This window comes from Allorhizobium sp. NPDC080224 (assembly GCF_050281005.1).
GTDB lineage: Bacteria > Pseudomonadota > Alphaproteobacteria > Rhizobiales > Rhizobiaceae > Allorhizobium.
In genome coordinates this window covers 279,386-334,601 of record NZ_JBNNWJ010000001.1, presented here as the reverse complement: position 1 = coordinate 334,601, position 55,216 = coordinate 279,386, and the positions used below count along the sequence as shown (strand labels likewise).

The 55,216-nt window shown below is 61.5% G+C and carries 58 protein-coding genes and 1 riboswitch (2 of these 59 cut by a window edge); of the genes, 39 read left to right on the top strand and 19 right to left on the bottom strand.

Translation table 11 applies throughout. The features are described from left to right. From lptC to ptsN, 6 genes are all read left to right on the top strand, one after another. Positions 1-345, top strand: partial view of an LPS export ABC transporter periplasmic protein LptC gene (gene lptC, locus ACQKP1_RS01685; RefSeq protein ID WP_203019303.1) — the 3' portion only. It extends 339 nt beyond the left edge of the window; the window shows 345 of its 684 coding nt (coding positions 340-684); the start codon falls outside the window, past its left edge; its stop codon occupies positions 343-345. Then, positions 342-893: an LptA/OstA family protein gene (locus ACQKP1_RS01680; protein ID WP_203019301.1), complete on the top strand. Its 552-nt coding sequence runs from the start codon at positions 342-344 to the stop codon at positions 891-893. Before lptC ends, ACQKP1_RS01680 begins: the two co-directional genes overlap by 4 nt. Positions 894-968: 75 nt before the next feature. Next, positions 969-1,715 carry an LPS export ABC transporter ATP-binding protein gene (lptB, locus tag ACQKP1_RS01675; RefSeq protein WP_040299610.1) on the top strand — a complete coding sequence of 249 codons (747 nt, stop codon included), beginning with the start codon at positions 969-971 and terminating at the stop codon, positions 1,713-1,715. A 128-nt stretch (positions 1,716-1,843) separates the two neighbouring features. After that, positions 1,844-3,412: an RNA polymerase factor sigma-54 gene (rpoN, locus tag ACQKP1_RS01670; protein WP_427273964.1), complete on the top strand. Its 1,569-nt coding sequence runs from the start codon at positions 1,844-1,846 to the stop codon at positions 3,410-3,412. A 222-nt stretch (positions 3,413-3,634) separates the two neighbouring features. Then, positions 3,635-4,210, top strand: coding sequence for a ribosome hibernation-promoting factor, HPF/YfiA family (gene hpf, locus ACQKP1_RS01665; protein ID WP_054149161.1), 576 nt, complete (start codon positions 3,635-3,637; stop codon positions 4,208-4,210). A gap of 67 nt (positions 4,211-4,277) precedes the next feature. Further along, a complete protein-coding gene (gene ptsN, locus ACQKP1_RS01660; RefSeq protein WP_054151256.1) occupies positions 4,278-4,742 on the top strand; it encodes a PTS IIA-like nitrogen regulatory protein PtsN in 465 nt (154 codons plus the stop codon). 79 nt (positions 4,743-4,821) lie between these two features. On the opposite strand, the gene grpE is transcribed toward ptsN, so the two are convergent. Further along, the gene (grpE, locus tag ACQKP1_RS01655; protein ID WP_203019297.1) at positions 4,822-5,451 is read right to left on the bottom strand and encodes a nucleotide exchange factor GrpE; all 630 of its coding nucleotides are present in this window, start codon (positions 5,449-5,451) and stop codon (positions 4,822-4,824) included. A 105-nt stretch (positions 5,452-5,556) separates the two neighbouring features. After that, positions 5,557-6,645 carry a heat-inducible transcriptional repressor HrcA gene (gene hrcA / locus ACQKP1_RS01650; protein ID WP_006724973.1) on the bottom strand — a complete coding sequence of 363 codons (1,089 nt, stop codon included), beginning with the start codon at positions 6,643-6,645 and terminating at the stop codon, positions 5,557-5,559. 171 nt (positions 6,646-6,816) lie between these two features. Here hrcA and rph point away from each other — a divergent pair, with 171 nt between their 5' ends. The 5 genes from rph to ACQKP1_RS01625 are packed head-to-tail and all read left to right on the top strand — an operon-like array spanning position 6,817 to position 10,545. Then, entirely contained in the window at positions 6,817-7,533 is a 717-nt protein-coding gene (gene rph, locus ACQKP1_RS01645) for a ribonuclease PH (protein WP_427273963.1), read from the top strand. Between the two features lie 13 nt (positions 7,534-7,546). Continuing rightward, positions 7,547-7,951 (top strand): VOC family protein, encoded by a 405-nt coding sequence (locus ACQKP1_RS01640; protein ID WP_427273962.1) that lies wholly within the window; start codon positions 7,547-7,549, stop codon positions 7,949-7,951. 13 nt (positions 7,952-7,964) lie between these two features. Continuing rightward, the gene (rdgB, locus tag ACQKP1_RS01635) at positions 7,965-8,609 is read left to right on the top strand and encodes an RdgB/HAM1 family non-canonical purine NTP pyrophosphatase (protein WP_427273961.1); all 645 of its coding nucleotides are present in this window, start codon (positions 7,965-7,967) and stop codon (positions 8,607-8,609) included. Between the two features lie 4 nt (positions 8,610-8,613). Further along, a complete protein-coding gene (gene hemW / locus ACQKP1_RS01630) occupies positions 8,614-9,795 on the top strand; it encodes a radical SAM family heme chaperone HemW (protein ID WP_427273960.1) in 1,182 nt (393 codons plus the stop codon). A gap of 12 nt (positions 9,796-9,807) precedes the next feature. Further along, on the top strand, positions 9,808-10,545 hold the full coding sequence (locus tag ACQKP1_RS01625) for a class I SAM-dependent methyltransferase (protein WP_427273959.1): 738 nt from the start codon (positions 9,808-9,810) through the stop codon (positions 10,543-10,545). Positions 10,546-10,621: 76 nt separating this feature from the next. Here ACQKP1_RS01625 and dnaA read toward each other — a convergent pair whose 3' ends face one another. The 4 genes from dnaA to mutM form a co-directional block, all read right to left on the bottom strand. Further along, complete coding sequence (gene dnaA, locus ACQKP1_RS01620) at positions 10,622-12,172, bottom strand: chromosomal replication initiator protein DnaA (RefSeq protein WP_427273958.1); 1,551 nt, start codon at positions 12,170-12,172, stop codon at positions 10,622-10,624. Between the two features lie 811 nt (positions 12,173-12,983). Next, positions 12,984-13,250 carry a 30S ribosomal protein S20 gene (gene rpsT, locus ACQKP1_RS01615; RefSeq protein ID WP_006724980.1) on the bottom strand — a complete coding sequence of 89 codons (267 nt, stop codon included), beginning with the start codon at positions 13,248-13,250 and terminating at the stop codon, positions 12,984-12,986. A gap of 189 nt (positions 13,251-13,439) precedes the next feature. Next, positions 13,440-14,213 (bottom strand): enoyl-CoA hydratase, encoded by a 774-nt coding sequence (locus ACQKP1_RS01610; RefSeq protein ID WP_427273957.1) that lies wholly within the window; start codon positions 14,211-14,213, stop codon positions 13,440-13,442. Between the two features lie 27 nt (positions 14,214-14,240). Continuing rightward, entirely contained in the window at positions 14,241-15,131 is an 891-nt protein-coding gene (gene mutM, locus ACQKP1_RS01605; RefSeq protein WP_427273956.1) for a bifunctional DNA-formamidopyrimidine glycosylase/DNA-(apurinic or apyrimidinic site) lyase, read from the bottom strand. Between the two features lie 137 nt (positions 15,132-15,268). Here mutM and ubiE point away from each other — a divergent pair, with 137 nt between their 5' ends. From ubiE to ACQKP1_RS01570, 7 genes are all read left to right on the top strand, one after another. Continuing rightward, positions 15,269-16,045: a bifunctional demethylmenaquinone methyltransferase/2-methoxy-6-polyprenyl-1,4-benzoquinol methylase UbiE gene (ubiE, locus tag ACQKP1_RS01600; RefSeq protein ID WP_427273955.1), complete on the top strand. Its 777-nt coding sequence runs from the start codon at positions 15,269-15,271 to the stop codon at positions 16,043-16,045. A gap of 5 nt (positions 16,046-16,050) precedes the next feature. Further along, positions 16,051-17,625 carry a 2-polyprenylphenol 6-hydroxylase gene (gene ubiB, locus ACQKP1_RS01595; RefSeq protein WP_427273954.1) on the top strand — a complete coding sequence of 525 codons (1,575 nt, stop codon included), beginning with the start codon at positions 16,051-16,053 and terminating at the stop codon, positions 17,623-17,625. A gap of 111 nt (positions 17,626-17,736) precedes the next feature. Next, the gene (locus ACQKP1_RS01590; RefSeq protein ID WP_427273953.1) at positions 17,737-19,224 is read left to right on the top strand and encodes a sensor histidine kinase; all 1,488 of its coding nucleotides are present in this window, start codon (positions 17,737-17,739) and stop codon (positions 19,222-19,224) included. Between the two features lie 2 nt (positions 19,225-19,226). Next, a complete protein-coding gene (locus ACQKP1_RS01585; protein ID WP_006724986.1) occupies positions 19,227-19,664 on the top strand; it encodes a response regulator in 438 nt (145 codons plus the stop codon). Positions 19,665-19,677: 13 nt separating this feature from the next. Further along, the gene (locus ACQKP1_RS01580) at positions 19,678-20,718 is read left to right on the top strand and encodes a sensor histidine kinase (protein ID WP_203019277.1); all 1,041 of its coding nucleotides are present in this window, start codon (positions 19,678-19,680) and stop codon (positions 20,716-20,718) included. Positions 20,719-20,805: 87 nt separating this feature from the next. Beyond that, a complete protein-coding gene (gene coaBC / locus ACQKP1_RS01575; protein ID WP_427273952.1) occupies positions 20,806-22,020 on the top strand; it encodes a bifunctional phosphopantothenoylcysteine decarboxylase/phosphopantothenate--cysteine ligase CoaBC in 1,215 nt (404 codons plus the stop codon). Next, positions 22,017-22,370, top strand: coding sequence for an MmcQ/YjbR family DNA-binding protein (locus tag ACQKP1_RS01570; RefSeq protein WP_427273951.1), 354 nt, complete (start codon positions 22,017-22,019; stop codon positions 22,368-22,370). Before coaBC ends, ACQKP1_RS01570 begins: the two co-directional genes overlap by 4 nt. 8 nt (positions 22,371-22,378) lie before the next feature. On the opposite strand, the gene ACQKP1_RS01565 is transcribed toward ACQKP1_RS01570, so the two are convergent. Then, positions 22,379-23,206: a class II glutamine amidotransferase gene (locus ACQKP1_RS01565; protein ID WP_203019274.1), complete on the bottom strand. Its 828-nt coding sequence runs from the start codon at positions 23,204-23,206 to the stop codon at positions 22,379-22,381. Between the two features lie 243 nt (positions 23,207-23,449). On the opposite strand from ACQKP1_RS01565, the gene ACQKP1_RS01560 reads away from it, so the two are divergent. Next, complete coding sequence (locus ACQKP1_RS01560; RefSeq protein ID WP_427273950.1) at positions 23,450-24,361, top strand: pirin family protein; 912 nt, start codon at positions 23,450-23,452, stop codon at positions 24,359-24,361. A gap of 68 nt (positions 24,362-24,429) precedes the next feature. Then, positions 24,430-24,828: a GFA family protein gene (locus tag ACQKP1_RS01555; RefSeq protein ID WP_427273949.1), complete on the top strand. Its 399-nt coding sequence runs from the start codon at positions 24,430-24,432 to the stop codon at positions 24,826-24,828. Here the strand turns inward: ACQKP1_RS01555 and thiD are convergent. Continuing rightward, the gene (gene thiD, locus ACQKP1_RS01550; protein ID WP_427273948.1) at positions 24,825-25,640 is read right to left on the bottom strand and encodes a bifunctional hydroxymethylpyrimidine kinase/phosphomethylpyrimidine kinase; all 816 of its coding nucleotides are present in this window, start codon (positions 25,638-25,640) and stop codon (positions 24,825-24,827) included. The two genes, ACQKP1_RS01555 and thiD, sit on opposite strands and share 4 nt — an antisense overlap. Before the next feature lie 55 nt (positions 25,641-25,695). Then, positions 25,696-25,792: riboswitch (TPP riboswitch) on the bottom strand. A 125-nt stretch (positions 25,793-25,917) separates the two neighbouring features. Between thiD and ACQKP1_RS01545 the strand changes: the two genes are divergently transcribed. Then, positions 25,918-26,592 (top strand): HAD-IA family hydrolase, encoded by a 675-nt coding sequence (locus ACQKP1_RS01545; RefSeq protein ID WP_427273947.1) that lies wholly within the window; start codon positions 25,918-25,920, stop codon positions 26,590-26,592. A gap of 46 nt (positions 26,593-26,638) precedes the next feature. Here ACQKP1_RS01545 and ACQKP1_RS01540 read toward each other — a convergent pair whose 3' ends face one another. Then, the gene (locus ACQKP1_RS01540) at positions 26,639-28,222 is read right to left on the bottom strand and encodes a peptide chain release factor 3 (protein WP_427273946.1); all 1,584 of its coding nucleotides are present in this window, start codon (positions 28,220-28,222) and stop codon (positions 26,639-26,641) included. A gap of 86 nt (positions 28,223-28,308) precedes the next feature. Between ACQKP1_RS01540 and dut the strand changes: the two genes are divergently transcribed. Beyond that, complete coding sequence (gene dut / locus ACQKP1_RS01535; RefSeq protein WP_427273945.1) at positions 28,309-28,785, top strand: dUTP diphosphatase; 477 nt, start codon at positions 28,309-28,311, stop codon at positions 28,783-28,785. Between the two features lie 9 nt (positions 28,786-28,794). Further along, on the top strand, positions 28,795-29,679 hold the full coding sequence (locus ACQKP1_RS01530) for a GNAT family N-acetyltransferase (RefSeq protein ID WP_427273944.1): 885 nt from the start codon (positions 28,795-28,797) through the stop codon (positions 29,677-29,679). A gap of 21 nt (positions 29,680-29,700) precedes the next feature. Here the strand turns inward: ACQKP1_RS01530 and ACQKP1_RS01525 are convergent, their stop codons facing one another. After that, the gene (locus tag ACQKP1_RS01525) at positions 29,701-30,324 is read right to left on the bottom strand and encodes a LysE family translocator (RefSeq protein ID WP_203019879.1); all 624 of its coding nucleotides are present in this window, start codon (positions 30,322-30,324) and stop codon (positions 29,701-29,703) included. A 132-nt stretch (positions 30,325-30,456) separates the two neighbouring features. Between ACQKP1_RS01525 and ACQKP1_RS01520 the strand changes: the two genes are divergently transcribed. From ACQKP1_RS01520 to ACQKP1_RS01510, 3 genes are all read left to right on the top strand, one after another. Continuing rightward, complete coding sequence (locus ACQKP1_RS01520; RefSeq protein ID WP_203019263.1) at positions 30,457-31,074, top strand: LysE family translocator; 618 nt, start codon at positions 30,457-30,459, stop codon at positions 31,072-31,074. A 175-nt stretch (positions 31,075-31,249) separates the two neighbouring features. Beyond that, a complete protein-coding gene (gene cysK / locus ACQKP1_RS01515) occupies positions 31,250-32,218 on the top strand; it encodes a cysteine synthase A (RefSeq protein WP_427273943.1) in 969 nt (322 codons plus the stop codon). A gap of 111 nt (positions 32,219-32,329) precedes the next feature. After that, positions 32,330-33,373 carry an HWE histidine kinase domain-containing protein gene (locus ACQKP1_RS01510; RefSeq protein WP_427273942.1) on the top strand — a complete coding sequence of 348 codons (1,044 nt, stop codon included), beginning with the start codon at positions 32,330-32,332 and terminating at the stop codon, positions 33,371-33,373. Between the two features lie 58 nt (positions 33,374-33,431). On the opposite strand, the gene ACQKP1_RS01505 is transcribed toward ACQKP1_RS01510, so the two are convergent. The 8 genes from ACQKP1_RS01505 to rsmI form a co-directional block, all read right to left on the bottom strand. Next, positions 33,432-34,961 carry a YifB family Mg chelatase-like AAA ATPase gene (locus ACQKP1_RS01505; protein WP_427273941.1) on the bottom strand — a complete coding sequence of 510 codons (1,530 nt, stop codon included), beginning with the start codon at positions 34,959-34,961 and terminating at the stop codon, positions 33,432-33,434. A gap of 193 nt (positions 34,962-35,154) precedes the next feature. Next, positions 35,155-36,102 carry a glutathione synthase gene (gene gshB, locus ACQKP1_RS01500; protein ID WP_427273940.1) on the bottom strand — a complete coding sequence of 316 codons (948 nt, stop codon included), beginning with the start codon at positions 36,100-36,102 and terminating at the stop codon, positions 35,155-35,157. A 96-nt stretch (positions 36,103-36,198) separates the two neighbouring features. Then, positions 36,199-37,311 carry a sn-glycerol-3-phosphate import ATP-binding protein UgpC gene (locus ACQKP1_RS01495; RefSeq protein ID WP_427273939.1) on the bottom strand — a complete coding sequence of 371 codons (1,113 nt, stop codon included), beginning with the start codon at positions 37,309-37,311 and terminating at the stop codon, positions 36,199-36,201. Positions 37,312-37,325: 14 nt separating this feature from the next. Further along, positions 37,326-38,168, bottom strand: a complete 843-nt coding sequence (ugpE, locus tag ACQKP1_RS01490) for a sn-glycerol-3-phosphate ABC transporter permease UgpE (RefSeq protein ID WP_054151225.1) — start codon at positions 38,166-38,168, stop codon at positions 37,326-37,328. 10 nt (positions 38,169-38,178) lie between these two features. After that, entirely contained in the window at positions 38,179-39,060 is an 882-nt protein-coding gene (locus tag ACQKP1_RS01485; protein ID WP_054151226.1) for an ABC transporter permease subunit, read from the bottom strand. A gap of 69 nt (positions 39,061-39,129) precedes the next feature. Next, a complete protein-coding gene (locus ACQKP1_RS01480) occupies positions 39,130-40,428 on the bottom strand; it encodes an extracellular solute-binding protein (RefSeq protein ID WP_427273938.1) in 1,299 nt (432 codons plus the stop codon). Between the two features lie 135 nt (positions 40,429-40,563). After that, positions 40,564-40,932, bottom strand: coding sequence for a YraN family protein (locus ACQKP1_RS01475; protein ID WP_427273937.1), 369 nt, complete (start codon positions 40,930-40,932; stop codon positions 40,564-40,566). Further along, positions 40,929-41,846: a 16S rRNA (cytidine(1402)-2'-O)-methyltransferase gene (rsmI, locus tag ACQKP1_RS01470; protein WP_427273936.1), complete on the bottom strand. Its 918-nt coding sequence runs from the start codon at positions 41,844-41,846 to the stop codon at positions 40,929-40,931. The genes ACQKP1_RS01475 and rsmI overlap by 4 nt, the downstream gene beginning before the upstream one ends. Before the next feature lie 225 nt (positions 41,847-42,071). Between rsmI and dnaN the strand changes: the two genes are divergently transcribed. The 6 genes from dnaN to ACQKP1_RS01440 all read left to right on the top strand — a co-directional run bounded on the left by dnaN (position 42,072) and on the right by ACQKP1_RS01440 (position 46,514). After that, entirely contained in the window at positions 42,072-43,190 is a 1,119-nt protein-coding gene (gene dnaN / locus ACQKP1_RS01465; RefSeq protein ID WP_054151229.1) for a DNA polymerase III subunit beta, read from the top strand. 126 nt (positions 43,191-43,316) lie between these two features. Further along, complete coding sequence (gene pmtA, locus ACQKP1_RS01460) at positions 43,317-43,910, top strand: phospholipid N-methyltransferase PmtA (RefSeq protein WP_427273935.1); 594 nt, start codon at positions 43,317-43,319, stop codon at positions 43,908-43,910. 116 nt (positions 43,911-44,026) lie between these two features. Next, the gene (gene pyrF / locus ACQKP1_RS01455; RefSeq protein ID WP_427273934.1) at positions 44,027-44,731 is read left to right on the top strand and encodes an orotidine-5'-phosphate decarboxylase; all 705 of its coding nucleotides are present in this window, start codon (positions 44,027-44,029) and stop codon (positions 44,729-44,731) included. Positions 44,732-44,755: 24 nt separating this feature from the next. Then, positions 44,756-45,043 carry a DUF1330 domain-containing protein gene (locus ACQKP1_RS01450; protein WP_427273933.1) on the top strand — a complete coding sequence of 96 codons (288 nt, stop codon included), beginning with the start codon at positions 44,756-44,758 and terminating at the stop codon, positions 45,041-45,043. A gap of 138 nt (positions 45,044-45,181) precedes the next feature. After that, positions 45,182-46,162, top strand: a complete 981-nt coding sequence (locus tag ACQKP1_RS01445; RefSeq protein ID WP_427273932.1) for a complex I NDUFA9 subunit family protein — start codon at positions 45,182-45,184, stop codon at positions 46,160-46,162. 193 nt (positions 46,163-46,355) lie between these two features. After that, the gene (locus tag ACQKP1_RS01440; protein WP_203019242.1) at positions 46,356-46,514 is read left to right on the top strand and encodes a hypothetical protein; all 159 of its coding nucleotides are present in this window, start codon (positions 46,356-46,358) and stop codon (positions 46,512-46,514) included. Positions 46,515-46,578: 64 nt separating this feature from the next. Here ACQKP1_RS01440 and ACQKP1_RS01435 read toward each other — a convergent pair whose 3' ends face one another. Beyond that, on the bottom strand, positions 46,579-47,385 hold the full coding sequence (locus ACQKP1_RS01435) for an undecaprenyl-diphosphate phosphatase (RefSeq protein ID WP_427273931.1): 807 nt from the start codon (positions 47,383-47,385) through the stop codon (positions 46,579-46,581). Between the two features lie 141 nt (positions 47,386-47,526). Here ACQKP1_RS01435 and ACQKP1_RS01430 point away from each other — a divergent pair, with 141 nt between their 5' ends. The 7 genes from ACQKP1_RS01430 to ACQKP1_RS01400 all read left to right on the top strand — a co-directional run. After that, entirely contained in the window at positions 47,527-48,219 is a 693-nt protein-coding gene (locus tag ACQKP1_RS01430; RefSeq protein WP_203019238.1) for a glutathione S-transferase family protein, read from the top strand. Positions 48,220-48,230: 11 nt separating this feature from the next. Further along, positions 48,231-49,385: a tRNA epoxyqueuosine(34) reductase QueG gene (gene queG, locus ACQKP1_RS01425; protein ID WP_427273930.1), complete on the top strand. Its 1,155-nt coding sequence runs from the start codon at positions 48,231-48,233 to the stop codon at positions 49,383-49,385. Between the two features lie 3 nt (positions 49,386-49,388). Further along, complete coding sequence (locus ACQKP1_RS01420; protein WP_427273929.1) at positions 49,389-50,270, top strand: SDR family oxidoreductase; 882 nt, start codon at positions 49,389-49,391, stop codon at positions 50,268-50,270. Positions 50,271-50,640: 370 nt separating this feature from the next. Further along, entirely contained in the window at positions 50,641-51,003 is a 363-nt protein-coding gene (locus tag ACQKP1_RS01415; protein ID WP_427273928.1) for a septal ring lytic transglycosylase RlpA family protein, read from the top strand. Between the two features lie 103 nt (positions 51,004-51,106). After that, positions 51,107-52,399 carry an RsmB/NOP family class I SAM-dependent RNA methyltransferase gene (locus ACQKP1_RS01410; protein WP_427273927.1) on the top strand — a complete coding sequence of 431 codons (1,293 nt, stop codon included), beginning with the start codon at positions 51,107-51,109 and terminating at the stop codon, positions 52,397-52,399. A 125-nt stretch (positions 52,400-52,524) separates the two neighbouring features. Beyond that, positions 52,525-53,805 (top strand): imelysin family protein, encoded by a 1,281-nt coding sequence (locus tag ACQKP1_RS01405; protein ID WP_427273926.1) that lies wholly within the window; start codon positions 52,525-52,527, stop codon positions 53,803-53,805. 45 nt (positions 53,806-53,850) lie between these two features. Then, positions 53,851-55,216 carry the 5' portion of a di-heme oxidoredictase family protein gene (locus ACQKP1_RS01400; RefSeq protein ID WP_427273925.1) on the top strand. The gene runs 161 nt beyond the window's last position, so the window shows 1,366 of its 1,527 coding nt (coding positions 1-1,366); it begins with the start codon at positions 53,851-53,853; its stop codon lies off the right edge, out of view.

Below are 55,216 nucleotides of genomic sequence, written 5' to 3'. Positions count from 1 at the left end.
ATTGCCGCAGCCGTGCCGGTCAACGACAAGATCATCGCCCGCGTCGTCGCCTCGAGCGGCATCTTTGACCGTGGCGCGAACACCCTCAATCTCGACAAGCCATTCACCCTCAATCTCAGCAGCGGCATAGACGCCCAGTTCAATTCCGCCAATCTCGATATTGCCGGCGGCACGATGAAGACGAATGATCCCGTCGCCATCCAGACCAAAGGCGCGTCGATTGTTGCGAACTCGCTCGAGATGAAGGATAAGGGGCGAACCATGATCTTCGCGGGCAGCGTCAAGTTGAACATCGAGCCGTCCGCCATTCAAAGCAATCGGTCCACGGAAGCCGCCCAGCCATGATTTACCGCTCCTTCGCCAAGTTTTCCTTTGCTGGCTTCCTTCTCGTTTCGGCAGGCCTGCTCGCCGGACAGACAGCGGCGCAGACGACCAACAGCCAGATGAACGGCCTGAAGCTGTCCAACGACCAGCCCATTCAGATCGAAAGCGATCAGCTTGAGATCCGCGAACAGGAAAAGAAGGCCTTCTTCACTGGTAATGTTAAGGTTGTGCAGGGCACGACGACGCTGCAGGCCGGGACCATGGTCGTTCACTATCGCGGCGAGGGCCAGACCGTGACGCAGGGCAATGCCGACATCGAGAAGATCGACGTGGCTCAGAAGGTGTTCCTCTCGTCAGGCACGCAGCAGGCGACTGCGGACACCGGATATTTCGACATGGCGCAGCAGCTCTTCGTGCTCGAAGGCGAGCGCGTCGTGCTTTCGGAAGGGCAGAACGTCTTTGTCGGCTGCAAACTCACTGTCCAGATGAATTCCGGTCAGGCCAAGCTCGACAGCTGTGGCCGGCGCGTTCAGATTCAGCTCGACCCCAAGTCCCAGCAGAGCAACTGACGGGTTCGCGTGAACGTGCACATTCCATTTTTCTCCAGGACGAAGCAGCCCAAAAAGGCGGCGAACCCGACCGGCCTGCCGGGCGACAAGTCGCGCTATGAAGGCACACTGATCGCTCACGGACTGACGAAGACCTATAATTCGCGCCGCGTCGTCAACGGTGCTTCGCTGGTGGTGCGCCGCGGCGAAGCCGTCGGTCTGCTCGGGCCCAATGGGGCAGGCAAGACGACCTGTTTCTACATGATCACGGGCCTCGTTCCGGTCGATGCCGGCACCATCTCGATCAACGGCAACGACGTCACCTCCATGCCGATGTATCGGCGCGCCCGTCTGGGCGTCGGCTATCTGCCGCAGGAAGCGTCGATCTTTCGTGGCCTGACGGTGGAAGAGAATATTCGTGCGGTGCTTGAGGTCCATGTTTCCGACAAGCGCAAGCGCGAAGAGAAGCTCGACGAACTGCTGGCAGAATTCCACATCGAGAAGCTGCGCAAGTCTCCGGCGGTGGCGCTTTCCGGCGGTGAGCGCAGGCGTCTGGAAATTGCCCGAGCGCTTGCGACCGATCCGACCTTCATGCTGCTGGACGAGCCTTTCGCCGGCGTTGATCCGATCTCCGTCTCCGACATTCAGAATCTCGTGCGACATCTCACGGCACGCGGCATCGGTGTTCTCATTACCGACCACAATGTGCGTGAAACGCTTGGCCTGATCGACCGCGCCTATATCATCCATGCGGGTGAAGTGCTCACCCATGGCCGGGCCAACGACATCGTCAACAATGCCGATGTGCGCCGCCTCTATCTGGGCGAACAGTTCAGCCTCTGACGGATCTTTGAAGAAAAGACCGCCTCGCCCCTCCCGCGGCTTGACCAAAACAAAATAAAAAGCAATTTTTGGGCCAAGTGGAATTTCCCGCCAGAAAAGGCGGGATTGCGGGGAGTCGAGCGTCCGTCATGGCCTTATCCGCCAATCTGTTCCTGCGACAAAGCCAGGCCCTGGTGATGACTCCCCAGCTGATGCAGTCGATTCAGCTGTTGCAGATGACTCACCTCGAACTGATGCAGTTCATCGCGCAGGAAGTGGAGCGGAATCCGCTGCTCGAAATGGCGGCAGATGACGGCGATTTGGGCGGCGACCTGCCTGACAATGCCGATCGCCACGGCAACACGGCCCAGGAAAGCCAGGCCGCCTCCGACGAAACAGGCGCTTCTCCATCGCTCGACAGCGACTGGTATGAGAATGGCGCGAGCGAGCGCCTGAACGACCGACTCGATACGAATTACGATACCGCCTTCGCGGACGAAGGCTCCCTGCAACGGCCCGATGCGCCGGAACTGCTTGGGCAATGGAAATCAATGCCGGGTCAGTCCGGCGACGGAAGCGAGGGCTATGACCTTGACGACTTCGTTGCCGGGCAGGTCAGCCTCCGGGATCACCTGAACCAGCAAGTTCCCTTTGCGCTCACGTCGGCCTCCGATCAGTTGCTCGCCTCCGTGCTGATCGACCATCTCGATGAAGCAGGCTATCTGCGCGCGGACCTCGACGAGGTGGCGTCTCGCCTCGGCCTGAGCCATGCGAATGTCGAGGCGGTTCTCGTGACCCTGCAAACGCTCGAGCCCGCCGGGGTCTTTGCGCGCAGCCTCAGCGAATGCCTGGCGATCCAATTGCGTCAACGTGACCGGTATGACCCGGCGATGGCAGGCCTCGTCAACAATCTCGAACTGCTTGCCAAGCGCGATTTTGCCGCGTTGAAGAAGATCTGCGGCGTGGACGAGGAAGACCTCGTCGACATGCTGTCGGAGATCCGCAAGCTCAATCCAAAGCCGGGCAGCAGCTTTGAGCATGCGGTCAGCGAATCCGTGACGCCTGACATCGTCGTGCGTCCCGACGGGCTCGGAGGCTGGCAGGTCGAACTCAATCCGGATGCGCTTCCCCGCGTGCTCGTCAACCATACCTACATGGCCGCCGTTGGGCGCCAAGGGGCATCCAAGGAGGCTCCCGACCAGGCCTTCATGTCGGAATGCCTGCAGAATGCCAACTGGCTCACGCGCAGCCTCGACCAGCGCGCCCGCACGATCACCAAGGTCGCAGCCGAGATCGTGCGCCAGCAGTCCGCCTTCCTCGACCAAGGCGTCGATCACCTGCGGCCACTGAACCTGAAAACGGTCGCCGATGCCATCAAGATGCACGAATCGACCGTCAGTCGCGTGACGACGAATAAATACATGCTCACGCCCCGCGGGCTGTTCGAACTCAAATACTTCTTCAGCGTGTCGATCGCCTCGGCGGAAGGCGGCGACAGCCATTCGGCGGAAGCCGTACGCCATCGCATTCGCGCCCTGATCGAAAAGGAAAGCCCCGAAGCCGTGCTGTCCGACGACGATATTGTCGATCAGCTGAAATCATCGGGCGTCGACCTCGCACGGCGCACCGTGGCCAAATATCGTGAGTCGATGAATATCCCTTCTTCCGTCCAGAGGCGTCGCGAAAAGCGCGCCATGGCCAAGGTTTCCGCCGGCTGACGGCCACTTCCCGCCCGAAAGATTAACAGGAGATTGACTCTTTCGCCGTGGGCGGCTAGAAGCGCGCCGCAATCGACAGCGCACACTGTCAACCGAAGGAAAGATCCTTCGACGACGCCCGACAAACGAAGGCACAGACTAACCTAACCGTTCGAAAAGCTTGGACGCGGCCGTCGCTTGGCGTAAAATGGATACGCAACCAATCATAAGAAGGGAAACTCCATGAGTGTGCGTGTATCCGGCAAGCAGATGGAAATCGGCGAAACGTTCCGGCAGCGGATCGAAGATCGAATCCAGGATGCGGTTACCAAATACTTCGACGGAGGGTATTCCGGGCAAGTGGTCGTCTCGAAGTCGCAGTCGCGCTTCGCGGCAGATTGCCTGGTGCATCTCGATACCGGCGCAAACCTGCATGCCGCAGGTGAGGCCAATGATCCGCAAGTGGCCTTTGACACCGCCTTCGAGCGCGTCGAGAAGCGCCTGCGCCGTTACAAGCGCAAGCTGAAGGATCATCACGCGGGAGAAGCACAGAACCCGTCGATCGAGGTCGCCTACACGGTTATGGATTCCGTCGACGAGGATCACGAGGAACTTCCCGAGGACTATGCGCCGACGATCGTTGCCGAGAGCACCAAGAAACTTCGGACCATGTCCGTCGCTTCCGCAGTTATGGCTCTCGACATGACCGACGACCCGGTTCTTCTGTTCAGAAACCCGGGAAGTGAACAATTGAATATCGTTTATCGTCGCAATGACGGTAATATCGGGTGGATCGATTCCGCCAACATCAAAGGCTGAAGATCGGCTTGGGCGGCTGCGCGAGGCAGCCGCCCGCTCCTCGATCCGAGGCATGAAGGACATTGATATGGCATTGGCAGATTTGCTGCAGCAGGATGCTGTCGTACCGGCTCTCCGGGTGAACTCCAAGAAGCAACTGCTTCAGGAACTTGCGGCCAAGGCCTCCAAGCTTACCGACATTCCGGAACGGGAAATCTTCGACGTGATCCTGCAGCGCGAGCGTCTCGGCTCGACAGGCGTGGGTAACGGCATCGCCATCCCGCATGGTAAGCTTAACAAGATCAGCAAGATCACGGGTGTCTTCGCGAGACTCGAAACGCCGGTCGATTTTGAAGCGCTCGACGATCAGCCAGTCGATCTGGTCTTCCTGCTGCTCGCGCCAGAGGGTGCCGGGGCGGATCATCTCAAGGCCCTGTCACGCATTGCGCGCGTGCTGCGCGACCAGGACCTGGTGGCCAAGCTCAGGGCGACTGAGTCGGCCTCCGCGATCTACACCTTCCTCAACGAGGAACAGGCGTCGAACGCCGCCTGAGCGACTGCATTCAAGTCCAGACAATAAAAAAGCGCCCTCTCGGGGCGCTTTTGTTTTATTCACGCGAGATCACGGCTGATCACGCCTTCGCGGTATCCTCGGCTGCAGCTTCCGACTTCGGGCCGCCCTTGGCAACACCGACCATCGCCGGACGCAATACACGCTCGCCGATGGCGTAGCCAGCCTGAACGACCTGGACAACCGTGTTGTTGGGCACGTTCGGATTCGGCACCTCGAACATCGCCTGATGGAAGTTCGGATCGAACTTCTGACCTTCAGCCTCGATCTTGCGCACGCCATGGCGCTCGAGCGTTGCCAGCATGCCGCGCTCGGTCATTTCAACGCCCTCAATCAGAGCGGTGAGGGTCGCGTCAGCGGCAGCGCGGGCCTCTTCCGGCAGCGTCTCGATCGCGCGGCGCAGGTTGTCGGATACGGACAGCATGTCGCGGGCAAAGCCGGTCACCGCATAGGACTTGGCATCCTTGATTTCGCGGTCGGTGCGGCGGCGCAGATTGTCCATTTCAGCCGCCAGACGCAGGAAGCGGTCGCGCAGATCGGCATTTTCTGCCTTCAATGCGTCGATCGGATCAATCTCCTGCGCGGACCCGGCCTCGCTTTCGTTCGCAACCTGCCCTTCTTCGCTGGTCGCGGTTGCTTCTGCCTCGGTAGCTGCCGCGTCAGGTCCGTTCTTGTTGGTTTCTTCGGTCATGACGTTCTCCGGATGATGTCTCGTTTTCGAAGCTCAGAGCTTTCGAATGCGTGCCCGATATCAGGGTTTGACGAGAAAAAATCAAGGGTTTGTCGGGAAATTGGCTTACCGCGCGCCGCGCGAGAGCCTCGCCATCAGCTGTGCGGTGTAATCGACCATCGGCACGATACGCGAATAGTTGAGGCGGGTCGGACCAATCACGCCGACGGCGCCGACGATACGGTCTTCGCCATCACGATAGGGTGCTACGATCAACGAGGAACCGGAAAGCGAGAAAAGCTTGTTTTCCGATCCGATGAAGATCCGGACCCCCGGGCCGCTTTCGGCCAGATCAAGGATTTCGATCAAGCTCTCCTTCCGCTCCAGATCGTCGAAGAGCAGGCGCAGGCGATCGATGTCCTCGGAGCCGGCCAGACCTTCGAGCAGATTGGCGCGACCGCGGACGATAAGGCGGGCCGGCTGTTTTTCCGCCACTTCGCCCGACCACACGGCGAGGCCACGTTCGACCAGATCCTGGGATAGGGTGTCGAGCTCTGTCGCCACCTGGGCCTTCAGGTTTTCGATCTGACCACGCAGTTCGCGCAGAGTCTGGCCGGTCAGGTTGGCGTTCAGGAAATTGGCCGCTTCGGTCAACTGCGAGGCGGTCACGCCTGCCGGCAGTTCGATGATCCGGTTCTCGACCTGGTTATGCTCTCCGACGAGGACGGCGAGTGCCTTGGTCGGTTCGAGCCGGATGAATTCGACATGCTTCAGCACCGGGTCGTTCTTCGCCGAGATGACGAGGCCTGCGCCGCGCGACAGGCCGGACAGCATGCGGCTTGCCTCGGTCAGCATGGCTTCCATCGGCTGATCGGCGCTGGAAGGTCTGATCTGACGTTCGATTTCGTCCCGCTCGCCTTCGGAAAGATCCCCGATTTGCATGAAGGCGTCGACGAAGAAGCGCAGGCCGGCCTGCGTGGGCAGGCGCCCGGCGCTGATATGCGGCGCATAGATGAGGCCGAGTTCTTCGAGATCGCTCATGACGTTGCGCACGGAGGCCGGCGACAGCGACATGGGCAGCAGGCGCGAAAGATTGCGCGAACCGAGCGGATCACCGCTGTCGAGGTAGGTCTCGACGATACGGCGAAAGACCTCCCGGGAGCGATCGTCCAGGGATGCGGAAACGTCTGCGACGGTCGTCTTCGGTGATGCCATTATCGGAGCGAACATGATCTCAGAAGTTTCATGCTGGAAATATAGTCACTGCTCCCACGATGACCAAGGGGTATTTCGCCACGCACGAGGCTCTCTGCGCTGCGGCATGGTTTTTCTTTGCAAATACGCTGCTCGATCCTTAGAAGGCAACTGACAACCCAGGAGATTGCAATGCGGCCATCCGGCAGAAAAACCGATCAAATGCGCAAGGTTTCGTTCGAGCGCAACTTTTCCAAGCATGCAGAAGGCTCCTGCCTGGTGAAGTTCGGCGACACGCATGTGCTGTGCACGGCGAGCCTGGAAGAAAAGACCCCGCCGTGGCTGCGCAATTCCGGCAAAGGCTGGGTGACGGCGGAATACGGCATGCTGCCACGCGCCACCGGCGACCGCATGAAGCGCGAGGCCGCCTCGGGCAAGCAAAGCGGTCGTACGCAGGAAATCCAGCGCCTCATCGGCCGGTCGCTCCGGGCAATCGTCGATCTCGAGGCCCTCGGTGAACGCCAGATCTCGATCGACTGCGACGTTATCCAGGCGGATGGCGGCACGCGCACGGCAGCGATCACCGGCGCTTTCATTGCCCTGCATGACTGCCTGAAATGGATGGAAGCGCGCAGCATGATCAAGGTCGAGAAGGTCCTCAAGGATCATATAGCGGCCGTTTCGTGCGGCATCTTCGCAAGCCAGCCGGTGATCGACCTCGACTATCTGGAGGACTCGGCTGCCGAAACGGACGCGAACTTCGTGATGACCGGCTCCGGCGGCATCGTCGAGATCCAGGGCACGGCAGAGGGCAAGCCGTTCAGCCAGGAAGAGTTACTGACGCTCCTCGGTCTGGCACGCAACGGCATCGACGAACTGGTGGCACTGCAGAAACAGGCGATCGGCTGAGAAGAAGGGCCGCATGATCGACGGGATACTCGAAACCGCACTTTATGCGGACGATCTGGACAAGGCGGAGGCGTTTTATGACAGCGTCCTCGGCCTTGAAAAGATCCGTCGTGGTGGCAACCGGCATATCTTCTATCGCTGCGGGCCCGGAGTCCTTCTGATCTTCAATCCGGCAGAAACGGAAAAGCCCATAGCCGACGACCCATTCCCTGTCCCAACCCACGGGGCAAAGGGGCCCGGCCATGTCTGTTTCATCGTCCGTGACGACGATCTCGACGCCATGCGCAGTCGGCTGCAGGAGGCCGGTATACCGGTCGAATCCGAACTGACATGGCCGAACGGCGCACGCTCGATCTACTTCCGCGATCCGGCCGGAAACAGCCTGGAATGCGCAACCCGCACCCTTTGGACTTCTTGAACGGACCTATCGCATGCGCAAACTCGATACCCGAACCATCGTCGTTGCCAGCCACAATGCCGGCAAGATCGCCGAAATTGCCGATCTGATCGGCCCCTTCGGCTTTTCTGCCAAATCGGCCAAGGACCTGAATTTCGTCGAGCCAGATGAAACGGGCACGACCTTCGAGGAAAATGCCGCGATCAAGGCACTCGCTTCTGCCAAGGCTTCCGGGCTGCCTGCGCTCTCCGACGACAGTGGTCTCGTCATCGATGCGCTCGACGGCGCTCCGGGCGTCTACACGGCGAACTGGGCCGAGCGCGAGGATGGCAGCCGCGACTTCCAGATGGCAATGGAGAAGGTCGAGAAGGCTCTCCAAGAGCGCGGCGCGACGGATGCGGCTCAGAGGACCTGTCGCTTCGTCAGCGTGCTCTGCCTCGCCTGGCCGGATGGTCATACGGAATTCTTCCGTGGCGAGGTCGAGGGCGTGGTTGCCTGGCCGCCGCGCGGCACCGCCGGCTTCGGCTATGACCCGGTCTTCCAGCCCGAGGGACATACGCGCACCTTCGGCGAGATGACGGCGGACGAGAAGCACGGTTGGAAGCCGGGTGATGCGGAGGCTCTGTCGCACCGTGCCCGGGCCTTCAAGCTTTTCGTCGAAACCTGCCTGGAGGCATGACGCCTTGACCGAACGGCCTTTCACGCTCCTGCCCGACACTGGCGAGCCCGGTTTCGGGGTCTACGTGCATTGGCCCTTCTGCGCGGCCAAGTGTCCGTATTGTGACTTCAACAGCCATGTGCGGCACCAGCCGGTCGATCAGGCGCGCTTTGTCGCCGCCTTTCTCGCCGAACTGAAGTCTGTGCGGGCCATGTCCGGGCCGAAGACCGTCACCAGCGTCTTCATGGGCGGTGGTACGCCATCGCTGATGGATCCCTCGACGGTCGGCGCGATCCTCGACGGCATTGCGGCCAACTGGCATATGCCCGATGGTATCGAGATCACCATGGAGGCGAACCCGTCCAGCGTCGAGGCGACCCGCTTCCACGGCTACCGGGCAGCCGGCGTCAATCGTGTTTCGCTTGGGGTGCAGGCGCTGAACGATCCGGACCTCAGGTTCCTCGGACGACTGCACGACGTGGCGGATGCGCTCAAAGCCATCCGACTGGCGCGCGAGATCTTCCCGCGCATGTCCTTCGACCTGATTTACGCCCGGCCCAACCAGACGGTGGAAGCATGGGAGAGGGAGCTGAAGGAAGCGATTTCCTACGCGGTCGACCATCTCTCGCTCTACCAGCTGACGATCGAGGAAGGCACAGCATTTTACGGTCTGCACAAGGCGGGCAAGCTGATTGTCCCCGACGACGAGCATGCCGCCACACTCTACGAGGCGACGCAGGATATCACCGCGCGTGAAGGACTCCCTGCCTATGAGGTCTCCAACCACGCCCGCCCGGGCGCGGAGAGCCGCCATAACCTGACCTACTGGCGTTATGGCGACTATGCCGGCATCGGTCCAGGCGCCCATGGACGCCTCACCCAGGGTCGCACCAAGATTGCAACGGTCGCCGAGCGGCATCCGGAAACCTGGCTTACGGCCGTCGAGCAGAATGGTCACGGCATTATCGAACGCGAAGAGCTCGATCACGAGGCGCAGGCCGACGAGCTTCTGCTCATGGGCCTTCGCCTGCGAGAGGGTGTTGACCTTGCCCGGTGGCAGCAGCTTTCCGGCCGCGATCCGGATCCGGACAAGGAGCAGTTTCTGCTCGACCAGGGTTTCATCGAGCGGCTCGGCAATTCGCGGCTTCGCTGCACGCCGCCGGGCATGCTGATCCTGGACGCCGTCGTCGCGGATCTTGCCTGCTGAGGAGAAGCGACGATGCCGGTCGATCCCGCCTTTGCCCGCTTCGACATGGCCCGCCTCTACGACGCCTTCAACCATCATGGCGAAGACGGCGATTTCTATGAAAACTTCCCCGAAGCGCCCTGCCGTGTCCTCGACATCGGCTGCGGCACGGGATCGGTGACGCTGAGGCTGGCGCGGCGCGGGCACAAGGTCACGGGTGTGGATCCGGCAGAGGGCATGCTGAAGGTCGCGCGCGCTAAGGATGAGTATTGTCTTGTCGACTGGGTCCAGGCGACGGCCTCAACCTTTGAACTCCCTGCTCGTTTCGACCTCGCCATCATGACGGGACACGTCTTCCAGGTCTTTCCCGACGATGCCGAAACCCTGGCTGCCTTGCGCAACATTCACCGGCACATGGCGCCTGGCGGCAAGCTGATCCTCGAAAGCCGCAATCCGCTGAACAGAGCCTGGGAAGGCTGGACCCGGGAGAAGACGCATGAACAGCGGGTCATCACCGGCATCGGGCCGGTCGACGTTTACTACCAGATCAAGGATGCCGAGGGTGAACACGTAACCTTCGATGCGGTCTTCACGATCGAAGCCACGGACGAGACGCTGGTCAGCGAAAGCCGGCTGAGGTTTGCGCCCGCCGAGGCCATCGAGCGCCTTCTCCGGACTGCCGGGTTTGTCGAGGTCGACCTGCGCGGCTGGTGGGATCGCAGCCCCTATTCCGAGACCAGCCCCGAGATCATCGCGATCGCCAGGGCCTGAAACGGCGCGCGGGCACAAAAAAGCCACCGCGCGCCGGATGGCATTCGCGGTGGCACTATACGTTCGGCTTGGAGGCTTACTCGTTGATCAGACGACGCAGAAGCTCGATTTCCTGCGACAGTTTCTGATCGGCCGAGATCAGTTCCTCGATCTTGCGAACCGCGTGCAAGACCGTCGTGTGGTCACGACCACCGAAGCGACGGCCGATCTCCGGGAAGGAGCGCGGGGTGAGCGTCTTCGACAGATACATCGCGATCTGGCGTGGCTTGACGATGACGCGGGTGCGGCGGTTCGACACCAGTTCCTGGCGCGAGACGTTGTAATGGCGGGCGACAACGCGCTGAATGTCTTCGATGCGAACGCGCTTCTGGTCACCGGCGCCGACGAGGTGAGCGAGCAGTTCGTCCACGCGCTCGATCGACAGGTTCGGCTCGAAGGAGCGGCGGAAGAGCAGCTGGTTGAACGCGCCTTCCAGGTCGCGGCCGCTGCTGGTGATGTTGCGGGCAACATGCTCCAGGATCTCGGCTGGGATGTCGATCGACGGATCGTCCTTGCGGGCGACGTCGAGCCGCGACTTCATCATGTCGAGGCGCATGTCGTAGTCAGGCGCTTCCATTTCGATGGCAACGCCACCCTGGAGGCGCGAACGGACACGCGGATCAAGCGATTCCAGTTCCCAAGGCGCACGGTCAGCGGCGACGACGACCTGCTTGGCGCTGTCGAGCAGCATGTTCAAGAGATGGCAGAACTCGTGCTGGATCATCTTACCCTGCAGGAACTGCATGTCGTCGATGATCAGGAGATCGATGTTGCGCAGCGAGTCCTTCAGCGTCAGGGCATCATTGTCGCGGATCGCGGTTGCGAAACGCCACATGAAGTATTCGGCGGTCAGGTAGACAACGCGCGGCTGGCGCGAACTCTGGATCGCAGCATTGGCGATGGCCTGCAACAGGTGCGTCTTGCCGAGGCCGACAGAGGAATGGATGAAGAGCGGGTTGAAGCGCACGGCGCCGGCACCGGCCTCAGCGATCGTCTTGGCAGCGGCGAGCGCCACGCGGTTCGAGGAACCTTCCACGAAACCATCGAAGGTGTAGCGGCTGTCGAGTGGCGAGCCGAACAGCGGACCTGCCTGCGTGGTACGTGCGTTCGACGGTGCCTGGGTCTGGGCCGAGGCGATATGGCCGACGGTCTGCGGTCCGGCCTTGCGCGGCGAAGCCGGCTGGCTGACTTCCGATCCGACCGAACGCTCCTCGACGACAGGGCCCCGGGTGCTGCGGCTGGCGCTGCGCACCATGATTTCGACCTTCAGGATCGACGGATCTTCAGCCTGGAAGATCGACGTGATCAGGTCGAGGTAACGGTTGTTGATCCAAGACTTCAGAAAGGTTGTCGGTACGGTCAGGCGTACCACGCTTTTCGATGCGGAATGGAGCTTCAGGCGCCCAAACCAGCTCTGGTACACGTCCACACCAACCTGAGCCTTCAACCGCTTGCTGAAACGTTCAAACAGAGCATCATGCTTCATCTCGGCATTGTCTCCTGCCCCTTCGGAGCATGCGGCGCCGAGCGCCGAATGTGCATTGTCCCCGTTCGCCAACGCACCGGCCGTCATAGAGTTCATATGCATTTTGCCGCCTTCCAAATTCATTCCAGGTGCCGGGCGCGTCCATTGCCGCCCGACAGCCGCTTCATCTCTCGTCGATCCCAGGGGATCGACAGTCCCCGAACACATCGTGCCGACTTCAGCCAAAAGCCGGCTCAACTTGCCATCGCCCCCTCACGACAATCGCAGTGCCCATACATGCGGCATCCTCGTCATGCCGCATATCCTTGTCCTTGTCGTGGCCACCGGCCACCATCAAGGCGCAAAACCGCCATCACGCGGAAACAGCCAAGTTTCCGATGCAATGTCGATCACTTTATGAGAAAACGGAATGGAAACACTCCGCCCCGGCAAGAGCGACATGTCACGATGACATTGCTGCCGTCCGGACCGTCGTTTTCGGCCATTGGCTGGCCTCTTGCTGAGAAACATTAAGGCAGGATCAAAAGCCAAGATCAACACCGATTTTTAGGCTATCGGGCGCTTGGACCATTGACTCTTCGTACTTCATTTTAGCGTCACATTCGGGCGAAAAAGAATCGCTTTTGAATCAACGAGATTCCCAAACGGGCACAAGATGAGGCGTTGGCAATGCGAAAAAATAAAATTTCTCTTGACTCGTAAGGGGGCCAATCCGCCCCAGCAAGAAGGTACCCCGCTCGGCGGCACCTCCGACAACCATATGAAATCATTGTTTTTTTCATGTCATCGGACTGACAAGATGCAGCGCAGCAGAAAACTCTAAAACATCAATTTTCAATAATCGTAAGCAACAACGAGAAAAAGCCCGGCGCGACGCCAGGCTCTTCGAAAAATGTCAGAAAGGTGTCTAAAATTAGACAGCCAGGGCCTTCACACGAGCGGCCAGACGCGAGATCTTCCGCGATGCCGTGTTAGCGTGAACCACACCCTTGGTGGCAGCGCGCTGGATCTCAGGCTGAGCTGCCTGAAGGGCGTCCTTGGCGACAGCAGCGTCGCCGGAAGCGATGGCTTCTTCGACCTTGCGAATGAAACCACGGACCCGCGAACGACGAGCCTTGTTGACTGCAGTACGGGCAGCGATCTTGCGGGTCGCCTTCTTCGCCGAAGTTGTGTTGGCCATGATGCCTCTCTCGAATTCAAACCAAAGCCCACCATCGCCGCGTCGGGTCGTTGCGACCTGCCATACCAGCACTTGGGGAGCTGTTTCATGGGAAAAGCGCATCGGCTTTCCCAACCGTGGGCGGGCATATAGCGGGAAAGCGCGAATGCGTCAACGCGGATTCTGCAGATAACGCGCCTTCCCTTGCGCTTATCTGTGCTTGAAGGCGGGCTTCCGCTTCTCGACGAAGGCCGCCATGCCCTCCTTCTGATCCTCGGTCGCAAACAGGGAATGAAACAGCCGGCGCTCGAAGCGCAATCCTTCACCCAGGGTCTGCTCGAAGGCGCGGTTCACGGCTTCCTTCGCCATCATCACTGACGGGAGAGAGAAGGAGGCAATCTTGGCCGCGGCTTCCAGCGCCTCGTCCAGCAGGCGCTCGGGCTCGACAACGCGCGCTACCAGACCGGCACTTTCCGCTTCCGCGGCATCCATCATGCGACCGGTCAGGCAGAGATCCATGGCCTTTGCCTTTCCGACGGCGCGGGTCAGGCGCTGCGAGCCGCCCATGCCGGGAATGATGCCGAGGGTGATCTCGGGCTGGCCGAACTTTGCAGTCTTCGAGGCGATGATGAAGTCGCACATCATGGCGAGCTCACAGCCTCCGCCGAGTGCAAAACCGGAGACGGCAGCGATGAAGGGCTTGCGGAAGCCGGCAATGTGATCCCATCCGCCGATGAAGTCACCGGTATAGGTGTCGACGAAACCAAGCGACTGCATTTCCTTGATGTCAGCACCGGCAGCGAAGGCCTTTTCCGAGCCCGTGAGCACCACGGCGCCGACGGTCACGTCGGCCTGTAGTTCGCTCAAGAGTTGGCTGAGCTCGCGCATGACCGTCGAGTTCAGGGCATTCAGCGCCTGGGGCCGGTTCAGCGTCACCAGCGCAACACGGTCGCGCCGTTCGATCAGCAGGGTTTCAAATGACATGGCTTCCTCCTCCACAGCCCGAAGGCCTCATTTCTGGCAGGTGCGACAATAGAATGTCGAGCGGCCGGATTGAACTATCCTTTCGACGGTACCCCTGCAACCATCCGTGAGGCAGGGCTTTCCCTCCCGATCATAGGCGCGGAAGGAATGCTGGAAGTACCCCAAGGTGCCGTCCGCCTGGATATGGTCGCGCAGCGACGAACCACCTGCCTCGATCGCATCGGCAATGACCTCGCGGATCGACTGGGTGAGCAGTTCAAGGTCCGCCTTCGGCTTGCCCTTCGCCGTGACCAGGGTGGAAACCTTGCGGGTCGGCGACAGATGCGATCGCCAGAGCGCTTCACAGACATAGATATTGCCGAGACCGGCGATCACCTTCTGATCGAGCAGGGCGCTCTTCAGCGGTTGGCTGCGGCCTGCAAAACGGGTCGCCAGATAGTCCGGGGAGAGGATATTGCCGACCGGTTCGGGGCCAAGATCGCGAAATGCCGGATAGGAATCGAGTTCAGAGCGCGCCATCAGCTCCATGAAGCCGAACCGACGCGGGTCATTATAGATGACGCGGACGGGGCCCTCCGGACGCTGCAGATGAAAAACGACGTGGTCGTGCTTCTCATCCTTGCTGCGCTCGTGGTGGAAGACGCCGGGGATGTTTGCCTCGGCTGCCGCTTCGATACGGAACGAGCCGGACATGCCGAGATGGGCAATGACGGTCAGATCGTCCTCAAGGTCGAAGAGCAGGTATTTCGCCCGACGGGACAGCGCGAGAATACGCCGACCTTCGACCCTTGCGGCAAAATCGCGCGGGAGAGGAAAGCGCAGATCCGGCCTGCGCAGCTCCAGGCGCTGCAGACTGGTGCCTTCCATGGCAGGCGCAAGGCCACGTCTGACTGTCTCAACCTCTGGCAATTCCGGCATTTCAGCCCATCTTTCTGTTTGAACCGCTTCTTTAAAGGTCTATAGACCAGCGAAGCCAAGGCTTCCTCTCCGCAGATAGCGCGGGACAGGCCTTTTCGCTATGGTCTGCCGACCGTTCCGATATGTGGAGTAAACCGATGACTGCAAGCCGCATTTCCGCCGATGGCGGCATGGAAACCTCCTACGGGTTCCGCCAGGTCGACGAGCAGGAAAAGCAGGGCCTGGTCAACAATGTCTTCCACAAGGTGGCCAAGCGCTACGACATCATGAACGACGTGATGTCGGCCGGCCTGCACCGTGTCTGGAAGGATGCGATGGTGGCAGCTCTCAATCCACGCAAGGATCAGAACTACAAGGTGCTCGACGTTGCCGGCGGCACGGGCGACATCGCCTTCCGTATCGTCGAGGCCTCCAACCGGATGGCGCATGCGACCGTGCTCGACATCAACGGCTCCATGCTCGGCGTCGGTGCCGAGCGGGCGGAGAAGAAGGGGCTTTCCCCCAACCTCACCTTTGTCGAGGCCAATGCCGAAAGCCTGCCGTTCGAGGACAACAGCTTCGACGCCTATACGATCGCATTCGGCATCCGCAACGTGCCGCATATCGATGTGGCGCTGTCGGAGGCCTTCCGCGTTCTGAAGCGCGGCGGACGTCTGCTCGTCCTGGAGTTTTCCGAAGTCGAACTGCCGCTGCTCGACAAGGTCTATGATGCCTGGTCGTTCAATGCGATTCCGCGCTTCGGCAAGATGATCACCGGCGATGCCGAACCCTATCAGTATCTCGTGGAGTCGATCCGCAAATTCCCCAATCAGCCGGATTTCGCCCGGATGATCGAGCGGGCCGGCTTCTCCAACGTTCGCTTCACCAACTACACCGGCGGCATCGCGGCGCTCCATTCCGGCTGGAAGATCTGAGGCGCATGAGCACGATCGGGGCATATTTCCGCCTGGCGCGGGTTGGCTGGGTGCTGGTGCGCGAAGGGGTCGTCGCTGCCCTGCCCTCCGAAGGACTGCCGCCGCTCGTCGGGATCGCCAAGGCGGCCGTCGCGCCGCTCGCGCGTGGCCGGGCGAAATCGGTCGAGCGGTCGGATCGTCTCGCCAGAGCCGTGGCACGCCTCGGTCCGTCCTATGTGAAGATCGGCCAGTTTCTCGCCACCCGTCCGGATGTTGTTGGCGCTGAATTTGCTGAGGATCTCGCCGGGCTGCAGGACCGGATGGATTTCTTCCCGACTGAAGCCTCGAAGACGACCATTCAGGAATCGCTCGGCCGCTCCATCCAAGAGCTCTACACGTATTTCGGTGAACCGATCGCCGCCGCCTCGATCGCCCAGGTGCACCCGGCCCAGGTCGCAACGCCCGAGGGCTCGCGAAAGGTTGCCGTCAAGGTGATCCGCCCTGGCGTGCGCAAGCGCTTTGCGGCCGATCTCGAGGCCATGTATCTCGTTTCGCATCTCCAGGAACGCTTCCTGCCGCATACGCGGCGTCTGCGGCCCGTCGAGGTGACGAAGACGCTGGAGCAGACCACCAAGGTCGAGATGGATCTGCGCCTTGAGGCTGCGGCCCTGTCCGAGATTGCGGAAAACACCAAGGACGACCCGGGCTTCCGCGTGCCCGAAGTCGACTGGGAACGCACGGGCCGCGACGTCGTCACCATGGAATGGATCGATGGCGTCAAGATGTCGGATGTCGAAGGCTTGCGCGCTGCCGGCCACGATCTCAATGCGCTTGCCGACACGCTGATCCAGTCTTTCCTGCGCCATACTCTGCGCGACGGCTTCTTCCATGCCGACATGCATCCGGGCAATCTCTTCGTCGATCCGGCCGGCATGATCGTCGCGGTCGACATGGGCATTGCCGGGCGCCTTGGAAAGAAGGAACGGCGCTTCCTCGCCGAGATCCTCTACGGCTTCATCACGCGCGACTACATGCGCGTCGCAGAGGTGCATTTCGAAGCCGGCTATGTGCCGTCGCACCACAATGTCGCGAGCTTCGCCCAGGCGATCCGCGCGATCGGCGAGCCGATCCACGGGCAGCCGGCTGAGACCATTTCCATGGGCAAGCTGCTGACTCTGCTGTTCGAAGTCACCGAGATCTTCGACATGCAGACACGCCCGGAACTGGTGATGCTGCAAAAGACCATGGTCGTCGTCGAGGGCGTCTCGCGCATTCTCAATCCGCGCTTCAACATGTGGAAAGCCGCAGAGCCCGTCGTGTCGCATTGGATCCGCGACAATCTCGGTCCAAAGCGCATTGCGACTGATATCAAGGATGGCGCCAAGGCGGCACTCCGGCTGGCAGAAGCGCTGCCGGACATCGCCACCAAGACCGAGAAGCTTCATGGCGAGATCGTGCGTATGAGCGAGGAAGGTCTGCGTTTCGATGCCGATACCGCCGAGCGCATCGGACGGGCAGAAGCGCGGCATACACGGTCTGGTCGGATTGCGCTCTGGGTGATCGCGGTCGCAGTTGTGGTGACCGCTTTTCAGGTGTCCTGACGGCAAGGATCGCCGACAAATAAATCGCAACTCCTCGATTTTTTGATGGAACAAAGCGATCGATCGTGCGTTGGAACCACCTAACGCGTTTTTTGTTCCTTCAGGAGTGACATGTCTGCCACCCAAACCGGCTTCGTCCGGTCCACGCTGCTCTTTCTCCTGATCGGCACTGCAATCCTCGTCGGCATTATCGTCGCGACCTTCGGTCTCGTCGAGCGTACCCAGACGACCTTCGAATACATCCTCCAGGAGCGAAACATCCGGCGAATGTCGGCCGACCTCATGCAGAAGCTGACCGACGCTGAGACAGGCCAGCGCGGCTTCGTCATTACGCGCAACGAACTGTTCCTCCAACCTTACGAGTCCGCCGTCGGCGAAATCCGCGAAGAGGTCGACAGGCTCGCAGCAGCAGTTGCCGATCGCCCGATCAAGGCAGCCCAGATGGACCGGTTGCGTGAGCGAATCCGCGGGAAGCTCGCCGAGATGGGTCAGGCCATCAATCTCGTGCGCAGCGGCGAGCAGGCACAAGCCGTCGAGTTGATTCAGAGCGATGTCGGTCGTGAGCTTATGGACGACATCCGCTCCATGCTCGATCAGTTCAAGGAGCTATCAGACGCCAATGTCGAGCTTGGAACCGAGGCGCAGATCAGCGCCACCGAGCAGCTTCAATGGATCACGGTCGCCGGCGGCATCGCCATCATTGCCGTGATGGGAGGTGCGATCCTGGTCGTCGCCCAGCATGTGCGCGCGCTCGCGGCCTCCAGGCGCGAGGTGGAGGTCTTGAATCAAGGCCTCGAGGCCCGCGTGGCGGAGCGCACCGAAGATCTCATGCAGGCAAACCAGGAGATCCAGCGCTTCGCCTATATTGTCACTCATGATCTCAGAGCACCGCTGGTCAACATAATGGGCTTTACCGCGGAGCTCGACGCCTCGCTGAAATCCTTGCAGGCCTACGTCCTGAACGACGGCAAGCCGGTATCAGAAGAAGAGATCCGCGAGGCCAGACTGGCTGCGTCGGAAGACCTGCCCGAAGCCATCGGCTTTATCCGCTCATCGACGAAGAAGATGGACGGACTGATCAACGCGATCCTGAAGATCTCGCGCGACGGGCGGCGTCAGCTGAAGCCCGAAATCGTCGAATTGCAACCCTTGCTGGAGACCATCACCAACAGCGTCTATCACCAGATCAGCGAGAGCGACGGCAGCATCGATATCGACATCAAGGCCACCCGCCTCAACACCGATCGATTGTCGGTCGAACAAATTCTTGGTAACCTTTTCGACAATGCTATCAAGTACAAGCATCCCCAGCGGCCCCTGACCCTCGCCGTCCGAACCGCGCCCGAAGGGCGTCACATGGTAAGGATCGAGGTGGAGGACAACGGCCGTGGCATTGCAGAGCAGGACCACGAACGCATTTTCGAACTTTTCCGCCGCTCCGGTCAGCAGGATCAATCGGGTGAAGGCATCGGCCTTGCCCATGTCCGCTCACTGGCACGGAACCTCGGAGGGGAGATAACCGTTCGATCCCGTTTAGGAGAAGGGTCAACCTTCGTACTGCGACTGCCATCTGACCTGTCACGCTTGGTACGGAGTTGATAATGAAAGCCGTGGGTAAAGAAGTCACCATTGTCATGGTCGAAGACGACGAGGGTCATGCCCGTCTGATCGAGAAGAACGTGCGTCGCGCCGGCGTGAACAACGAAATCGTGCCCTTCACCAACGGTACCGAGGCGCTCGACTACGTCCTGGGCACGGATCGTAGCGGCAAGGTTTCCGAAGATCGCTATTTGCTGATCCTGCTCGACCTCAATCTGCCTGATATGTCGGGCACCGATATTCTCGACCAGATTAAATCCAATCCGCACACGCGACGGCTCCCGGTCGTCATCCTCACGACGACGGATGACGAACGCGAAATCCAGCGTTGCTACGATCTCGGGGCCAATGTCTATATTACCAAACCTGTCGATTACGACAATTTCGCCAACGCCATTCGCCAGCTCGGACTGTTCTTCTCCGTCATGCAAATCCCCTGATGGCGGTCAGGCGATGAGCTTCAGCGTTCTCTACATCGATGACGATGCTGCCATTGCCCGGCTGGTCCAGAGGCATATGGGCCGGCTCGGTCATGAAGTGTCGCATGCTGAGAACGCCGAAGACGCGCTTGAACTCCTGACGACCGCAGGGTTCGACGTCGTCGTACTCGATCATTACCTGCGCCAGACGACCGGCCACGATGTGCTCGGCCGCATGCGCGAGGCCGAGATTGATGTGCCGGTGGTCTATGTCACCGGATCGAACGAGGCGCAGGTGGCGATCGAGGCGATCAAGGCGGGTGCCGCTGACTATGTCATCAAGACGGTCAGCGACGACTTCCTGTCGCTCTTATCGAGCGCAATCGAGCAGACGGTCGCCAATGCCCAGCTGCGTGCAGCCAAAGCCCGCGCCGATGAAGAGATCCGGCTCGGCAAGGAACGCGCAGAGGCCCTGCTGGCCGAGGTCAACCATCGTGTCGCCAACTCGCTGGCGCTGGTCGCCAGCCTGCTCAGGCTGCAGATCTCGGCGGCCCGCAGCGATGAAGTGAAGGCGGAACTGGCGGAAACCCAGGCCCGTATCACGGCCATCGCCGGCATGCATCGCAGTCTTTACACCTCCGACGACGTCAGCCGGGTGGAGCTCGATCGTTACCTCAACCGACTTACCGTCGAGCTCTATAATTCGCTGCATAGCGCCGAAAAGCCCGTGCGCCTGCTGCTCGATGCGGATCCCATCTCCCTCAGCGCCGACAAGGCGGTTTCGGTCGGCATGATCGTCACGGAACTCGTCACCAACGCCTTCAAATATGCCTATGCGCCCGGACAGGCCGGCGATATCCGGGTGCATCTGAAGATGCGGGGCGATGGCGAGGCGCTGCTTCGGGTCGAGGATGACGGCGTCGGCATTGATCCGCAGAGCGCGCCGAAGGGAACCGGTCTCGGGAGCCGGATCGTCAAATCCATGGCCTCGACGCTGGGAGAAGGTTTGCACTATCTCGAAGGCACGCAAGGCACCGTTGCGGAAGTCCCACTCAAGCTCGACAGCGGAGCTTGAGCCGCGTTTACCACTGCGGAGTCCAGTGATTTGCCAGCGACCCGATTTGCGTTAGGGTCGCGCCGCAGAGATTAAGGGTGCTTCTTCATGAGCTTGGCCGGAAAGCGCATTTTGCTTGTCATCGCGGGCGGCATCGCCGCCTACAAGAGCCTCGATCTTATCAGGAGGCTCAGGGAGCGCGGTGCAAGCGTGCGGCCGATCATGACACGTGGCGCTCAGGAATTCGTCACGCCGCTCGCCGTCGGTGCACTGTCGGCCTCCCATGTCTATACCGAGCTCTTTTCCCGCGAGGACGAGCAGGATGTCGGCCATATCCGACTGGCGCGCGAATGTGATGTCGTGCTCGTCGCACCCGCGACCGCCGACCTGATAGCGAAGATGGCGAACGGGCTTGCAGACGATCTTGCCTCCACCGTGCTTCTCGCGACCGACCGCCCGGTGCTGATTGCGCCAGCGATGAACCCGAAAATGTGGGCTCATCCGGCGACCCAGCGGAACTACGCCACCCTGCAACGTGACGGTATCCAGTCCATCGGCCCGATGGAGGGCGAGATGGCCGAAAGCGGAGAGCGTGGTCGCGGGCGCATGGCGGAGCCGATCGAGATTGCAGACCGTGTCGAAGACCTGCTCTCGGGACCGAAGCCGCTTGCCGGCATGAAGGCCGTTGTCACCTCAGGCCCGACCCACGAGCCGATCGATCCCGTGCGCTACATCGCCAATCGCTCCTCCGGCAAGCAGGGCCACGCGATTGCGGCCGCCCTTGCCCGCCTCGGCGCCGAGGTGACCCTGGTCTCCGGACCCGTGACCATTGCCGATCCCTCCGGCGTTCGCACCCAGCATGTGGAGCGGGCCGAAGAGATGCGCGATGCCGTGCTCTCCGCGCTGCCGGCCGATATCGCGGTTATGGTTGCCGCCGTCGCCGACTGGCGTGTTGCGTCCTCCGCCGGGCAGAAGATCAAGAAGCAGCCCGGCGAGGCGCCGCCGCCGCTCGAACTCGCGGAAAACCCTGACATCCTGAAGACCGTCGGGCATCATGCACAGCGCCCGCGCCTCGTTGTCGGCTTTGCAGCCGAGACCCAGAATGTCGAGGAAAACGGCCGCTCCAAGCTTGAGCGCAAGGGTGCCGACCTGATCGTTGCCAATGATGTCTCGCCCGAGACAGGGATCATGGGCGGCAACCGCAACCGGGTGAAGCTGATTTCCCGCGACGGGGTCGAAGCCTGGCCGGACCTTTCCAAAGACGAAGTGGCCGAACGGCTGGCGCTCTGGATCGCCACCCAGATCGGCGGGACCGGCGCATGAGCCTCTTTACGCGCTCCGGCTTCGAGGCCTTTGTCCAAGGGTTTGCCGGCACCAAACAGGTCGATCAGTGGGACAGCCGTGTGGCCAAGGTGGGCGACAAGGTCTTTGCGCTGCTGACCGATGGTGAACATCGGCTGACCTTCAAGGTCAGCGAAGAAAGCTTCGAGATCCTGACATCGCTCAAAGGCGTGTCACAGGCGCCCTATTTCGCCAAACGTAAATGGGTCAGCGTCGAACCGGACAGCGAGCTCGGCGAGGCCGATCTAGAGGAATATCTCACGCGCTCCTATCGCACGGTCAGTGGCTCGCTGACCCGCAAGCTGCGCGCCGAACTCGGCATCGTCGAGTAATGCTTTGATCAGACAGCAGCCATCGCCGGCTGACGGATCTCATCGACCCGCATACGCTCGACTGCAGGCTTGAACTCGGCGGCATCCAGGCCGTTTTCGCTGAGGATCACGGCGCTGCCTGCGGGGATCTCCACCCAGGTGTCCGTCTCATCGTTCAGCGGCTCCGAGACGAGGCAGAAGCTGCCCTTCGGCCCCATCGGCGCTGCAAAAAGCGTCGGGGCATGTTCATCCGTCGAATAGCGCACGGCATAGAGCGTCTTGCCATCGGAGAAAGCCGCCGTGAGGCGAATGCGCGCGGTGCCGGTGAGGTGCAGGCTGATCTGCTCCACGAAGCCCACGGCCTCGCTCATGGCCGAGATCGGACGGTCCCGCAGACCGAACTGAAGGGCCAGCAGGAAGAGCAGTTCGCTGTCGGTCGTACCAACACGGGCATGGAAATGCTCGTCGTCCAGCATGCCTTCCATAGGTCGGCGGATGCGATCGAAATTGTCGATCTGGCCGTTGTGCATGAAGGACCAGTTTCCCTGGACGAAGGGATGGCAGTTGTCGCGGCGGGTGGCACCATGGGTTGCGGCGCGCACATGGGCGAGGAAGAGCGGGGAGCGGATCTGGCTTGCGAGGCTCTTCAGATTGCAGTCGGACCAAGCCGGCAGCACATCCCGGAAGCGGCCCGGCTCGGGGCGATCCCCATACCAGGCGAGACCGAAGCCATCGCCGTTTGTGGCGGTCTTGGCGCGGGTTGCGCAATGGGATTGTTCGATCAGGGAATGCGCAGGCGAAGTCACCAGCTCCTCGAGGAAGATCGGAACACCACGGTAAGCTGCCCAACGACACATATGAATTCTGCCCCAGGTCCATCGACCGACTGCGAATCCTTGGTAGTCTTCGCCCGATAGACTAATGATTTGCAAACATGGCTTCCTTCATGACAAATTTTTGTCGTGCAGCGCAACATTCTTCCTGCTGTCGACTGGCACAAAAGTGAACACTGCGTTCTGCCCGGCGGGCCTGCGTGCCATGGTTCTCTCGCCTATATTGCTGCCCAAGCAACGAGCCCGTTTCCCCGAGAAGGTCCCCGAATGTCCATCCGCCCCGTCAAGCATGAGAGCCGCGCCACGCCGACCATGGAAGGCGCCGGTGTGAAGCTGCACCGTGTCTTCGGCTTCGGCGATCCTTCGATGACCGATCCCTTTCTGATGATGGACGATTTCCGCAACGACGAGCCAAACGACTATCTGCGCGGTTTCCCCTGGCACCCGCATCGCGGCATCGAGACGATCACCTATGTGCTCGCCGGCACCGTCGAACACGGCGACAGCCTCGGCAATCAGGGCATGCTGGGTGCGGGCGACCTGCAATGGATGACCGCCGGCAGCGGCATCCTGCACCAGGAAATGCCGAAAGGCGATTTCGCCGGTCGTATGCACGGCTTCCAACTCTGGGCAAACCTGCCCTCCTCGCTGAAGATGACCACGCCGCGCTACCAGGACATCAAATCGGCAGACATCCCGGTTGTCATCGACGATGACGGCACTGCCGTGCGTGTCATCTGTGGCGACTTCTGGGGCAAGAATGGCCCCGTCGACGGCATTGCTGCCGACCCGGTCTATCTCGACATCTCCGTGCCACCCGGCAAGCGCAAGACTTTCCCCGTCGATACCTATCGCTCGGCCTTTGCCTATATCTTTGCCGGCTCCGGCTCGTTCCGCGATGCGTCCAAGCCCTTCGGCGTCAAGGTCGAGAAGGAATACATGGGCGAAGAGCTGAACATCCGCGACCTTTCCGGCAACCGGACGCTTGTCGTTTTCGACACCGGCAACGAGATCACCGTTCAGGCCGGCGAACAGGCCATCCGCTTCCTGCTGGTCACCGGCAAGCCGATCAAGGAGCCAGTCGCCTGGCATGGTCCGATCGTCATGAATACGCGGGAAGAACTGATGCAGGCGATGAAGGAGTTGCAGAACGGAACCTTTATCAAGGCCGATCATTAACCCCACGCAGTCAAGTTCACTTCAACCCGGCGTCTCCAGCGCCGGGTTTTCTTTTACCGGAGACCGAGATGCGCGTAACCGGGGCATGCCAATGCGGCGAAGTTCGCTATGAAGCCGAGGTCGATCCACAGGCCGTCGGCATATGCCATTGCACGGATTGCCAGCGGCTGACGGGCTCAGCTTACAGGGTCACAGTCTCCGCTCTGCCCGGTCAATTTCAGCTTCTGACCGGCGAGGCCCAGCGCTACCGGAAAATGGGTGACAGCGGCCGGCCGAGCGACCAATTCTTCTGCGGCAACTGCGGTTCGCCGATGTGGCGGAGCGATGCCGAGGGTGTGGAAATCAGCCTGCGCGTGGGATGCATCGACCAACGAGCGTTCATTCGTCCAGCGCACCAGTCTTTCCTGAAGTCCGCCCTGCCCTTCGTATTCGACATTCGCGACCTGCCCGAAGGCCCCAACGACTAATCCTGCCAGAGTGAATGGAAGTGATGCACCGGCCCGTGTCCTGAGCCAACCGACAGCAGGCCAGAACTCCGGACGGCCTCCGCCAGCCAGGCCTTGGCGACACGCACCGCCTCTTGTGGCTCGAGCCCCTTTGCCAATTCGGCAGCGAGCGCGCTCGACAGAGAACAGCCAGTGCCATGCGTATTGCGCGTTGCGATCCGTTCCGCCTCGAACCAGGTCACCTGGCCATCCGCAACCAGGACATCCGGGCTTTCCGGGCCTGCCAGATGGCCACCCTTGAGCAGTACAGCCCGGGGTCCGAGTGCTGTCAGCCTGATGGCCTGGGTTTCCATGATCCGCCGGTCAGAGGCCTCGGGGTCGCCGAGCAGGGCTGCAGCCTCCAGCAGGTTAGGCGTCAGGAGCGTGGCAAGCGGCAGTACGTTCGACGTCAGTGCTTCAACCGCATCCGGATCGAGCAGGCTTGCACCGCCTTTGGCGATCATGACGGGATCGAGAACGACGGGAATGCCGCGATAAGGTTTCAGCGCTTCGGCGACGGCCGAGGCGATGCCGGAATTGGCGATCATGCCGATCTTCACCGCATCCACGCGCACATCGGCAAAGACCATGCGGATCTGCTCGGCGACAAAACCGGGATCGAGCGGTCTGACGGCCGAGACGCCCGTCGTGTTCTGCGCCGTCAGCGCGGTGATAGCAGCCATTCCGTAGCAACCGCGGGCCGAAAAGGCCTTGAGATCGGCCTGGATGCCTGCTCCACCGGAAGGATCGGAGCCGGCGATGGTCAGCACGTTGCGGATGGTGGATGATCTCATGTCTGCGTCTCCCGAGGCGGCGGAGACGCAGCGGGCACAGCGCGGATACACCTAGCGCGACACCCGAGCGACTCCCTCCGCCAGCATGATCTGGTTCAGGTTCAAAGGGTGCTTCTCAGCCCGGCTTGCGCCAGACGCCCCTGTCTCTCAGGCGCCAGACTATGCGACAGCGCCGTTCCTGTCACCTGTGTCTGCCCGTCATTCCCATTCAGAGTTTGCAGCCGACGACCAGAGTCGCTAGGGAGGCCGGGATATCAAACTACACGAGGAGATTGCCTTGCATCACGCCCCAGACCGGCTTTTCGACCGCTCCTATGATGGCTTTCTCTTCGACATGGACGGAACTCTGCTCAATTCCATCGCCGCTGCCGAGCGCGTCTGGAGCCGCTGGGCCCTCAAGCATAGCCTCGACCTTGAGACCTTCCTGCCCACCATGCATGGCAAGCGCGGGATCGACACGATCAGCGCGCTGAACCTGCCCGGAATCGATGTGGTGAAAGAAGCGCTCGAGGTCGAGCGCGGCGAGATCGAGGATCTTGAGGGCATCGTGCCGATCCCCGGCGCCATCGACTTTCTGAAAAGCTTACCCGCCGAACGCTGGGCGATCGTGACCTCGGCACCATCAGCGCTTGCCCGCGCCCGCATCGGGGCCGCTGGCCTGCCGCAGCCGCTCAAGATCGTGACGGCAGAAGACGTGAAGATCGGCAAGCCGGATCCCGCCGGCTACCGGCTCGGTGCAGAGCGGCTCGGGTTAGATCCGTCCCACTGCCTGGTGTTCGAGGATGTGCTGGCCGGTGTCCGAGCCGGAGAAGCGGCAGGCGCCGATGTCGCCGTGATCACGGCGACGCACGCGCATCCGCTGGAGACGTCCCATCCGACGATCGCGAGCTATGAGACGCTTAGGGTGGAGTTCGACGCTTCCCTGGGACTGCGGATCAAGGCAGCAGAATGAACCTACGCTGCGGTGACGGCGTAACCGTCACCGCTCTCGACCAAACTCACGCCGCCTTGGCGACGTGATATTCCTTGATGGCGACCATCTTGATCGAGGGGTAACGCTCGGACTCGTAGCGCAGCGAGAACTGGTCCTGCGCCATGAAGACCGGGTCGCCGTCGAGATCTCGGCAGATGTCGCCGCGGCGCTGGGTCATGAACTTTTCCAGATCGTCCTTGTTCTCGGCCGAGATCCAGCGGCAGACGGAGAAGCGCGACATTTCGAAGGACACCGGCAGACCGTATTCGCCCTGCAGTCGCTCCTTCAGGACGTCGAGCTGCAGCGCACCGACGACGCCGACGATGGCCGGCGAGCCGTCTTCCGGCGAAAAGAGCTGCACGACGCCCTCTTCGGCCATCTGCTGCAAAGCTTCCTTCAGCTTCTTCGCCTTCATTGCATCTTCCAGCCGCACGCGGCGCAGGATCTCCGGAGAGAAGTTCGGCACGCCCTGGAAGACGAGGTTTTCGCCTTCGGTCAGCGTGTCACCAATGCGCAGTGTCCCGTGGTTCGGGATGCCGACAACGTCACCGGCATAGGCCGTATCCGCTAGCTGACGCTGCGAGGCGAAGAAGAATTGCGGCGCCGTCAGGCCCATCTGCTTGCCGGTGCGGGCCAAGCGCGCCTTCATGCCGCGCTCGAGCTTGCCGGAGCAAATGCGGGCAAAAGCGATGCGGTCGCGATGGTTCGGGTCCATGTTGGCCTGGATCTTGAAGACGAAGGCGGTCATCTTGTCTTCCGCCGCGTGCACCGTTCTGACATCGGCCACCTGGTCGCGCGGCGGGGGCGCATAGGCACCCAGCGCATTGATCAGGTCGCGCACGCCAAAATTCCTCAGCGCAGAGCCAAAGAAGACCGGCGTCATGTGGCCTTCGAGAAAGCTCTGACGATCGAAAGGACGGCAGGCTTCGCGGGCGAGTTCCAGCTCGTCAATAAAGGTCTGGCGCTCGTTTTCGGGCAGGTTTTCCGCCACGCTCTGCGGACCGTTGACCTTGAGCGGCTCGACCTGGGCATCGCCGCCCCGATAGGTGTTGTTGGCAAGATGATAGGAGCCGCAGAAGGTCTTGGAACGGCCGACGGGCCAGGTGATCGGGGCCGTGTCGAGCGCCAGCTTCTCTTCGACCTCGTCGAGGATTTCGAAGGGATCGCGGCTTTCGCGGTCCATCTTGTTGATGAAGGTGATGATCGGAATGTCGCGCATGCGGCAGACCTCGAACAGTTTCAAGGTCCGCGGCTCGATACCCTTGGCAGCGTCGATGACCATGACGGCCGCGTCGACGGCGGTTAGCGTGCGGTAGGTGTCGTCTGCGAAGTCTTCGTGACCGGGCGTGTCGAGGATGTTGAAGACATTGCCTTCATATTCGAAGGTCATGACCGAGGTTACGACCGAAATGCCGCGCTCGCGTTCGATTTTCATCCAGTCCGACCGGGTCTGGATGCGATCTTTCTTCGCCTTGACTTCACCGGCAAGCTGGATCGCGCCGCCGAACAGCAGCAGCTTTTCGGTCAGCGTCGTTTTGCCCGCGTCCGGGTGGGCGATAATAGCAAAGGTGCGGCGGCGGGAGACCGCCTCGGCGAGCGTTTCAGCCATATCTCAGGAGTCCTTCTGGTCGGGCGGTTATCTAGCGTTTCGACGGCCAATATGCAATTGAGCGCGACAAACAAAGGAATTCCGCCATGTCCACCATCCGCTCAGACGTCATCGGCCCCGTGCTCAACCTCAAGCGCCTGCCGCATGGACAAGGGCTTGATCTTCCCGCCTATGAAACGGCAGGAGCGGCGGGAATGGATCTGAGGGCAGCGGTGTCCGATGGGGAGCCGATGACGCTTGCACCGGGCGCACGGGCGCTGGTGCCCACCGGCTTCATCATGGAAATCCCTGAAGGTTTCGAAGCGCAGATCCGCCCGCGCTCCGGTCTCGCCTTCAAGAACGGCGTGACCTGCCTCAACACCCCCGGCACCATCGATAGCGATTATCGCGGCGAGGTGAAGGTGTTGCTCATCAATCTCGGCCAGGAGGATTTCGTCATCACCCGCGGCATGCGCATCGCCCAGATGGTGATCGCACCGGTAACTCAGGTACGCGTGACCGAGGTGACCGAGACGAGCGACACGGCGCGGGGTGCCGGCGGCTTCGGCTCGACCGGGGTGTGAGGGTGCAGCATGCTGGAGGCCCTGACGCTGCGGGAAGGTTACTTTGGAGACCCTGCGGCGTTTCAGGCGCTCGCGGATCTGCTCCAGGACATCTTCGGCATCGACATCTCCCACCAGATGAAACTGGGCGGACCTGATCCCACATCGATGCCGTTTGGCTATTTCGATCCGTCAGGGCGATGCGTTGCGAATTTCTCCGCCTTCTCCATGCCGCTCGTTGTCAATGGACGCGTGGTTCGGGCCGCTGGCTACCAGTCTGGCGCCGTGCGGCCGGATTATCGCGGACAGGGGCTATACCGGACCCTGATGAAGCGGGCCTTCGACTGGGCGGAACGCGGAGGCTTCGAAGCCGGGATATTGCTGACGGACAAGCCGGGGCTCTATGAACCCTACGGCTTCCGAACCATACCCCAGTTCAAATTTTATGGTGCCGTTCCACAAGCTGACTTGCTTGTGCCCAGGGCGCGTGACCTCGACCTGAAACAGACGGCGGATCTCCACATGGTTCAGATGGCGCTGGACACTCGGCAACCCGTCTCGGAGACCTTCTCCGTCGTTAGGCAAAAGGAGATGTTCCTGCTCAACGCCCACTTCGATCCGGACATCAGGCTGAGCCTGCTGGCAGAAGACGATGCGGTGATTGCCTGGAAGCCCCAGGGGCAAACGTCGCTGCAGATCCTGGATGTCGCGGCCCGCAATGTCCCGCCGCTGGGCCATATCGTGGCAAGCCTCGGGCCGAATTTCCAGAATGCCGAGGTGTTTTTCCCTCCAGATCGGCTCGATTGGAAAGGTGCAGCAAGACCGCATCAAGGCGACTGTGTGCTCATGGTGCGGGGCCTTGAGCCTGCGTCTCTGACTCAGCCTTTCATGCTCTCGCCCCTGGCGGATTTCTGAGAAGCGGCCCTTTTCGGATGTTCAGCGCTGCGCTTCCGTCACCATGCGGATCGCGAGAGCCGCGAGCACCGTGCCCATGAGCCAGCGCTGCACCACCATCCAGGACGGACGCCCGGCGAGGAAGAGCGCAATGGAGCCTGCGGACAGGGCGATCAGGCCGTTGCCCGTGACGCCGATGACGATCTGCGTAAAACCCAAAACCAGCGACTGGAGCAGAACGCTGCCGCGGGTTGGATCGATAAACTGTGGCAAAAGCGACAGGTAGAGGATCGCGACTTTGGGGTTCAGCAGGTTGGTGACAAGCCCCATGACAAAGAGCTTGCGGGGACTGTCAGCAGGTAGATCACGCACCTGGAAGGGCGAGCGGCCTCCCGGCCTCAGCGCTTGCCAGGCGAGCCAGCCGAGATAGAGCGCGCCGCAGAATTTGAGCATCTCGAAGGCGAAGGGAACGGCGAGCAGCAGGACGGTGATGCCGAAGGCTGCGAGAAGCATGTAGACGACAAAGCCGAGCGCCACACCGCCCAGCGAAATGAGGCCTGCCATGGCACCCTGGCAGATAGACCGGGACACCAGATAGATCATGTTTGGCCCGGGCGTCAGGACCATACCAAGGCAGACAAGGCTGAAGGCAAGGAATGCGGGCATGCTTGGCACGAGATCGTTTCCTCACGGCGGTTGATGCCTCCTAACGGCAACCGGCTGAGGGCTGCAATCGCGATCGTGTCACCGTTGCAAGTCTTACCGCCCGAGATTAGGAATGAGCGAGGAGGAGCCCCCATGACCCTGACCACCATCATCGCTTATTGCGGCGCGCTGTTCATCGCGGCCGCCATTCCGGGACCGGGTATGACCGCGATTGTGGCGCGGGCGCTGGGCTCCGGCTTCCGGCCGACCTTCTTCATGGGGCTCGGCCTCATCCTCGGTGATCTCGTCTATCTGACTGCCGTCATCCTCGGGCTTTCGGTGCTGGCGAAAACCTTCGTGACGCCCTTCCTGATCCTGAAATTCCTAGGCGCCGCCTACCTCGTCTATGTCGCCTGGAAGCTCTGGACCGCAGGGCTCCTGCCGCAAGACATCAAGGCTGAGCGTGCGATGCGCCCGTCCATGTCCTTCCTCTCCGGTCTTCTGGTGACGCTCGGCAATCCGAAGACCATGCTGTTCTACGTGGCTCTCGTCCCGACGCTGATCCCGCTCGAGGCAATCGGGCTTGCCGATTACATCCTGCTCGTTGGCCTGACCTTCGTCGTGCTGATGGCGGTGCTTCTGCCCTATATCCTGCTTGCGGCCCAGGCGCGCGGGCTCTTGAAGCGGCCGGAGGCGCTGAAAGTCCTGAACCGCAGCGCTGCCGGCATTCTTGCCGGCACGGCCGCCTATATTGCGGCACGCGCGGCCTGATCGCCGCGCGGCATGAAACAAACAGGCCGCAGGCGCTTTTCTTATCCGAAGGCGAATGCGACCGGCCCACGGAGCAGATTTTTCCACGGATCAAGCCCGCTGCGGCATGGCTATGCTGGCAAGGACGGGTCGGCAGGCGTAAGCTCGCGCCAACCAAATCACCAGGGAGAAACCCATGACTGAGCAGAAGAAACCCGGCCGTGGACGCGTCTATGGCTCAATCACCGAAACGATCGGCGATACCCCGATCGTCAGGCTCGACAAGCTTGCCAAGGAAAAGGGCGTGAAGGCGCATCTGCTCGCCAAGCTCGAATTCTTCAACCCGATCGCCTCGGTCAAGGATCGTATCGGTGTGGCCATGATCGAGAGCCTGGAAGCCCAGGGCAAGATGGTGCCTGGCAAGACCGTTCTCATCGAGCCGACATCCGGGAATACCGGCATTGCGCTTGCCTTTGCGGCGGCGGCCAAGGGTTATCGCCTGATCCTCACCATGCCCGAGACAATGTCAATCGAGCGCCGCAAGATGCTGGCCCTGCTCGGTGCCGAGCTTGTCCTGACCGAGGGCGCAAAGGGCATGAAGGGCGCCATTGCCAAGGCACAGGAACTGGCCGAGACCACGCAGGATGCAATCATCCCGCAACAGTTCGAGAACCCCGCCAATCCGGAAATCCATCGCAAGACGACAGCCGAGGAAATCTGGAACGACACCGACGGCCAGGTCGATATCTTCGTCTCCGGCATCGGTACGGGCGGCACCATCACCGGCACCGGCCAGGTGCTCAAGAGCCGCAAGCCCGAGATCAAGGTCGTCGCCGTCGAGCCAGCTGACAGCCCGGTTCTCTCCGGTGGCGATCCCGGACCGCACAAGATCCAGGGTATCGGCGCCGGCTTCGCGCCCGCCATTCTTGACACCCATGTCTATGACGAGGTCGTCACAGTTACCAATGACGAGGCCTTCGAGAATGCACGTCTCGTCGCGCGTCTTGAAGGTGTGCCGGTCGGCATCTCCTCGGGTGCCGCGCTGACCGCGGCCATCAAACTTGGCCAGCGGGAGGAAAATGCCGGCAAGACAATCGTCGTCATCATTCCGTCCTTTGCCGAGCGCTATCTGTCGACGGCGCTCTTTGCCGGTCTCGGCGAGTAAGCCATCGTAGGGCGCCGGACAACGCCGGCGCTCCTCACCCTCGATTGCAGCCGTCCCATTCCCCGGCTAGAATATCTCACGACTGGTCGACTGCAGTCCTCAAGGGGCCCCATGCGCGCATTACTTCACCGCCTGCCGGCGTTTGCCTCCGTTCAAGAGCGACTGTCGACAAGCGGCCTGATCGCGACCTATGTCGCGAGCCTCATCGTCTTCGCCGTGGCACTGGCGATCCGCGCCTGGTTCGATCCCGTGCTGCCAGCGGGCTTCCCGTTCCTGACCTTCTTTCCCGCCGTCATCATCTGCGGTTTCGTCTTCGGCGTCCGGCAGGGCCTGATCGTCGCGACGCTCTCGGGCATTGCGGCCTGGTACTTTTTCATCAGCCCGGGACGCTTCGACTTCTCGCTCGGCACTCTGCTCGCCATGGGGCTCTACCTGTTCGTCGTCGTCACCGACCTGACGCTGATCTACATGATGAAGCAGGCTTATCGCCAGGAGATCAGCACCCGCGAAGAGGTTCAGCGGCTGGCCGAACAGCAGGAGGTCATGGCCCAGGAACTGGACCATCGCCTGAAGAACATCTTCGCCACCATCAATGCGATCATCAGTCTCTCCCTGAAGAACGCCTCCAGCGCCGACGAGCTCGCGGCGCGGCTGCGTGATCGGCTGACTGCGCTCGGCCGTTCCAACCTCCTGCTACGCGGGCTTCGCGAGGGCGAGGACGCATCACTACAGAGCGTCATCTTTCAGGCCCTCGAACCGTTTGCCATTGTCGGCACACCCCGTTTCACGGCTCATGGTCCGCGTGTCCCGATCGGCGGCCAGACCGTCGTCGTGCTCAGCCTGATCCTGCACGAGCTTGGCACCAATGCCGCAAAATACGGCGCCCTCAGCGTCGGCCATGGCCAGATCTCCATCACCTGGGATATCGAAATGGCCCAGGACGGGAGCGAGCAACTCGTCATGCGCTGGAGCGAAAGCGGCGGTCCGCCGCCGCTTTCGCCACAGCCGGGATCGGGCGGTTTCGGCTCCACCCTGATGAAACGCGTCATCGCCGGTGTGCGCGGCCACACCGAGATCGCCTATCCGGAGAGCGGAGCCGAAGTGCGCCTCACGCTTCCCGTCGACATGCTTCGCCCGGCGGCTTTGCCAGGCTAATTCCCGCCTCCTCCTATCCCGGCCTGTACTTTCGACCCCTCCTCCTCAAGATCGCCGGTCACGCCGCCGCTGCCAGCCGTTCGGAGGCGATGCGGTACGAGATCGCCTCGGCGAGGTGAATCCGCCCCAGGGTTTCCACCCCATCGAGATCGGCGAGGGTGCGCGCCACCTTCAGCACCCGGTGATAACCGCGCGCCGAAAACCGGAATTTCTCTGCAGCATCACGCAAGAGCTGCAGCCCGGATGCATCCGGTTCAGCCAGGGTCTCGATCAGCGCCGTCGAGCAACGGGCATTGGTGCTGAAGGGCAGGTCAAGGCGCTCAAAACGATCCCGCTGACGGGCGCGGGCTGAGGCCACGCGTTTCGCCACCTCCGCACTGCTTTCGGCCGCTCGGGGCCGGATGAGATCCGTGGCCGAGACGGCAGGCACATCGATACGGATGTCGATACGGTCCATCAGCGGCCCAGAAATTCGGCCCTGATATTCGGTCTGGCAGCGGATGCCACGCGCGCAGACATGGCCGGGCTCGCCCGCCATGCCGCAACGGCAGGGGTTCATGGCCGCCACCAGCTGAAAATCCGAGGGGTAGGAGACCCGGTGGTTGGCGCGGGCGATGATGCATTCGCCTGTCTCGAGCGGCTGGCGGAGTGCATCAAGCACGGGCGGCGCGAATTCCGGCAGCTCGTCGAGGAAGAGGATGCCATGGTGAGCAAGCGACGCCTCGCCGGGCCTGGCCTTCAACCCGCCACCGACCAAAGCCGCCATGGTGGCCGAATGATGCGGCGTGCGGAAGGGCCGGCGATCGGAGAGCTTGCCACCCGAAAGCTGCCCCGCGATCGAATGGATCATCGACACTTCGAGCAGTTCTGCCGCAGAGAGCGGCGGCAGGATCGACGGCAGGCGAGCAGCCAGCATCGACTTGCCCGAGCCGGGCGGGCCAACGAAAAGCAGATTGTGTCCGCCGGCAGCTGCGACCTCCAGCGCCCGCTTGGCGCTTTCCTGACCCTTGATGTCCGCCAGATCCGGCAAGTTGGCTGCGGGTGCCCGGATGGAAGCTTCCGGCCGTGAGAGTACCTGCGTGCCTCTGAAATGATTGGCGAGCGCAATCAGACTGCGCGGGGCAAGGATATCGATCTCGCTGCCGGCCCACGCGGCCTCAGCGCCGCTGTCGGCCGGGCAGATGAGGCCCTTGTCCATGGCGTTGGCGCTGATCGCTGCGGGCAAGGCCCCTGCGATCGGCGCGATCGTGCCGTCGAGATTGAGTTCGCCGATGACGAGAAAGCCTTGGAGCGCATCACCCGGGATGGCACCGAGCGCCGCCATCAGCCCAAGCGCTATAGGGAGGTCGAAATGCGACCCTTCCTTGGGAAGATCCGCCGGCGCGAGATTGACCGTGACCCGTTTGGCGGGAAGCGACAGGCCCGAGGCATGCAAGGCCGCCTGAACCCGCTCACGGCTCTCGGCCACCGCCTTGTCCGGCAGACCGACGATCTGTATGCCGGTCTTGCCGGGCGCTACCATGACCTGAACCTCGACGGGCACGCCTTCTATGCCCTGGAATGCAACCGTACTGACACGCGCTACCATTGCCCGCCCTCGCCGATCGATCTGAGGCCACCACTGCAACTTCATATTGCGTGTAGCGACGACAACAATCTCGCATAAGAAGCAAACAAGCGCAAGAACATTTGCGGAACAATTGCACCTGCAGATAGGCGCAGGGTTGCCTGCGGTCGTGCACCCGGAGCAAGAGCTGAACTTCAGAAAAGGATTCAGCGTGTTAGGTGCGCTTGCGCTCGATCGTGTCCCAGAGCAGAGCTGCGATATCCGCACCGCCGAAGTTCTTCACCTCGCGGAGGCCTGTCGGCGACGTCACGTTGATCTCGGTCATGTAGTCGCCGATCACGTCGATGCCGACGAGCAAGAAGCCACGCTCTCGCAGTGCCGGGCCGATGCGGGCGCAGATTTCGCGCTCACGCGCGGTGAGTTCAGTCGGCTCCGGCCTGCCGCCCGCATGCATATTGGAACGCGCATCATGTTCGGCAGGAACGCGATTGATCGCGCCGACAGGCTCGCCATCGACGAGGATGATGCGCTTGTCGCCCTTGCGCACCGCCGGCAGATAGCCTTGCGCGATGAAGGGTTCGCGGAACATCTGGCCGAACATTTCCATCAGTGAAGAAAAGTTGCGATCGTCACGGGTCGAATGGAAGACGCCAGCGCCGCCATTGCCGTAGAGCGGCTTTAAGATGATGTCGCCCTGCTCCTGACGGAAACGGGCAATCTCGGCTGGATCCTTGGTGATCAGGGTGGGCGGCATAAGGTCAGCGAATTCGGTCACGAAGATCTTTTCCGGCGAGTTACGCACCCAGGCCGGATCGTTGACCACAAGCGTCTTCGGATGGATACGCTCAAGCAGATGCGTCGAGGTGATATAGGCCATGTCGAATGGCGGATCCTGACGGAGAAGGATGACATCCATGGTCGAGAGATCGACGCGTTCCGGCGCGCCGAGGGTGTAGTGGTCACCCTTGACGTCGCGCAGAACCATGGGCTCGACGGATGCGAAGACCTTCCCGTCGCGCATCGAGAGCCGGTCCGGCGTGTAGTGGAAGAGCTTGTAGCCGCGGTTCTGGGCCTCGATGCTCATGGCGAAGGTGCTATCGCCTGCGATGTTGATCGTGGATACGTGATCCATCTGGACGGCGACGTTTCTGATATTGGCCATGAGCTATCCCCTGCGATTGCCCAGCAGATTTAGGCGGCGCGCCGCGCGAAGGCAACGCCGCCGACCTTGAATTTTGCTGAAGCGATGGTGAAGCGCTCAGGCGAAGACCCGCTCGGCCTCCTGCGCGACCGGCTGCGCATCCGAAGGCGGCATACCTGCGTCCAGCCGGCGCCCCGTATCGACGGAGAACACATGCAGCTTGGACGGGGAAATGCGCAGCGGAAGCCGCTCGCTCAACTCGACATGCGAGGCGATGACCGCGGTCATCGGCTGACCTGCGGCCAGACCATGGACCAGACGTTGTGCGCCGAGTTCCTCGACATAGTCGATGGCGAGCGAAAACTGAGCATCGTCCTCAAGGGTCAGAACGAGATCCTCGGCGCGCATCCCAAGACGGACGGGCCCCTCCGACCAGAGACCGTCCACAGGGAGCTCGGCATCGTCAAACAGCAGCCGTCCGCCTTCGATGCGTGCATCGACGAGATTCATGGCCGGCGAGCCGATGAAGCTCGCGACGAAGGTGGAGGCAGGACGATTGTAGACCTCAAGCGGTGTACCGATCTGTTCGATGCGGCCACCGTTGAGGACTACGAGGCGGTCCGCGAGGGTCATGGCTTCCAACTGGTCGTGGGTGACGTAGATCGCGGTCGTCTTTAGCCGCTTCTGCAGCTTGCGGATCTCGCCGCGCATGGTGACGCGCAGCTTGGCGTCGAGGTTCGACAGCGGCTCGTCGAAGAGGAAGACAGCCGGCTTGCGGACGATGGCGCGGCCCATGGCGACGCGCTGGCGCTGGCCACCAGAGAGCGCCCTCGGCTTGCGGTCGAGATATTTCTCGATCTCCAGCATCTTGGCGGCTTCTGCGACGCGGGCGGCGATTTCCGTTTTCGGCGTGCCGCGGTTCTTCAGGCCGTAAGCAAGATTGTCGTAGACGGTCATATGCGGATAGAGCGCATAGTTCTGGAAGACCATTGCGATGTCACGGTCTGCCGGCTCGACTTCGTTGACCACGCGGTCGCCGATCGAGATCGTGCCTTGCGAGATTTCCTCAAGCCCTGCCACCATGCGCAGCAGCGTGGACTTGCCGCAGCCCGAGGGGCCGACGAGCACGATGAACTCGCCGTCCTCGATCTGGATGTCGACGGTATCGACAGCCTTGGCGCCGCCCTTGTCGTAGATCTTGGAGACTTCGGTGATGTCGATGGACGCCATGGTCGGCACTCCCTTTACTTGTCGGTTTCGGTGAGGCCCTTGATGAACCAGCTCTGGAACACCACCACCACGATAACGGGCGGCAGCATGGCGAGCACTGCCATGGCAAAGGCTTCGTTGTAATCGGGGATCTGCGAGCCGATCCACACCTGGAGGATCTGCTTGATGCCGCGCATCAGGGTGTAGAAGCCCTCTTCCGTCGTCATCAGCATTGGCCAGAGATACTGGTTCCAACCGTAGACAAACATGATGATGAAGACCGCCGCGATCATGGTGCGCGACAACGGCAAGAGCACGTCGATGAAGAACTTGAATGGACCCGCGCCGTCGATGCGCGCAGCCTCCAGGAGTTCGTCGGGCACGGACTTGAAGAACTGGCGGAAAAAGAAGGTCCCCGTTGCGGATGCCAAGAGCGGCAGGATCAGGCCCTGGTAGCTGTTCAGGAGGTTGAGATCGCTCATCACCTTGTAGGTCGGCAGGATACGCACTTCGAGCGGCAGGAGCAGCGTTGTGAAGATCAGCCAGAAGGCGAGCGTTGCAAAGCGAAAGCGGAAATAGACGATGGCATAGGCGGCCAGCATCGAGAGTATGATCTTGCCGATGGCGAAGCCCAGCCCCAGGATCAGCGAGTTCATCGCCATGGTCAGGCCAGTGACCTGGCCGGTGAAACCACCACTCTCAAACAGGACCTTTTCATAGGTCTCGGTGAAATGATCACCGACGGAGAGCATCAGGCCGTTCGAGTGGATCTCGGCCGCGGAATGCGTTGATGTGGTGAAGGCGACCACCAGCGGCCCGAGCATGAAGATCACGCCAGCGATCAAGATCAGGTGGTCGAAGAATTTTGTGCGGTACATGGCGCTCTCCTCAACCGTAATGGACGCGACGTTCGATGAAGCGGAATTGGATCATGGTCAGGACCAGCACGATCAGCATCAGAATGACTGACTGGGCAGAGGACGAGCCGAGGTCATTGCCGCGGAAGCCGTCGAGATAGACCTTGTAGACCAGCGTGATCGGATTGTTGGCGGCACTGTCTTTGACGATGACGTCGACGACGCCGAAGGTGTCGAAGAGCGAATAAGTCATGTTGATGATGAGGAGGAAGAAGGCGGTCGGCGCCAAGAGCGGGAGCGTCACGGTCCAGAAGCGGCGGGTGCCGGACTTGCAGTCCATCGTTGCCGCCTCCCGGATCGAATTCGGGATACCCTGAAGCCCGGAGAGGAAGAAGATGAAGTTGTAGGGGATCTGGTTCCACACGGCGATCAGCACCATGGCAAAGGCCGTGTCGAAATAATTGATACCAATCTTCATGTCCCAGCCGAACCACGAGACAAAGGTAACGAACGGGCCGATGTGCTGGTCGAAGAACATCAGGCCAATCAGTCCTGCCACAGGTGGGGCAATGGCATAAACGATGATCAACAAGGTCTTGTAGGTCGACTGCCCTCTGATGACCGCATCCGCCTTCAAGGCGAGCAGCAGGCCGAGAGACAGGACGAGAAAGGTGACGATGACACTGAAAGCGACCGTGAAGCGCGCGATGCGTCCGTATTGGGACGCCGAGAAGATGTCGCCATAATTGCTCAAGCCGACAAAGGTCGATCCGAAGCCGAAGGGATCTTCGATGTAGAAGGAGGACTGGATCGCCTGCACAGACGGCCAGTAAAAGAAGATCGCGATGATCGCCAACTGCGGCAAAAGAAACAGGTAAGGCAGAAATCGCGAATTGAACTGGACGCGCTTCATCAGAGGCCCCTTAATGGAAAGCCCGGGGACCGATGGTCCCCGGGAACGACATTGGACAGGACGGTTCTATCAGCCGGCGGTCTTGGCGAAGCGGGCGAGGATCTCGTTGGACTCGGCTTCGATCGTCTTGAAGGCGTCTTCGACGGTGACTTCGCCCGAGAAGATCTTGACGAATTCGCGGTTCATGACGTCGCGGATCTGCGGATAGAAGCCCATGCGATAGCCCTTGGACCACTCGCCACCCGGCAGCATCAGTTGCTGCAGGCCGACTTCCGCCTGAGGGGTGCGGTCGTAGTGACCGTCCTTCTTGGCCAGTTCATAGGCAGCAGTCGTCAGCGGCACGTAGCCGGTTTCCTTGTGGTAGTAGTACTGGATCTCCGGCGAGGCGATGAAGTTGAAGAAATCGCCGGTGCACTTGTTTTCTTCAGCCGACTTGCCTGCCATGGCGAACAGGGCAGCACCACCGATGAAGGAATTCGTGCCGGAACCCGCGATGCCGCTCCAGTTGGGCATCAGGGTCGCAGCAAACGGCATGGTGGCGGTCTTCAGGAGGCCGCCGAAGGAACCGGAGGAGCCGACCCAAAGGGCGACCTTGCCTTCTTCGAAAGGCTTCTGGTTATCGTTCCAGCCTGCGCCGTAGAAGGCGAACATGCCGGCATCCTGCCATTCCTTGAGCTTGGAGAACATCATCCGCTGCTCTTCGGTGTTGACCAGGATCTTGGTGTCGACGACGCTGTCGTAACCATTGTTGTTAGTCGCGAACTGCAGGTTGTTGCGCGAATGGAAGTTCTCGACCATCTGCCAGGGCAGGTGCGACTGGACGAGCGGAATGTAGCCGGCTTCCTTGAGCTTCGGAGCGATCGCTTCAAACTCTTCCCAGGTCTTCGGGGCTTCGACGCCAGCCTTTTCAAGGGCTTCGACGTTATAGTACATGATCGGCGCCGAGGACGAGAGCGGCATGCCGACAAACTTGCCGTCTGCATCGGCGTAGAAGTAGCGAACGCCCTGGATGTAGTCTTCGGCGTTGAAGGTGTGGCCGGCTTCGCGGATGATGTCTTCAGCGGCGACGGTTGCACCCTTGGCATTGATGATGGTGGCAGCACCGGCATCGAAGACCTGCAGGATGTTCGGGTGCTGGCCCGAACGGAATGCGGCGATGCCAGAAGCCAGAGCTTCTTCATAGGTGCCCTTGGACACAGGCGTCAGAACACAGGCGGTCTGGGCTGCATTGAACTTGACGGCCAGTTCGTTCAGAACTTCGCCGTTGCGGCCGCCCATGCCGTGCCACCAGGTGATGTTGGTCGCGGCAAGCGTCGTCGATGCGGTCATGGTCAGGGCCAGAGCGGCCAGGGAAATCTTCTTGATCATGGGATAGATCCTCTCCACCGGTTGTTGCGGTGAGGGCTCCAATAGGGCCGATCCATGACAGCGACTTGAATCTTTTATGACAGACCTGTCACAATGAATGGGTTTCGAAAAATCGTGATCGAAACTCAAACGAAGCTAAAATGCGCCCTGGAAATGGACCGGCCAGCGCCATGGCCGCACGACGATGATATCATGCCGAAGTGACAGCCGTGTTGCATCGAATTGCCTGCGAAGCCAGTGATCTGCGGCATCGGCAATGCGTCGCTCGGCCGCGTAGCTGACCGCATCGACGCCTGATCGCAGATCTTTTCGCGCTTTCACTTCAACGAAAATCACGAGATCGCCGCGACGGGCGATGATGTCCACTTCTCCGGCTTTCGTCTTGTAGCGGAGCGCCACGATTCGGTAGCCTTTCAGAAGCAGAGCGAGTGCCGCTCGGTATTCCGACCAGCGGCCAAGCCTCTCGGCGCGGATGCGTTTTCGATCCGCGCCTCTGGGCTTCATGCGGCCCCCTTGAGTTCCAGCAGCCGCTGGTAAAGCTCCTTGCGCGGCAGGCCGGTCAGCTTTGCGGCTTCCGTCGCGGCCTTGGCTGTCGGCATGGTCGTCGACAGCTCGGCGAGCAGGACATCGACATCGGCGGCGTCGGGCGCAGCATCGGGCGCGGGCGGGCCGATGACCAGCACGATCTCGCCCTTGACCGCCTTGTCGGCATAATCGCTGGCGAGGTCTCCGAGCGGACCTCTACGGAACTCCTCGAAGGTCTTGGTCAATTCGCGGCAGACCGAGGCCGGCCGATCGGTGCCGAGTTCGTCGGCGGCCGCGACAAGCGTATCCCCGATCCGATGCGGGGACTCGAAGAAGATCAGCGTTGCCGGCACCTTGGCGAGTTCGCGAAGTCGGTCCCGTTTCGCCTTGTCCTTGGTCGGCAGGAAACCGGCAAACAGGAAGGCGTCGTTCGGCAGGCCGGAGCCCACGAGAGCAGCGAGCGGTGCGGAAGCGCCTGGGATCGGCACGACGCGATGGCCCGCATCGATCGCCAGCTGGCCGAGGCGATAACCCGGGTCGGAGACGAGCGGTGTTCCGGCATCCGAGACGAGGGCGACGGACTTGCCGGCTTCGAGGGCGGCGAGCAGACGCGCACCTGCCTCGTCTGCATTGTATTCGTGATAGGCATAAGGCCGGTTCTCGATCCCGTAACGGTCGAGAAGGACGCGGGTGACCCTTGTGTCCTCGCAAGCGAGCACATCGGCACCAGCAAGCGTTTCCAGCGCGCGGATGGTGATGTCGCCGAGATTGCCGATCGGGGTCGCGACCAGATAAAGCGCTGGCTCCAGCGGCCGCGCCGCAATCAGCGTGTCGTTCAGGCGATAGCGCTTGGAAGTCTGCGCCGTGGTGGCATTTTTGTCTTCTGTTGTCATGCGGCCTTTATCCTCCACCCCCATGCTCGCGGCAAGGGTGCCCGGCCCATAAACCATTCCGGCAAGCTCTGCTGGGGACTGGCGTGGAAAACCTTGGAGCCTCTTGCTTTTCCCGCAGATTTACTGCCATTTTGCCCGTCCACATCGTCCGGCCCGGGGACTGCCCGGCCCCTATTTTCCGATCCGGAACTCCGGAAGACGACACGTCGAAAGCGGTAGCATCCCATGCGTATAACTCTTGAACGGTCCAATCTCCTCAAGTCCCTCAATCACGTGCATCGCGTGGTCGAGCGTCGCAACACGATCCCGATCCTGTCGAACGTGCTGCTGAAGGCCGAAGGCGCCGAACTGGACATGAAGGCGACGGACCTCGACCTTGAGATCACCGAAGGCACGCCGGCCATGGTCGAGCAGGCAGGCGCCACCACCGTTCCGGCCCATCTGCTCTATGAAATCGTGCGCAAGCTGCCCGACGGTTCCGAGGTTCTGCTCGCAACGAACCCGGATGGCGGCACGATGACGGTCGCTTCCGGCCGCTCGAAGTTCTCGCTGCAGTGCCTGCCGCAGTCGGACTTCCCGGATCTCACCGCCGGCACCTTCACCCATTCCTTCAAGATGAAGGCATCCGACTTCAAGATGCTGATCGATCGCACCCAGTTTGCGATCTCGACCGAAGAGACTCGCTACTACCTGAACGGTATCTTCCTGCACACGATCGAGGCAGGCGGCGCCTTGAAGCTGCGCGCCGTTGCCACCGACGGCCATCGTCTCGCCCGCGCCGATGTCGATGCCCCCTCGGGCTCGGAAGGCATGCCCGGCATCATCATTCCGCGCAAGACGGTCGGAGAGCTGCAGAAGCTCATCGACAATCCGGAACTCATCATCGGCATCGAGATTTCCGATTCCAAGATCCGCCTCTCCATCGGCTCGGTCGTCCTGACCTCCAAGCTGATCGACGGCACCTTCCCCGATTACCAGCGCGTCATTCCGCAGGCGAACGACAAGGAAATGCGGGTTGATTGCCAGACCTTTGCCCGCGCCGTCGACCGAGTCTCGACGATTTCGTCCGAGCGTGGCCGCGCCGTTAAGCTGGCGCTCGCCGACGGCCAGTTGATGCTGACCGTCAACAACCCGGATTCGGGAAGTGCGACGGAAGAAGTCGCCGTCGGCTATGAAAGCGACGCAATGGAGATCGGTTTCAACGCCAAATATCTCCTCGACATCACCGCCCAGCTTTCCGGCGACGATGCGATCTTTCTGCTTGCCGATGCCGGCTCTCCGACGCTCATTCGCGACACCGCCGGCGCCGACGCGCTCTATGTCCTGATGCCGATGCGCGTGTAACGCGCCCAGGGCTCAGACAGGAATTTTGCCCACTTGCGTCATTCTTTCTTGCGTTTGCGACAACTTGGCCCAAAATTGTCGCATTCGGCTCGCAGCAATCGAGCAGCAACAAGAAGAGGGACGATCATGGCCATCCGATTGAAGGAACGGTTCGAGAAAAAATTCGACGAGGAAATCCGGTTCTTCAAGGGCATGATGCAGGGTCCAAAGCTCGTCGGCGCGATCGTGCCGACGTCGTCCGTGACGGCCAAGCGCATGGCAAGTGTCATCGAGCCGAAGTCCGGCTTGCCTGTGCTCGAGCTTGGCCCCGGCACCGGGGTCATCACCAAGCAGATCCTGGCGCACGGCGTGCCGGCAGAAAAGATCGTTTCCGTCGAATATTCCGAGGATTTCTACCGCCGACTCGTCGAGGATTATGCGGGCGTCAACTTCATCCATGGCGATGCCTTTGACCTCAAAAACATCCTCGGCGACTTCGCCGACAAGACCTTCGACTGTGTGATATCGGCCGTACCGATGCTGAGCTTCCCGATGGAAGCGCGCATCCAGCTGCTCGAAGATCTGCTGTCGCGCATTCCCGAAGGGCGCCCCGTGGTGCAGATTACCTACGGCCCGGTGTCGCCGATCATCGCCAAGCCCGATCGCTACCACATCCAGCATTTCGACTTCGTCGTGCGCAACATCCCGCCGGCCCAGCTCTGGATCTACCGCAAGGCCTGAGCGCCCACTTTTGCGGAGAACGGGGGATCGTCGATCCCCCTGCCCTTGTCATGCTTGCGATTTGACGCGCGGCATGCGAGTGGACGGGTCATGGAGATCTGGCAGGAGTCTTTGTCTTGAGCGCACGTCACCGTCTCATCGTCGGACTGGATGTTCCGACCGTCCAGGAAGCGGAGCGGGTCGTTTCCACGCTCGGCGACAGCATCTCCTTCTACAAGATCGGTTATCAGCTGGCCTTTGCCGGTGGATTGGAATTTGCGCGCGATCTGGCGAGAGAGGGCAAGCAGGTCTTCCTCGACATGAAGCTGCTGGACATCGACAACACCGTGGCGTCTGCGGTCGAGAACATTGCGCGCATGGGCATGACCATGCTGACGCTGCATGCTTATCCCAAGGCCATGGCGGCTGCCGTCAAGGCGGCTGAGGGCTCTGGCCTCTGCCTGCTCGGCGTCACTGTGCTGACGTCCATGGACGAACAGGATCTGACCGATGCCGGCTATGAATACGATCCGCATACGCTTGTGCTGAAGCGCGCCGAACAGGCGCGCATCGCCGGCATGGGCGGGATCGTCTGCTCGGCGGAAGAGGCGTCGGCCGTGCGCCAGATCGTCGGACCGAAACTGGCGATCGTCACCCCCGGCATTCGCCCGGCAGGCGCCGACAAGGGCGACCAGAAGCGCGTCATGACACCGTCGGACGCGATCGCGGCCGGATCGAGCCACCTCGTCGTCGCCCGCCCGATCGTCAAGGCCGAGGATCCAAAGGCGGCAGCGCTTGCGATCCTCGCCGAGATGGACGAGGCGATGGCCAAGCAGGCATAATCAAAGACAAACCGGGAGGACGTCATGGCCAAGGGATACTGGATCGCACGCGTCGATATCCGCGATGCGGAGCGCTACAAGGATTATGTCGCCGCCGCAAAGCCGGCCTTCGAGACCTATGGCGCCAAATTCCTCGCGCGGGGCGGTGCCTATACCCTGCTCGAGGGCGACGGGCGGGCGCGCAATGTGGTGGTCGAATTCCCATCACACCAGGCCGCCGTCGACTGCTACAATTCGCCGGAGTACCAGATCGCCGCCAAGATCCGCCAGGAAGTGGCAGATGGCGAGATCGTGGTCGTCGAAGGCGTCTGATCGCCCGCTCCCCCTGAGGCCGAATGTCCCGCGGAAGAGGCCTTGACGGGCCTTTCCCCCGCCGGACGATTCGGTTAAGAGAGGCCAGCCAGATCGCGCATATCGTGTGCGCCTATATATAGTTCAGGGGAGCCGTCCATGACCTTGTCCAACCTTCCGCCGCTCGTCACCGTTTTCGGGGGCTCGGGCTTCGTCGGACGGCATGTCGTCAGGGCACTCGCCAAGCGCGGCTATCGTATCCGCGTCGCCGTTCGCCGCCCCGATCTCGCAGGCTTCCTGCAGCCGCTCGGCAATGTCGGCCAGATCTCTTTCGTCCAGGCAAACCTGCGCTATCGCTCATCGGTCGATGCCGCGGTCCAGGGCGCCGACCATGTCGTCAACTGCGTCGGCATCCTCTTCGAAAGCGGCCGCAACGGCTTCGATGCGGTCCAGGATTTTGGCGCCCGCGCGGTTGCTGAAGCCGCCCGCTCGGTCGGCGCGACACTGACCCACGTTTCGGCGATCGGTGCCGATGCCAAGTCGGACTCGGTCTATGCCGCGACCAAGGGCCGTGCGGAAGCCGCCGTCCAGTCGATCCTGCCCGACGCCATCATCTTGCGTCCGTCGATTGTCTTCGGCCCGGAGGACGGCTTCTTCAACAAGTTCGCGGCCATGGCCCGCATCGCTCCTGCCCTGCCGCTCGTCGGTGGTGGCAAGACCAAGTTCCAGCCCGTCTATGTCGGGGATGTCGCCGAAGTCGTGGCACGCGCCGTCGATGGCTCGATTGCGCGCGGCAAGATCTATGAACTCGGTGGCCGTGATGTCGCGACTTTCAAGCAGTGTCTCGAGACGATGCTGGAAATCGTCGGCCGCAAGCGTGCGCTTGTCACGCTGCCTTTCGGCATCGCCTCGCTGATCGGCAGCATTGCCTCTGCCGTGCCGCTGATCACCCCGCCGCTCACCAGCGACCAGGTGAAGCTGCTCAAGAAGGACAATGTCGTCTCTGCTGCCGCCAAGGCGGAAGGGCGCACGCTGGAAGGCCTCGGCATCGAGCCGGTGACCATGGCCGCAATCCTTCCGACCTATCTCGTGCAGTACCGCGTGCATGGCCAGTACACCGGAACCGGCAAGGCGGCATGAGGCCGCCTTCAACACTTGGTGATCGTCTCGCCGTTGCACAAAAGACGCAGCTAAACAAAGACCTGCGTTAACCCCGGATAAAGCAAGATCGCCTATTGATGGCGGTCGTGGCAATGCGTAAAGACTGGCCCCCAACGGCCGGCCTGAAACATGTGCCAGCCCTTCATTTCAGTCAGTTTCAAGAGGCATTTTCATGGGCAAGCCTATCGCACTGTTCTTCGCATGTGCGGCACTGGTTATCATCGCCGGCTCCTTCCTTGCGCCGACCACCGTCGCCGCCCGAAAGGACAATTGCTCGCCCGCCTATGGCATCGATCCGTGCTCGACGGCTTCGATCCCGCCGACCAACTGATCTCCCAAAATCAAGAAGGCCGCCCCTCGGGACGGCCTTTTTTCTTGCCTCGGCTCTGTCGGCTTCAGCCGGTGATAAGCAGCCCGAGGATGCCTGCTGTGCCGATGACGATGCGCCACCAGGCGAAGGGCGCATAGCCTCGCTTCGAGATGAAATTCAAAAGCCCCCTGACGACGAAGAGCGCCGATATGAAGGCAGCCACGAAGCCGATCGCGATGATCAACCCGTCATCGACGGTCAGCGCGTTGCGGTTCTTATAGAGATCGAGCGTGAAGGCGCCGAGCATAGTCGGCATGGCGAGGAAGAAGGAAAATTCCGCCGCCGAGCGCTTGTCGGCACCCAGCAGCAGCGCACCGACGATCGTGGCGCCCGACCGCGAGGTGCCGGGGATCATCGCCACGCACTGGCAGAAGCCGATCTTGAGCGCGAGCGACAGCGGATACTCGGTCACGTCGTGATATCGGGGCTTCAGCGGCATTCGGTCGATCCACAGCAACACGAAGCCGCCGAGGATCAGCACCACGCAGATCAGCATAGGCGTCTCGAAGAGCACGGTCTTGATGAAGTCATGGGCAACAACACCAATGACGGCAGCGGGCAGAAAGCCCAGAAGGACAGCGCCGACAAAGCGCCGGCTTTCTGCACTCGTCGGCAGCGAGAGCGCGATCCCCAAGAGCTTGGCGAAGTAGACGCTGAGGATGGCCAGGATCGCACCCAGCTGGATCAACACCGCAAACGTGTTGCCCGGCGATTCGAAACCGAGGAAATGGCCGGCCAGCAGAACATGCGCGGTGGAGGACACCGGCACGAACTCGGTCAGGCCTTCGATGACGCCGAGCACGAGCGCGCTGATAATGGATTGATCTTCCATGAGGTCTCCTTCTAGGGGAAGGCAAAGTGATTTGCTTGTATTGCGGGGGCCGAAACCCTATAGCTTGGAAGCCGCGCCAATGACCAGCCGCTTCGACAGCCTGCGCTGCGGCCACTGAAAAATCCGAGAATTCGAGTTCCGATGCCGACCCTGTATCATCACACGATGTCCACCGCGTCCCGTTTCATTCGATTGGTATTGTCTGAATACGGCTTCCAGACGGATCTGGTGGAGGAGCAGACCTGGGAGAAGCGCAAGGAATTCCTCGCCTTCAACCCAGCCGGTACGTTGCCTGTCTATGTCGACGACAATATGCGGGCACTCTGCGGTCCGACCATCATTTCCGAGTTCATCGACGAGACGCATGGCGTGTTGAAGCGCGACCGGCGGCTCTTTGCCGAAGACCCGTTCCAGCGCGCGGAAATCCGCCGGCTGACCGAATGGTTCCTGCAGAAGATGGAGCAGGACGTGACGAAACCGCTGGTGCGCGAGCGGGTGCACAAGCTGATCATTCCCAATGGCCTTGGTGGCGGCGCTCCCGATTCCAAGGTTCTGCGCACGGCGCGCTCGAACATTCGCCATCACATGAAATACCTGACCTGGCTTTCCGGCTCGCGTCAGTGGCTCGCCGGCGACCGCATCAGTTATGCCGACCTCTCGGCGGCGGCAGCCATCTCCGTGCTCGACTACCTCGGCGAAATCGACTGGAACGAGTTCCCGGTCGCGAAGGAATGGTATCAGCGCATCAAGTCGCGCCCCTCCTTCCGCCCGCTGCTGACAGAGCGCGTGCGCGGCATCACGCCGGTGTCGCATTACGCCGACCTCGACTTCTGACGGTTATCTTCATGGACGAGCCGCAGATCGATCCCAAGATCCGGAAGCGGCAGGCAGAGCTCACGCGTTTCCTGCGTCAGGAGGCCCATGCACAGGGCTTCGATCTCTGTCGCATCACGCTGCCGGACGCCATTCCCGAAGCGCCCGCAAGGCTCGAGACCTTTCTTGAGGCCGGACGACACGGCACGATGGCATGGATGGAAGAGACAAAAGAGCGCCGCGCCGATCCGCGCGTCCTCTGGTCGGATGTGCGCTCCATCGTCATGTTCGGGATGAACTACGGTCCGGACGAGGATCCGCGGCACTTGCAGTCGCAGACCGATAAGGCGGCGATCTCCGTCTATGCCCGCAATCGCGACTATCACGACGTGATCAAGGGACGCCTCAAGGAAGTGGCGACGCGCTTTGCCGCGCGTGCGGGCGAAGACGTCAAGGTCTTCGTCGATACCGCACCCGTCATGGAAAAGCCGCTTGCGGCGTCAGCCGGCCTCGGCTGGCAAGGCAAACACACCAATCTCGTCAGCCGCGACTTTGGCTCATGGCTCTTCCTCGGCAGCCTGTTCACCACGGCCGAACTCGAGATCGATGCACCCGAGCGCGACCATTGCGGCTCCTGCCGAGCCTGCCTCGACGCCTGCCCGACGGACGCCTTCCCGGCGCCCTACCAGATCGATGCGCGGCGCTGCATCTCCTACCTCACGATCGAACACAAGGGGCCGATCGACCGGGCGCTGCGCCCCGCCTTTGGCAACCGCATCTATGGCTGTGACGACTGCCTAGCGGCCTGTCCCTGGAACAAGTTTGCCGCAGCCGCCCGCGAGATGAAGCTTGTCGCCCGCGATGACCTGAAGGCGCCCGACATCGCCTTCTTCCTGACGCTGGACGATCCGACCTTCCGCACCTATTTCAGCGGCTCACCGGTCAAGCGGATCGGGCGGGACCGCTTCGTGCGCAATGTGCTGATTGCGGCCGGAAATTCCGGCTCTCTCGATCTGGCGCCGGCCTGTGAGAGGCTGCTGACGGACGGCTCTGCCGATGTGCGTGGCATGGCCGCCTGGGCGCTATCCAGGCTTCTGCCGGCGGATCGCTTTGCCGCCCTGCAGAGGGCGCATTTGATGACGGAAACGGACGAGCATGTCCGACAGGAATGGATGACGGAGAACTGACGCATGCGCTTGATGATTTTCGGAGCCGGCTATTCGGGTAAGGCCATCGGTCAGTTGCTCACCGACGAAGGCGCCTCGGTCGCTGGCACGACGCGCAGTGCCGAAAAAGGAAAGGCGCTCGAAGAGGCCGGCATCCGACCTTTCGTCTTTGACGGCACGAGCCTCTCGCCAGAACTCACCGCTGAACTCGCCGAGACCACGCATCTCGTTCAATCGATCGCGCCTGGCAGTGAGGGCGACCCGCTGATCCGGCTCTGCGGCCAGGCTGGCATCAAGGCCCTGATGCCAAAGCTCGAATGGATCGCCTATCTTTCAACCGTGGGGGTCTATGGCGATCATCATGGCGCCTGGGTCAACGAGGAGACGGAATTGAAGCCCGTCTCGGTGCGATCGGTCGAGCGCGTGGAGGCCGAGCAGGCGTGGCAGGTGGTCGCGGCACGGGACAACCTGCCGCTCGCGATCCTGCGCCTCTCCGGGATCTATGGTCCTGGCCGCAACACCTTCATGAACCTTGCCAACGGCACGGCCCGCCGCCTCGTGAAAAAGGATCAGGTGTTCAACCGCATCCGCGTCGAGGACATCGCCACGGCCACGGCCTTCCTGGCCGGTCCGAAGACGGGCGGGATCTTCAACGTTACCGACGACCTGCCCTCCCCGCCCCAGGATGTGGTGACCGAAGCCGCCCGTCTGATGGAGATGGATGCACCACCCGAGCAGGCCTTTGAGACGGCAGAGCTGACGCCGATGGCGCGCTCCTTCTATGGCGAAAACAAGCGCGTCTCGAATGCCAAGATCAAGCATCTAGGTTTCAACTTCCAGTACCCGAATTACATGATGTCACTGGCCGATCTACTTGCCTCCGGCACATGGAACCGGAGGGGCTGAATGGGCGTTTCACCGGGTCAAACTTTGCGCCCGGCAGCCTGAAACCGCAGGGATTGTCGGGCATAGGCCCCCTTCGCACCACATTTCGGGCGGCAAATATGGCGGACGAGCAAAATTTTTCTTCCACAAATCCGTGAACGGCACTTCAGGCGTCAGTTGAAGTTTTTCATTCCAGAAAGACTCCTGGAATCAAACGATTTTTCCGTAAATTTCATATTTTGGTAAGATTAAGATTCTGTGATCGATCATCACGAATATTAATCAATGTAACTTTTCGTGATTGCATCAAGGCACGTTTTTGCCATTTTTCACCCCGCTTAGGCGTCGGCACGCAACAAATTGCTCGTGTCAACGACTAGGGACGTACATCTTGATCATCAACCGCCGCTCTGCTTTCGCCGCCGCAACTATTGCTGCACTCTTTGCTTTCGCACCCCAGAGTGCAAATGCAAAGTCGTCCTGCGGTGGCGCCTCCTGGTACGCGCTGACCTCGAAGACGGCTTCCGGCGAGCGCATGAACCCGGCGAGACTGACGGCGGCTCACAAGACACTGCCCTTCGGCACCAAGCTGAAAGTGACCAACGCGCGAAGTGGCAAGAGCGTCGTCGTTCGCATCAACGATCGCGGCCCCTTCATCCGCGGACGTGTGCTCGACCTTTCCAAGGCCGCGGCCCAGAACATCGGCATGATCCGCTCCGGCCATGCCAAGGTCTGCTACGAGATCATCAGCTAAGACATCCAAGTTCGGAAGCGGCGATTGGTCCGTCGGGTTTTAGGCGCTTGCTCTTGCCCCTGATCGTCGTTACCACGCTCTCTTCTTTCAGAGGAGAATGACCATGCGCCTGGGCGGCCGTCTTGCCGGTGCGATCGAAGTTTTGAGCGACATCGAAACCCGTCGCCGTCCCGTTGCCGATGCTCTCAAGGATTGGGGCCTTTCGCATCGTTTCGCCGGTTCCGGCGATCGGGCGGCCATCGGCAATATCGTCTACGATGCCCTGCGCATGAAGCTCTCCCATGCCTGGCTGATGGATGACGACAGCGCGCACGCGCTTGGCTGGGCCGTTCTGTTGCGTCAGTGGGGCATGAGCCTCGAGACACTGCAGGGGGAACTCGAAGGCGACAATTTTGCGCCCGCGGCCCTCTCCGAAAGCCAGATCCAGGCCTTTACCACCCGCGACCTTTCCGATGCTCCCCTCAATGTCCAGGGTGACATTCCCGACTGGGTTCAACCGTCGTTCGAAGAAGCCTTCGGCGACGATTGGCTGGCCGAAGCCAAGGCGCTCGCCACCCGCCCGACTCTCGATCTGCGCGTCAACACGCTGAAGGCCAACAGGGACAAGGTGCTGAAGGCGCTCGATCGCTCCGGCGCCAAGGCCTCGCCGATCGCGCGTTTCGGCATGCGCGTTCCGGCTGGCGAAGGCCCGTCCCGCCTGCCGAACGTTACGGCAGAACTCAGCTTCCAGAAGGGCTGGTTCGAGGTTCAGGACGAGGGCTCGCAGATCGTCGCCGATCTCGTGACGCCGCGCGAAGGCGATCAGGTTCTCGATTTCTGCGCCGGCGGTGGCGGCAAGACGCTCGCCATGGCGGCTGCCATGAACAACAAGGGCCAGGTGCATGCCTATGACGCCGACCGCAAGCGGTTGGCGCCGATCATCGAGCGGCTAAAGCGTGCCGGCACCCATAACGTCCAGGTCCATGACAGCACCAAGGGGCTCGCAAACCTTCGAGAGCGTTGCGACCAGGTGCTGGTCGATGCCCCCTGCACCGGCACCGGCACCTGGCGGCGCCGCCCCGATACCAAGTGGCGCCTGACCGACCGGAACCTGCAGGAGCGGATGACGCAGCAGCAGGAGGCACTCACCGAAGCCTCAACCTTCGTCAAACCGAATGGCTCCCTGCTCTATGTCACCTGTTCGGTGCTGCCGGAAGAAAACGACCGTCAGGTCCAGGCCTTCTGCGAGGCCAATCCGAGCTTCGAGATCGTCTCGGTGGTTGAAGACTGGACGCGCCTTTTCGGCGGCTCGGCTCCAAAGCCGCGGTCAACGGATGGCAAGACGGTGACACTCAGCCCCGCCAGCATGGATACGGACGGCTTCTTTTTCTGTCGGATGCGCCGTCGCCCGACGTGATTTGACCATCGTCAATTTCAGCGAGTACTTCGTATACTCGACTGTTTGACACCAGTTTCTTTTTGCGCGAAGACATGGCCGTCCGATTACATCGAGGCGCCCAGTCGGCGCCGAAGGGAGACACCATGATCCGGAAATCCGTCATCGGCGCGTCCGTCGCGCTGCTCGTCACATCGGCTGCGATCTATGCCGGCCCGGCGATCGCGGCACCTGCGCCCAAGGACGTGCTGACGCACTATGCAGAACTTGCCCATGCCAAGTTCGAGGACTCGCTCTCCACCGCCAAGGCTCTCGATGCGGCCATTGATGCGCTGATCGCAAAGCCCAGCGAAGAGGCGCTGAAGGCTGCCCGCGAAGCCTGGATTGCCGCACGCGTCCCCTACCAGCAGACGGAAGTCTATCGCTTCGGCAACCCGATCGTCGATGATTGGGAAGGCAAGGTGAATGCCTGGCCGCTGGATGAAGGCCTGATCGACTATGTCGATGCCGGTTACGGTACCGAGAATGACGGCAATGCGCTTTATGTGGCGAATGTGATTGCCAACCCGAAGATCAAGATCAATGGCGAAGAGGTCGATGCCTCCGAGATCACGCCGGAATTCCTCGCCGAGACGCTGCATGAAGCCGGTGAAGTCGAAGCCAATGTCGCGACCGGCTATCACGCCATCGAATTCCTGCTCTGGGGCCAGGATCTGAACGGCACGGGGCTCGGCGCCGGCAACCGCCCCTATACTGACTATGACACGGCCAATTGCACCAATGGCAATTGCGATCGCCGCGCCGCTTATCTCAAGGCCGCCTCGACGCTGCTGCTGCAGGATCTGGAAGAGATGGTCGTGGCCTGGGCGCCGGAGGGCGAAGCGACGAAGGCCGTTCTCGCCGATGAGCAGAAGGGCATTTCCGCGATCCTCACCGGCATGGGCTCGCTCTCCTATGGCGAACTCGCCGGCGAGCGCATGAAGCTCGGCGTGCTGCTGCATGACCCGGAAGAAGAGCATGATTGCTTCTCCGACAACACGCATGCCTCGCATCTGAACGACGCCATCGGCATCTCATCCGCCTATACCGGCGAATACACGCGCGTCGACGGCACGAAGATGACCGGGCCGTCGCTCTCCGAACTCGTCGCTGCCAAGGATCAGGCGCTGGATACGGAGATGAAGGGCAAGCTCGACAAGACTCTCGCTGCCATGAACACGATGGTCGAGCGCGCAGAGACCAAGGAAGCCTATGACCAGATGATTGGCGAAGGCAATGCCGAGGGTAATGCCACAGTGCAGGCTGCCATCGACGGGTTGATCGACCAGACGCAGACCATCCAGCGCGTCATTGCGTCGCTGGAGCTCGGCACGATCGAGCTTGAAGGTTCCGACAGCCTTGATAGTCCTGAGGCCGTCTTCCAGTAAGCAGCAAAGGCGGGTCGTCCGGTTGCCGGGCGACCCGATCCATCCATGAACACCGTGCGACTCCATCTGAGCGGCCTCGGTCTTGCCTTGATGATCGGCCTGCTATTCTCCACCGCGATCGCTGCTGAACTGAGCGAACGCACGGATCTGTCACCCAAGGATAAGGCACGCGTCGCCAGCGTTACGCGTCCGACCGAGGATTTCAGCAAGGCCGAGGCCTTCGAACTGATGCAGGGTGGCGCGGGCACATCTCCGCGCGGCGTGAGCGCCGACTCCTTTTCCGATTTCTCCGCCAACATCACCTTCGCCGAGGAAGAAGAGTTCAAGCTTGGCAATGCGCTCTTCCGCAAGCTCTGGGTCTCCTCCCCCTCCTCCACCCAGGCCTCGGACGGACTCGGCCCTCTCTTCAACGCTCGGGCCTGCCAGAGCTGTCACCTGAAGGACGGGCGCGGTCATCCGCCCGAGGGCGACCGCGACCACACCTCCATGTTCTTCCGCCTCGCCCGCCCCGCCGCCACGGCGGAGGAGAAGGCGAAGCTCGAACGGCTGGAGGTCGCCTCCCTGCCCGACCCCGTCTATGGCGGTCAGCTGCAGGACCAGGCCGTTCCCGGCATCGCCGCGGAAGGCCGCATGGCCATCATCTACACCGAAGAGCCGGTGAGACTGGCTGGCGGCGAGACGGTGATGCTGCGCCGCCCCAGCTATTCCGTCAGCGATCTGAACTACGGCCCGCTCGATCCGACGACCGTTCTCTCACCCCGCATCGCCAATCCGATGATCGGGCTCGGCCTGATCGAGGCGATCCCCGAGGAAGACATCCGTGCACTCGCCGATCCCGATGACCTCGATGGTGACGGCATTTCCGGACGCACGGCCCGCGCCCGCGATCACCGCACCGGCGAGATCAAGCTCGGCCGCTTCGGCTGGAAGGCGCAGAACGCCTCGGTGCGCGACCAGAGTTCCAGCGCCTTTGCCGGCGATATCGGGATTTCGACGCCCGATGATCCCAGGCATTTCGGCGACTGCACGGTACAGCAGACCGCCTGCCTCGAAGCGGCCACCGGAGTCCAGCCGCGCCTCGGCGATACCGAAGGCCCCGCGCCGGTGCTCGATCTCGTCACCTTCTATGCCAAGAACCTCGCCGTGCCGAAGCGCCGCGATGTCGGCAACACAGAAGTCCTGCGCGGCAAGGAAATCTTCTATGCGAGCGGCTGCATTGCCTGCCACCGGCCGAAATTCGTCACCAGCCGCAAGGCCGAGAATAAGGCACAGGCCTTTCAGCTGATCTGGCCCTATTCCGATTTTTTGCTGCATGACATGGGCGAAGGTCTCGCCGATGGCCAGCCGGTCGGCGATGCCACCGGCCAGGAGTGGCGCACGCCGCCGCTCTGGGGTATCGGTCTGACGCAGG

Coding starts and splice junctions, on each gene's coding strand:
- ACQKP1_RS01680 (WP_203019301.1), top strand. CDS start 342: ATGATTTACCGCTCCTTCGCCAAGTTTTCCTTTGCTGGCTTCCTTCTC.
- rpoN (WP_427273964.1), top strand. CDS start 1,844: ATGGCCTTATCCGCCAATCTGTTCCTGCGACAAAGCCAGGCCCTGGTG.
- hpf (WP_054149161.1), top strand. CDS start 3,635: ATGAGTGTGCGTGTATCCGGCAAGCAGATGGAAATCGGCGAAACGTTC.
- ptsN (WP_054151256.1), top strand. CDS start 4,278: ATGGCATTGGCAGATTTGCTGCAGCAGGATGCTGTCGTACCGGCTCTC.
- grpE (WP_203019297.1), bottom strand. CDS start 5,451: ATGACCGAAGAAACCAACAAGAACGGACCTGACGCGGCAGCTACCGAG.
- hrcA (WP_006724973.1), bottom strand. CDS start 6,645: ATGGCATCACCGAAGACGACCGTCGCAGACGTTTCCGCATCCCTGGAC.
- rph (WP_427273963.1), top strand. CDS start 6,817: ATGCGGCCATCCGGCAGAAAAACCGATCAAATGCGCAAGGTTTCGTTC.
- ACQKP1_RS01640 (WP_427273962.1), top strand. CDS start 7,547: ATGATCGACGGGATACTCGAAACCGCACTTTATGCGGACGATCTGGAC.
- rdgB (WP_427273961.1), top strand. CDS start 7,965: ATGCGCAAACTCGATACCCGAACCATCGTCGTTGCCAGCCACAATGCC.
- ACQKP1_RS01625 (WP_427273959.1), top strand. CDS start 9,808: ATGCCGGTCGATCCCGCCTTTGCCCGCTTCGACATGGCCCGCCTCTAC.
- dnaA (WP_427273958.1), bottom strand. CDS start 12,172: ATGCATATGAACTCTATGACGGCCGGTGCGTTGGCGAACGGGGACAAT.
- rpsT (WP_006724980.1), bottom strand. CDS start 13,250: ATGGCCAACACAACTTCGGCGAAGAAGGCGACCCGCAAGATCGCTGCC.
- ACQKP1_RS01610 (WP_427273957.1), bottom strand. CDS start 14,213: ATGTCATTTGAAACCCTGCTGATCGAACGGCGCGACCGTGTTGCGCTG.
- mutM (WP_427273956.1), bottom strand. CDS start 15,131: ATGCCGGAATTGCCAGAGGTTGAGACAGTCAGACGTGGCCTTGCGCCT.
- ubiE (WP_427273955.1), top strand. CDS start 15,269: ATGACTGCAAGCCGCATTTCCGCCGATGGCGGCATGGAAACCTCCTAC.
- ubiB (WP_427273954.1), top strand. CDS start 16,051: ATGAGCACGATCGGGGCATATTTCCGCCTGGCGCGGGTTGGCTGGGTG.
- ACQKP1_RS01590 (WP_427273953.1), top strand. CDS start 17,737: ATGTCTGCCACCCAAACCGGCTTCGTCCGGTCCACGCTGCTCTTTCTC.
- ACQKP1_RS01585 (WP_006724986.1), top strand. CDS start 19,227: ATGAAAGCCGTGGGTAAAGAAGTCACCATTGTCATGGTCGAAGACGAC.
- ACQKP1_RS01580 (WP_203019277.1), top strand. CDS start 19,678: ATGAGCTTCAGCGTTCTCTACATCGATGACGATGCTGCCATTGCCCGG.
- coaBC (WP_427273952.1), top strand. CDS start 20,806: ATGAGCTTGGCCGGAAAGCGCATTTTGCTTGTCATCGCGGGCGGCATC.
- ACQKP1_RS01570 (WP_427273951.1), top strand. CDS start 22,017: ATGAGCCTCTTTACGCGCTCCGGCTTCGAGGCCTTTGTCCAAGGGTTT.
- ACQKP1_RS01565 (WP_203019274.1), bottom strand. CDS start 23,206: ATGTGTCGTTGGGCAGCTTACCGTGGTGTTCCGATCTTCCTCGAGGAG.
- ACQKP1_RS01560 (WP_427273950.1), top strand. CDS start 23,450: ATGTCCATCCGCCCCGTCAAGCATGAGAGCCGCGCCACGCCGACCATG.
- ACQKP1_RS01555 (WP_427273949.1), top strand. CDS start 24,430: ATGCGCGTAACCGGGGCATGCCAATGCGGCGAAGTTCGCTATGAAGCC.
- thiD (WP_427273948.1), bottom strand. CDS start 25,640: ATGAGATCATCCACCATCCGCAACGTGCTGACCATCGCCGGCTCCGAT.
- ACQKP1_RS01540 (WP_427273946.1), bottom strand. CDS start 28,222: ATGGCTGAAACGCTCGCCGAGGCGGTCTCCCGCCGCCGCACCTTTGCT.
- dut (WP_427273945.1), top strand. CDS start 28,309: ATGTCCACCATCCGCTCAGACGTCATCGGCCCCGTGCTCAACCTCAAG.
- ACQKP1_RS01530 (WP_427273944.1), top strand. CDS start 28,795: ATGCTGGAGGCCCTGACGCTGCGGGAAGGTTACTTTGGAGACCCTGCG.
- ACQKP1_RS01525 (WP_203019879.1), bottom strand. CDS start 30,324: ATGCCCGCATTCCTTGCCTTCAGCCTTGTCTGCCTTGGTATGGTCCTG.
- ACQKP1_RS01520 (WP_203019263.1), top strand. CDS start 30,457: ATGACCCTGACCACCATCATCGCTTATTGCGGCGCGCTGTTCATCGCG.
- cysK (WP_427273943.1), top strand. CDS start 31,250: ATGACTGAGCAGAAGAAACCCGGCCGTGGACGCGTCTATGGCTCAATC.
- ACQKP1_RS01510 (WP_427273942.1), top strand. CDS start 32,330: ATGCGCGCATTACTTCACCGCCTGCCGGCGTTTGCCTCCGTTCAAGAG.
- ACQKP1_RS01505 (WP_427273941.1), bottom strand. CDS start 34,961: ATGGTAGCGCGTGTCAGTACGGTTGCATTCCAGGGCATAGAAGGCGTG.
- gshB (WP_427273940.1), bottom strand. CDS start 36,102: ATGGCCAATATCAGAAACGTCGCCGTCCAGATGGATCACGTATCCACG.
- ACQKP1_RS01495 (WP_427273939.1), bottom strand. CDS start 37,311: ATGGCGTCCATCGACATCACCGAAGTCTCCAAGATCTACGACAAGGGC.
- ugpE (WP_054151225.1), bottom strand. CDS start 38,168: ATGTACCGCACAAAATTCTTCGACCACCTGATCTTGATCGCTGGCGTG.
- ACQKP1_RS01485 (WP_054151226.1), bottom strand. CDS start 39,060: ATGAAGCGCGTCCAGTTCAATTCGCGATTTCTGCCTTACCTGTTTCTT.
- ACQKP1_RS01480 (WP_427273938.1), bottom strand. CDS start 40,428: ATGATCAAGAAGATTTCCCTGGCCGCTCTGGCCCTGACCATGACCGCA.
- ACQKP1_RS01475 (WP_427273937.1), bottom strand. CDS start 40,932: ATGAAGCCCAGAGGCGCGGATCGAAAACGCATCCGCGCCGAGAGGCTT.
- rsmI (WP_427273936.1), bottom strand. CDS start 41,846: ATGACAACAGAAGACAAAAATGCCACCACGGCGCAGACTTCCAAGCGC.
- dnaN (WP_054151229.1), top strand. CDS start 42,072: ATGCGTATAACTCTTGAACGGTCCAATCTCCTCAAGTCCCTCAATCAC.
- pmtA (WP_427273935.1), top strand. CDS start 43,317: ATGGCCATCCGATTGAAGGAACGGTTCGAGAAAAAATTCGACGAGGAA.
- ACQKP1_RS01450 (WP_427273933.1), top strand. CDS start 44,756: ATGGCCAAGGGATACTGGATCGCACGCGTCGATATCCGCGATGCGGAG.
- ACQKP1_RS01445 (WP_427273932.1), top strand. CDS start 45,182: ATGACCTTGTCCAACCTTCCGCCGCTCGTCACCGTTTTCGGGGGCTCG.
- ACQKP1_RS01440 (WP_203019242.1), top strand. CDS start 46,356: ATGGGCAAGCCTATCGCACTGTTCTTCGCATGTGCGGCACTGGTTATC.
- ACQKP1_RS01435 (WP_427273931.1), bottom strand. CDS start 47,385: ATGGAAGATCAATCCATTATCAGCGCGCTCGTGCTCGGCGTCATCGAA.
- ACQKP1_RS01430 (WP_203019238.1), top strand. CDS start 47,527: ATGCCGACCCTGTATCATCACACGATGTCCACCGCGTCCCGTTTCATT.
- queG (WP_427273930.1), top strand. CDS start 48,231: ATGGACGAGCCGCAGATCGATCCCAAGATCCGGAAGCGGCAGGCAGAG.
- ACQKP1_RS01420 (WP_427273929.1), top strand. CDS start 49,389: ATGCGCTTGATGATTTTCGGAGCCGGCTATTCGGGTAAGGCCATCGGT.
- ACQKP1_RS01410 (WP_427273927.1), top strand. CDS start 51,107: ATGCGCCTGGGCGGCCGTCTTGCCGGTGCGATCGAAGTTTTGAGCGAC.
- ACQKP1_RS01405 (WP_427273926.1), top strand. CDS start 52,525: ATGATCCGGAAATCCGTCATCGGCGCGTCCGTCGCGCTGCTCGTCACA.